The organism is Lachnoclostridium sp., from assembly GCF_031997925.1.
GTDB lineage: Bacteria > Bacillota > Clostridia > Lachnospirales > Lachnospiraceae > Lachnoclostridium.
Genome location: NZ_DAMADT010000037.1, coordinates 1 through 43360 on the forward strand (window position 1 = coordinate 1; position 43360 = coordinate 43360).

General features: G+C 33.4%; 34 protein-coding genes, 3 tRNA genes and 1 pseudogene. 16 read left to right on the forward strand and 22 right to left on the reverse strand.

What is annotated here, in order from left to right:
* Nucleotides 1–263 precede the first annotated feature (263 nt).
* Nucleotides 264–336 (forward strand) — tRNA-Lys (locus RTP52_RS17690).
* 64 nt (nucleotides 337–400) lie between these two features.
* On the opposite strand, the gene RTP52_RS17695 is transcribed toward RTP52_RS17690, so the two are convergent.
* Nucleotides 401–1660, reverse strand: coding sequence for a Y-family DNA polymerase (locus tag RTP52_RS17695; RefSeq protein ID WP_312372734.1), 1260 nt, complete (start codon nucleotides 1658–1660; stop codon nucleotides 401–403).
* A 28-nt stretch (nucleotides 1661–1688) separates the two neighbouring features.
* Nucleotides 1689–1955, reverse strand: a complete 267-nt coding sequence (locus tag RTP52_RS17700; RefSeq protein ID WP_312100207.1) for a hypothetical protein — start codon at nucleotides 1953–1955, stop codon at nucleotides 1689–1691.
* Nucleotides 1956–2589: 634 nt separating this feature from the next.
* Here RTP52_RS17700 and RTP52_RS17705 point away from each other — a divergent pair.
* Both RTP52_RS17705 and adhE read left to right on the forward strand, forming a co-directional pair.
* Nucleotides 2590–3252, forward strand: a complete 663-nt coding sequence (locus tag RTP52_RS17705) for an SOS response-associated peptidase (RefSeq protein ID WP_312103380.1) — start codon at nucleotides 2590–2592, stop codon at nucleotides 3250–3252.
* 211 nt (nucleotides 3253–3463) lie between these two features.
* Nucleotides 3464–6082, forward strand: coding sequence for a bifunctional acetaldehyde-CoA/alcohol dehydrogenase (gene adhE / locus RTP52_RS17710; RefSeq protein ID WP_312103382.1), 2619 nt, complete (start codon nucleotides 3464–3466; stop codon nucleotides 6080–6082).
* A 208-nt stretch (nucleotides 6083–6290) separates the two neighbouring features.
* Here adhE and RTP52_RS17715 read toward each other — a convergent pair whose 3' ends face one another.
* Together RTP52_RS17715 and RTP52_RS17720 are read right to left on the reverse strand one after the other, a co-directional pair.
* Entirely contained in the window at nucleotides 6291–7052 is a 762-nt protein-coding gene (locus RTP52_RS17715) for an ABC transporter ATP-binding protein (protein WP_312103385.1), read from the reverse strand.
* A 362-nt stretch (nucleotides 7053–7414) separates the two neighbouring features.
* Entirely contained in the window at nucleotides 7415–8161 is a 747-nt protein-coding gene (locus RTP52_RS17720; RefSeq protein WP_312372735.1) for an aminoglycoside phosphotransferase family protein, read from the reverse strand.
* Nucleotides 8162–8457: 296 nt separating this feature from the next.
* Between RTP52_RS17720 and RTP52_RS17725 the strand changes: the two genes are divergently transcribed.
* Both RTP52_RS17725 and RTP52_RS17730 read left to right on the forward strand, forming a co-directional pair.
* Nucleotides 8458–9180: an L-ribulose-5-phosphate 4-epimerase gene (locus tag RTP52_RS17725; protein WP_312372737.1), complete on the forward strand. Its 723-nt coding sequence runs from the start codon at nucleotides 8458–8460 to the stop codon at nucleotides 9178–9180.
* Between the two features lie 172 nt (nucleotides 9181–9352).
* Nucleotides 9353–10897 (forward strand): D-alanyl-D-alanine carboxypeptidase family protein, encoded by a 1545-nt coding sequence (locus RTP52_RS17730; protein WP_312372739.1) that lies wholly within the window; start codon nucleotides 9353–9355, stop codon nucleotides 10895–10897.
* Nucleotides 10898–10955: 58 nt separating this feature from the next.
* Here the strand turns inward: RTP52_RS17730 and RTP52_RS17735 are convergent, their stop codons facing one another.
* The 18 genes from RTP52_RS17735 to rpmH form a co-directional block, all read right to left on the reverse strand.
* The gene (locus RTP52_RS17735; protein ID WP_312372740.1) at nucleotides 10956–11651 is read right to left on the reverse strand and encodes a hypothetical protein; all 696 of its coding nucleotides are present in this window, start codon (nucleotides 11649–11651) and stop codon (nucleotides 10956–10958) included.
* A gap of 320 nt (nucleotides 11652–11971) precedes the next feature.
* Nucleotides 11972–12043, reverse strand: a tRNA-Arg gene (locus tag RTP52_RS17740).
* A 30-nt stretch (nucleotides 12044–12073) separates the two neighbouring features.
* Nucleotides 12074–12952, reverse strand: coding sequence for a DUF3881 family protein (locus tag RTP52_RS17745; RefSeq protein WP_312103398.1), 879 nt, complete (start codon nucleotides 12950–12952; stop codon nucleotides 12074–12076).
* 120 nt (nucleotides 12953–13072) lie between these two features.
* On the reverse strand, nucleotides 13073–14155 hold the full coding sequence (locus tag RTP52_RS17750) for an HD-GYP domain-containing protein (protein ID WP_312103401.1): 1083 nt from the start codon (nucleotides 14153–14155) through the stop codon (nucleotides 13073–13075).
* Nucleotides 14156–14296: 141 nt separating this feature from the next.
* Entirely contained in the window at nucleotides 14297–14809 is a 513-nt protein-coding gene (locus RTP52_RS17755; protein WP_312103403.1) for a DUF4446 family protein, read from the reverse strand.
* Between the two features lie 69 nt (nucleotides 14810–14878).
* Nucleotides 14879–15766 carry a ParB/RepB/Spo0J family partition protein gene (locus RTP52_RS17760; RefSeq protein WP_312103406.1) on the reverse strand — a complete coding sequence of 296 codons (888 nt, stop codon included), beginning with the start codon at nucleotides 15764–15766 and terminating at the stop codon, nucleotides 14879–14881.
* A 2-nt stretch (nucleotides 15767–15768) separates the two neighbouring features.
* The gene (locus RTP52_RS17765; protein ID WP_312372741.1) at nucleotides 15769–16623 is read right to left on the reverse strand and encodes a ParA family protein; all 855 of its coding nucleotides are present in this window, start codon (nucleotides 16621–16623) and stop codon (nucleotides 15769–15771) included.
* 1663 nt (nucleotides 16624–18286) lie between these two features.
* The gene (locus RTP52_RS17770) at nucleotides 18287–18928 is read right to left on the reverse strand and encodes a response regulator transcription factor (protein WP_312372742.1); all 642 of its coding nucleotides are present in this window, start codon (nucleotides 18926–18928) and stop codon (nucleotides 18287–18289) included.
* A gap of 2 nt (nucleotides 18929–18930) precedes the next feature.
* Complete coding sequence (locus RTP52_RS17775) at nucleotides 18931–20031, reverse strand: sensor histidine kinase (RefSeq protein ID WP_312372743.1); 1101 nt, start codon at nucleotides 20029–20031, stop codon at nucleotides 18931–18933.
* Between the two features lie 100 nt (nucleotides 20032–20131).
* Complete coding sequence (locus RTP52_RS17780; RefSeq protein WP_312372744.1) at nucleotides 20132–20620, reverse strand: GNAT family N-acetyltransferase; 489 nt, start codon at nucleotides 20618–20620, stop codon at nucleotides 20132–20134.
* An 83-nt stretch (nucleotides 20621–20703) separates the two neighbouring features.
* The gene (rsmG, locus tag RTP52_RS17785) at nucleotides 20704–21432 is read right to left on the reverse strand and encodes a 16S rRNA (guanine(527)-N(7))-methyltransferase RsmG (RefSeq protein ID WP_312372745.1); all 729 of its coding nucleotides are present in this window, start codon (nucleotides 21430–21432) and stop codon (nucleotides 20704–20706) included.
* A gap of 231 nt (nucleotides 21433–21663) precedes the next feature.
* Nucleotides 21664–23547 carry a tRNA uridine-5-carboxymethylaminomethyl(34) synthesis enzyme MnmG gene (mnmG, locus tag RTP52_RS17790; protein ID WP_312103418.1) on the reverse strand — a complete coding sequence of 628 codons (1884 nt, stop codon included), beginning with the start codon at nucleotides 23545–23547 and terminating at the stop codon, nucleotides 21664–21666.
* Nucleotides 23548–23786: 239 nt separating this feature from the next.
* Entirely contained in the window at nucleotides 23787–25163 is a 1377-nt protein-coding gene (gene mnmE, locus RTP52_RS17795) for a tRNA uridine-5-carboxymethylaminomethyl(34) synthesis GTPase MnmE (protein ID WP_312372750.1), read from the reverse strand.
* 367 nt (nucleotides 25164–25530) lie between these two features.
* Nucleotides 25531–26364 (reverse strand): RNA-binding cell elongation regulator Jag/EloR, encoded by an 834-nt coding sequence (gene jag / locus RTP52_RS17800; RefSeq protein ID WP_312105815.1) that lies wholly within the window; start codon nucleotides 26362–26364, stop codon nucleotides 25531–25533.
* Nucleotides 26364–27692 (reverse strand): YidC/Oxa1 family membrane protein insertase, encoded by a 1329-nt coding sequence (locus RTP52_RS17805; protein ID WP_312105813.1) that lies wholly within the window; start codon nucleotides 27690–27692, stop codon nucleotides 26364–26366. Before RTP52_RS17805 ends, jag begins: the two co-directional genes overlap by 1 nt.
* Before the next feature lie 52 nt (nucleotides 27693–27744).
* Entirely contained in the window at nucleotides 27745–27957 is a 213-nt protein-coding gene (gene yidD, locus RTP52_RS17810) for a membrane protein insertion efficiency factor YidD (protein WP_312105812.1), read from the reverse strand.
* A gap of 127 nt (nucleotides 27958–28084) precedes the next feature.
* Nucleotides 28085–28435, reverse strand: coding sequence for a ribonuclease P protein component (gene rnpA / locus RTP52_RS17815; protein ID WP_312105810.1), 351 nt, complete (start codon nucleotides 28433–28435; stop codon nucleotides 28085–28087).
* A 231-nt stretch (nucleotides 28436–28666) separates the two neighbouring features.
* Nucleotides 28667–28801: a 50S ribosomal protein L34 gene (gene rpmH, locus RTP52_RS17820; protein WP_012201940.1), complete on the reverse strand. Its 135-nt coding sequence runs from the start codon at nucleotides 28799–28801 to the stop codon at nucleotides 28667–28669.
* 787 nt (nucleotides 28802–29588) lie between these two features.
* Here rpmH and dnaA point away from each other — a divergent pair.
* The 11 genes and pseudogenes from dnaA (at nucleotide 29589) to RTP52_RS17875 (ending at nucleotide 43032) form a co-directional block, all read left to right on the forward strand.
* Nucleotides 29589–30950, forward strand: coding sequence for a chromosomal replication initiator protein DnaA (gene dnaA, locus RTP52_RS17825; protein ID WP_312105809.1), 1362 nt, complete (start codon nucleotides 29589–29591; stop codon nucleotides 30948–30950).
* A gap of 422 nt (nucleotides 30951–31372) precedes the next feature.
* Complete coding sequence (dnaN, locus tag RTP52_RS17830; protein ID WP_312105817.1) at nucleotides 31373–32485, forward strand: DNA polymerase III subunit beta; 1113 nt, start codon at nucleotides 31373–31375, stop codon at nucleotides 32483–32485.
* A gap of 136 nt (nucleotides 32486–32621) precedes the next feature.
* Nucleotides 32622–32837 (forward strand): RNA-binding S4 domain-containing protein, encoded by a 216-nt coding sequence (locus RTP52_RS17835; protein ID WP_312105808.1) that lies wholly within the window; start codon nucleotides 32622–32624, stop codon nucleotides 32835–32837.
* A gap of 353 nt (nucleotides 32838–33190) precedes the next feature.
* Nucleotides 33191–34273, forward strand: coding sequence for a DNA replication/repair protein RecF (recF, locus tag RTP52_RS17840; protein WP_312105807.1), 1083 nt, complete (start codon nucleotides 33191–33193; stop codon nucleotides 34271–34273).
* Between the two features lie 33 nt (nucleotides 34274–34306).
* The gene (gyrB, locus tag RTP52_RS17845; RefSeq protein ID WP_312372746.1) at nucleotides 34307–36235 is read left to right on the forward strand and encodes a DNA topoisomerase (ATP-hydrolyzing) subunit B; all 1929 of its coding nucleotides are present in this window, start codon (nucleotides 34307–34309) and stop codon (nucleotides 36233–36235) included.
* A 17-nt stretch (nucleotides 36236–36252) separates the two neighbouring features.
* Nucleotides 36253–38928 carry a DNA gyrase subunit A gene (gene gyrA, locus RTP52_RS17850; RefSeq protein ID WP_312372747.1) on the forward strand — a complete coding sequence of 892 codons (2676 nt, stop codon included), beginning with the start codon at nucleotides 36253–36255 and terminating at the stop codon, nucleotides 38926–38928.
* Between the two features lie 390 nt (nucleotides 38929–39318).
* Nucleotides 39319–39543, forward strand: a complete 225-nt coding sequence (locus tag RTP52_RS17855) for a hypothetical protein (RefSeq protein WP_312372748.1) — start codon at nucleotides 39319–39321, stop codon at nucleotides 39541–39543.
* 129 nt (nucleotides 39544–39672) lie between these two features.
* The gene (locus tag RTP52_RS17860) at nucleotides 39673–40110 is read left to right on the forward strand and encodes an RrF2 family transcriptional regulator (RefSeq protein WP_012198043.1); all 438 of its coding nucleotides are present in this window, start codon (nucleotides 39673–39675) and stop codon (nucleotides 40108–40110) included.
* Between the two features lie 993 nt (nucleotides 40111–41103).
* Nucleotides 41104–41295, forward strand: a pseudogene (locus RTP52_RS20585) (PLP-dependent transferase); the annotation flags it as partial.
* 18 nt (nucleotides 41296–41313) lie between these two features.
* A complete protein-coding gene (cysK, locus tag RTP52_RS17870; RefSeq protein ID WP_312372749.1) occupies nucleotides 41314–42243 on the forward strand; it encodes a cysteine synthase A in 930 nt (309 codons plus the stop codon).
* 701 nt (nucleotides 42244–42944) lie between these two features.
* Nucleotides 42945–43032: transfer RNA gene (locus tag RTP52_RS17875), tRNA-Ser, on the forward strand.
* Nucleotides 43033–43360: the final 328 nt, after the last annotated feature.

Sequence of the window (43360 nt, forward strand, 5' to 3'; positions counted from 1 at the left end):
TAGAGCACCTGACTCTTAATCAGGGTGTCCAGGGTTCGAGCCCCTGAAGACGCATTAGAAGTCTTCGTTTGGCAGATAATAGCTGCTGGGTGAGGACTTTTTTAATGCACAAGGATTGTAGCGTGGAACATTCTTTCTATGTCAATATTTTTATCGTTTTATAGTAGATTTGATACTTTTTAAGAAATTTTTAAAAAAATAAAAAAAATACTTGCAATTCTTGTCTACTTCCTATATAATAACTAATTGTTGATACCAAATACGCGTCTTTAGCTCAGTTGGTAGAGCACCTGACTCTTAATCAGGGTGTCCAGGGTTCGAGCCCCTGAAGACGCATCATAAAGTCCTCGTTTGGCGAACGCAAGAGTCGCTGGGTGAGGACTTTTTCTTGTCTAATTTCCTACCGCAGCGGCTTTGTAATCCCAGTTTTCTTTTCTTTTGAAATTCCACCATGCATATGATAAGTACTTGTATTTAAAAAACAAGCTCTCATCACAGAATCGTCTCCGTATCTCTTTCGTATAGAATCTATTGTTTCATCCAATTTACTCAATTTCTCATAGCGGTCCCAATCAAATAGGTTATACTGCATCGTATTCTCCTTGGTGATTCTACTTGTGTGCACACCCATTTGTCTAATTGGCGTCTTCCCATCCCATAGATCCTTAAATAAACGGCAAGCAAAACGATACACTTCCATCGTCGTATTAGAAGCAGAAAAAAGCATCCCTTGATGAGAGACTCTCTGAAAAGTATCCGTTGTAATCGAGACGGACACACACTGCCCTTTCACTCCATCCATTCGAAGTCTCGTACATACTGTTTCGCTTAACGATAGCAAAACGAGATTTGCATGCTCCATCGTAACAATATCGTAAGGTGTAGTTACGGAATTGCCATATCCCTTATTTGCTTCTAAAGGAACAAAAAGAGGAGATTCATCGATTCCATGTGAAAACTGGTGAAGTACTTCCCCATACTTTCCAAAATGAGATTTTAATATTTTTACGTCTGTTTGCGCTAACTCCCCTATCGTCTTAATCCCCAGATTAAAAAGTTTTTTTTCTGTCGCTCTTCCCACAAAAAATAACTCTCCTACCGGTAGTGGCCACATCTTCTTTGGAATCTCCTCTGGAAACATCGTATGCACCAAATTCGGCTTCTTTAGCTCCCCTGCCATCTTTGCTAATAACTTATTTGAAGATACACCAATATTTACTGTAAATTTTAATTCCTCTTCAATCAGATCTTTCAGATTATTTGCAACAATAACAGGTCCTCCATATAACAATTCACTCCCGCTCATATCAACAAAAGCTTCATCAATCGAATATTGCTCTACTTTAGGAGAAAACCTTTGCAAAATCTCCATTAATGACTTTGATGCTTTCACATACCTTTCATAATTTGGTGGAATGATTACTAAATTCGGGCATTTTTGTACTGCTGCTCCAAGAGCCTCACCCGTGTGAATTTTCATTTTTTTAGCAGAAGTAGATTTCGCTAAAACTATTCCATGCCTGTTCTCTTTATCTCCTCCAATTACGGAAGGGATCTCACGCAAATCCACGCTTTCCCCTAAAACGTGAAGTCGATAAGCTGCCTCCCAACTAAGAAACGCAGAGTTAACATCAATATGAAAAAAAATTTTTTCCTGCATTGCTATACTCCTTAAATAACATAACCATTTAGCTTACCATTCGAAACAAAGTCCATCTACCCGAGTCGGTATGATAGTGAAGTTCAGCCAAGCGAATCTCTCCAAACAGCTCTAAACGGCATCCATAAATAAGAATGGTGAGACCAGAGGGTTTTATTTGTTTACGATATGCAATTTCTATAATGTCAGCAGACACTCTCTCATGTGCTTCATTTTCTAATCGTATGCGTAGTGGCTTAACCTCGCCTAAGGTACTGCAAAAGGAAATCATATCAACGGGAATGTTATTTTGCACTTTCCTACACCTCTTTTCAACAACTTAAATGCTACATTCCATAAAAAACTACGGTATAAAGTAAATGACCAAGTAAAAGCATACTTCGCAAACTTTTCCTGGTTATGAATAAACCTCTTTCTATAGTTTATGCAAAAAATATCGAACATATGTACGTTTATTATATCAGAACATATGTTCTATTGTAAAGTGGTATTCTATAACATTTTTTACATTAAGGAAATGTAAATTCGGTTTCAATCTATATGATATCTGCGTTTATTCTCTTTAGGTTATTCGTTAAATAATGGTAGTATTTATATTTTAATTACTATATAATAAAAAACAATAATTCACCAACGATATGATAGGTGAATTAAATTCTCTTGAATTGCATGGAAAAGGATTGGCATGGAAGATATAAACATTAAGCAAGTAAATAAGTCATATTGCGTAAAAATAACGGTATCGGATTGATTCTAAATGAAGAACGAAATTGGTGATAGGTCTATGAAAGCATAGAAAATGCCATTATCTTTTGTCTTCAAATAAGAAAAGCATAAATAGAAAAAACAAAGAATTAAAATACCCTAAGGGTATAGGAAAGATAAAGATTTCGTACAATATTTCATATAAATAGGAAGGAGAAACAACTATGTGTGGACGCTACTATGTGGATGAAGAAAGCAATGAAGAGTTACTTCGTATTATAAGAAATTTAGATCGGCGTCTTCAGGGGGAACGTCTACAGACACCTGACTCAAACAATGAGGGTACACACGTTCCAAGAAAGTTTAAAACTGGTGAAATTTATCCCACCAACACTGCTCCGATTATAGCGAGAAAGGAAGGGAGCATTCTGCCCTCTGCAATGACTTGGGGATATAAAGGTTTTGAGGGAAGTAAAGTAATTATTAATGCACGTAGTGAAAGTGCATCGGAAAAAAGAATGTTTGCGAATGATTTGGAATCTAGACGTATTGTAGTTCCCGCAAGTGGCTTTTATGAATGGGAGCATAGTGGTTCCAAAACCAAATATTATTTTACCTCCAAGCAGGAAAAACCTCTTTATATGGCTGGTCTATCTCACCTCGATGAAGAGGAAGATCGCTTTGTTATTCTCACAACAGCAGCAAATGAATCGATGATAGACATTCATAATCGCATGCCTGTCTTATTAAAAGAAGATGAAATTGAAGGCTGGCTATCCTCCAGAAAAGAAGCAATTTCTATTATGAAACGCACACCAGAACAGTTACAAAAAACCAACGCCTCCCTAAAGGAACCAGAATTTGAGCAACTTAGATTTCCATGGTAACGCTCTCATGAAATTTACCATAAAGCGAGTTTTTTATTCCTTTTCTTTGTTGGTTGTGTACATTGACAAATATTTAACATTGTTATAAAATGTCGTTGAATCAATTAGATTAATTTTTTTAAGTAAGTTTGTTAAATATTTAACAGTACTAAATCTACTTTAGATATTAACTCTGTAATACAAATATATTACATCTTAGGAGGATAAGGATATGACAAAAAAAGTGGAATTACAGACAACTGGATTAGTAGACTCTCTCGAAGCATTAACAGCAAAATTAAGAGAGTTAAAAGAAGCACAAGAGCTCTTTGCTACCTACTCTCAAGAGCAAGTTGATAAAATCTTCTTCGCTGCTGCCATGGCTGCCAATCAGCAACGTATTCCGTTAGCAAAGATGGCCGTAGAAGAAACTGGTATGGGTATTGTAGAAGATAAAGTAATTAAGAATCATTATGCTGCAGAGTATATTTACAATGCATACAAAGATACAAAAACATGTGGAGTGATTGAAGAAGATTCTAGCTTTGGTATCAAAAAAATTGCAGAGCCAATCGGCGTAGTTGCAGCTGTAATCCCAACTACCAATCCTACCTCCACCGCTATCTTTAAAACATTACTTTGTTTAAAGACTCGTAACGCAATCATCATCAGCCCACATCCTCGTGCTAAGAACTGTACCATTGCAGCTGCTAAAGTGGTATTAGATGCTGCAGTTGCAGCAGGTGCTCCTGCAGGAATTATTGGCTGGATTGACGTTCCATCACTTGAATTAACCAATGAGGTTATGAAGAATGCAGATATCATCCTTGCAACTGGTGGACCTGGTATGGTAAAGGCTGCTTATTCTTCTGGTAAACCAGCGCTTGGTGTTGGTGCAGGTAATACCCCTGTTATTATGGATGAAAGCTGTGATGTTCGCCTTGCAGTAAGCTCTATTATTCACTCTAAGACATTTGATAACGGTATGATTTGTGCCTCCGAACAATCTGTAATCATCAGTGATAAGATTTATGAAGCTGCTAAGAAAGAATTCAAGGATCGCGGTTGCCATCTCTGCTCCCCAGAAGAGACTCAGAAACTTCGTGAAACAATCTTAATCAATGGTGCTCTTAATGCTAAGATTGTTGGACAAAGCGCTCATACGATTGCAAAGCTTGCAGGATTTGACGTACCAGAAGCCGCTAAGATTTTAATTGGCGAAGTAGAATCTGTTGAATTAGAAGAGCAATTTGCACATGAGAAACTTTCTCCAGTTCTTGCTATGTACAAGTCAAAATCCTTTGAGGATGCAGTAAGCAAAGCTGCTCGTCTTGTTGCAGATGGTGGTTATGGCCATACTTCTTCTATCTATATTAATGTAGGTACTGGGCAAGAAAAGATTGCAAAGTTCTCTGATGCTATGAAGACTTGCCGTATTCTTGTAAATACACCTTCCTCCCATGGTGGTATTGGTGACCTTTATAACTTTAAATTAGCTCCATCTCTTACTCTTGGCTGTGGCTCCTGGGGCGGTAACTCCGTATCAGAAAACGTAGGAGTAAAGCACTTAATCAACATTAAGACAGTTGCTGAGAGGAGAGAAAACATGCTTTGGTTTAGAGCACCTGAGAAAGTATACTTTAAGAAGGGTTGTTTACCAGTAGCCCTCGCAGAATTAAAAGATGTAATGAATAAAAAGAAAGTATTTATTGTAACCGATGCTTTCCTTTATAAGAATGGCTATACAAAGTGCGTTACGGATCAATTAGATGCTATGGGAATTCAGCATACTACTTTCTATAACGTTGCTCCAGATCCATCTTTAGCAAGTGCTGCAGAAGGTGCAGAAGCAATGAGACTCTTCGAGCCAGATTGCATTATCGCAATCGGTGGTGGTTCTGCAATGGATGCCGCAAAGATTATGTGGGTTATGTATGAACATCCAGAAGTAAACTTCCTTGACCTTGCAATGCGTTTCATGGATATTAGAAAGCGTGTTTACTCCTTCCCTAAGATGGGTGAAAAGGCTTACTTTATCGCAATTCCAACTTCCTCCGGTACTGGTTCTGAAGTTACACCATTTGCTGTTATTACCGATGAAAGAACTGGCGTAAAATATCCACTTGCAGATTACGAATTACTTCCTAAGATGGCTATTATTGATGCTGACATGATGATGAACCAGCCTAAGGGATTAACTTCCGCTTCTGGTATTGATGCCCTTACCCATGCATTAGAGGCATACGCTTCTATCATGGCTACTGACTATACGGATGGTTTAGCATTAAAAGCTATGAAGAATATTTTCGCTTACCTTCCAAGTGCATATGAAAATGGTGCTTCTGATCCGATTGCAAGAGAAAAGATGGCAGATGCTTCTACCTTAGCTGGTATGGCGTTCGCGAATGCATTCTTAGGAGTTTGCCACTCCATGGCTCATAAATTAGGTGCATTCCACCACTTGCCACACGGTGTAGCTAACGCACTCTTAATCAATGAAGTAATGCGCTTTAACTCCGTTAGCATTCCTACAAAAATGGGTACTTTCTCTCAATATCAATACCCACATGCATTAGATCGTTACGTAGAATGTGCGAACTTCTTAGGTATTGCCGGAAAGAACGATAATGAGAAGTTCGAAAACCTTTTGAAAGCAATTGATGAATTAAAAGAAAAAGTCGGTATCAAGAAAACCATCAAAGAATATGGCGTAGACGAGAAATATTTCTTAGATACTTTGGATGCTATGGTTGAACAGGCCTTCGATGATCAGTGTACTGGCGCTAACCCAAGATATCCATTAATGAAGGAAATCAAGGAAATCTATCTCAAAGTTTACTACGGTAAATAAGATAAGAAAGTATGTAGGTTTCCTGTCATAAATTAAACTTACACGCTTCACATTTCTCGCTCCCCCCTCTAAGGGTTCCTATAGAAAAAGAAGGAAGAGACTCCCCATTTCTCTTCCTTCTTTTATATGTAAAAGCGGAGATTGCAATCCGCTTACGCTACCAGCTCTACCTCATTGCCACTACGTGGCATTAAAATATCTTTATTTTTTATACTATACATCCTTTCTCTGTCACATTCATTTTTCTCTCGTAATAGCTGTTTTGTTCTAAATAAAAATCCTCTAGATTCCTATCTTTATCTAATAATTCTTTGATACCAATCGTTCCAAGATTAACTCCTTTCGACAGAATCATTACACGATCACAGAGTTTTTCCATCTCCCAGAGCATAGTACTTGATACTATAATACCTATTCCCTGCTCATGAGAAATAATTTTTAAAAACTCTCTAACTTTTCTAGTAGCAATTGGATTATAATCTTTTGTTGGCTCATCTAGTACAATTAGCTTTGGATTACTAAGAAGTGATATTCCAATTAAAAGTATAAGTTTCATTTCAACAGAATAGTTTCTTACTTTCATGTTTAAATCCAGCTGAGAAGTAATTAATACAACCACTTTTTCTAACTGCTCTTTCCCAACTTTTCTTGCTTTTGCAGATCGATATAAGTTCTCTAACCCTGTTAGATGCTCCGATAAGTGTGGTAAATTCACTAACATACCTATTTCTTTTATAGCATCTTCATAATTATAATCAAGGTCATATCCGCCTATAATTATGGTACCTTCTTCTTTTTTAAGTACTCCAGTAACCATATTAATAATTGTAGTCTTTCCATCCCCCTTTTGCCCTAGGATGCCAAGAATCTCACTGGAATACCCAGTGAGAGAAATACGATTTACCACTTTATGTCCTCTATATTGTTTGGTTAACCCTACAACTTGTAATACGATAGTTTTCTTACTCATTTTACCTCCAAGATACACTTGTTTACATATATAATTGAAAGAAACCGAACCCTTTCACTAAAGTTTTAGTTATCCGTTATTATGTTTAAAGTATCGTCATATGTTGTTTCTTTAACCAAACATTTTACAGTTTTATATAATCAAATAGAGACCATTTCGAAGTCCCTTAATCCAGGATCTTTTCTCAAAATGGTCTCTAATTAATTATTACTCTTTCTCACTGCTTATTCTTTATTCTAATATTCATTACATATTATTCAATACTTATTATTCAATACTTATTACTTATTATTCATTACTCATTACTCATTACTCATTACTCATTATTCATTACTCATTACCTATAAATTATTATTAATTACCTATTCATATTCTACAACATCTAACCACTTCATTAGTAGCTCTTTCTCTTCTGGCTTATTTTTACTTAACTGAGCTGCTGCTACAATTGGTAACCAAGTCTGAACATAACATTTCTCAGTTTTGCTCTTTTTACAAAATACATCTAGATAATAATCTGCAAGTTTTTGATCTTCTAAGGCAAACAACAAATAGGTCCTAGCCGTATCCGCACTTGCATTTCCCTGTGTAGCATGTACCCAGTCAATCACATACATCTTATCACTCGATAGGATAATATTATTAGGATGGAAATCACCGTGGCATACCTTCACATGCTTTGGCATACCATCTAATCTAGTTAACAAATCGTATTTTTTAATATTGTCTAACATCTCAAGGCTATTAATCTGACGAATTAACTTATCTTTTAATTTATTTAACAATGGTGCTCTCTTAGAATGAATCTCAAGTTGAAGGTCAACCATTTGATTTATGTACTCTTCTTTTTTCTCCGGATTTTCTTTCATTAACTGACTTAAGGTCTTTCCCTCAATAAAATTCATAGTAATTGACCATTGTCCATCTTCAATTCCAACTTCACTAATACATGGAATTGCTAGACCCGTTTCCTCTACTCTGGTTGTATTCAATGCCTCATTAAGTACGTCCGTTTTGTTTGTTTCCTTATGGAAAACCTTAATTGCATTATCTCCATTGCGATAAACACTAGCTTTCTGTCCTTTTGAAATTAAGTTTGTAAGCTTCATAATGTTTTCTCCTCTCGTCTAGTCTTTTATAAGTCATACTATACTTCGTATTCTATATAGTTTTGTAACATTTATATAAAATACTCTGAATTTATACAATAATTATAGCATATATTGCTAATTTTGTATAGCTCTATCTCTGGTTTATTTTAGAAAATATCGATGCATTTACTTACTTAACTACAATTTAGGGACATCTTTGCCACATAAGTATCATACTTCCTTTACTTCAATAATTGCATATACTATAATAAAGACAGATACTCATTTTATTATACATAACAGGGAGAATTAAAATGTTAGAAAAGTTAAAAGAAGAAGTTTATCAAGCTAATATGATGTTACCGAAACACGGATTAATTACATTAACATGGGGTAATGTTTCTGCCAGGGATAAAGATACAGGGTATATTGTAATTAAACCATCCGGAGTTGAGTATACTAATATGAGACCAGAGGACATGGTTGTGGTAGACCTAGAAGGACATGTAATGGAAGGTTCCCTAAATCCTTCTTCCGATACCCCAACTCATATAGAATTATATAATGCATATCCTGATCTTGGTGGTATTGTTCATACTCATTCACGATTTGCAACTATATTTGCACAAGCAGGTGCTTCCATACCTGCACTTGGTACTACCCATGCAGACTACTTTTACGGTTCCATACCATGCACTCGTAAAATGACCAAAAATGAAATTAAAGGATCTTATGAGAAAGAAACGGGAAGTGTTATCATTGATACCTTTGAAGAACATAACGTCGATCCATATCAGGTTCCATCCGTTCTCGTTCATAGTCACGGTCCATTCACCTGGGGTAACAGTGCTATGAAAGCTGTGGAAAATGCGATTGTTTTAGAGGAAGTAGCTCAGATGGCTTGGCATACACTTCTACTCTATCAAAGTAATCATATGACTACCACCTGCCCTTCCATGCAACAGGATTTACTGGACAAACACTACCTTCGAAAACATGGTCCAAACTCATATTATGGTCAAAAAGGTTTTGAATAGTTTTTTGTTTCCATGATTTATAGTATTTTAACTTGCGACATGCATAAAAATACTTTATAATACCAATATACGGGCACCCCGTCAAGTCTTCTTGATCGGGGTCTTGTCGTTTATTTACAATCACTTTTCGACCGCTTTTCAAACGCTTTTTCACATAGATTCGGAGGATTTTATGAAGGTTAATTTTAGAAAATACTTCCGTAGGCTCCTTGCAATTACAGTAACTGTATTATTAACGGTTTCTCCTGCCTCAGCCTATGCGGATACCAATACAAATAAAGAAAATGTTCCGTCAACTGTTGATGTGTCTGATTTTGCCTGGCCAACCGGGCCAGAAGTATATGCCGACGCTGCTATTGTCATGGAAGCTAGCACCGGTTTAATTTTATATGAGAAAGATATTTATGATAAACACTATCCTGCTAGTATCACTAAGATTATGACGACCTTACTAGCTATAGAAAATTGTAATTTAAATGAAACTATGACGATGTCACATGCTGCAGAATGGGATGTTGATTTTAATAGTAGCCGAATTGGTCTTGTGGAAGGTGAATCCGTATCCTTAAAAGATGCTTTATACGCTGTTATGTTAGAATCTGCGAATGAAGTATCTTACGGTGTCGGTGAGCATGTTGCAAACGGTTCAATGACTGATTTTACTGCAATGATGAATGCCAGGGCAAAAGAGCTTGGAAGCGTTAATACTAATTTCGTTAATCCTAATGGTCTCCATGATGATAACCACTATACTTGTGCCTATGATATGGCACTAATCAGCCGTGCAGCAATTATGCTACCTGAATTTCGTACCATTACAGGTAGTCGTACTTATACCATGCCAGCTACTAATAAAAATGTAGCACGCCCTTTGGCAAATCATCACCGTTTTATTCGTAAAACTTTAAATTATGATGGTGCTATTGGAGGAAAGACTGGTGGTACAGCAGAAGCTAAAACAACATTGGTTACTTATGCCGAGCGTAATGGATTGACCTTAATTGCGGTTGTTCTACATGTTGATACAGGTTTGCACGCATATGAGGATACTGCAAAAATCCTTGATTTTGCATTTGATAATTATGCTCTATATCGTATTGAAGATACTGAAAATATAAATAATTCTGGTTTTACATCTTTATTTAAAGATTTTCCTGCCTTTGTTAAACCAGAGCAAAGCCCACTACGCTTAAGCTCAAATAGTAACGTGGTTTTACCAGTGACAGCCAATTATAAAGATGCTGATAAAACCATAACTTATACTCCCGTAAAAGAATTCGTTCACGGTAATAATGTTGTGGGACAAATCTCCTATTCCTATGCAGGAAAATATGTTGGAGCAACTGATATTTTATACTATAATAAAGAATATCCTTTAACGAAAGCAGCGTTTGATGCACAATGGCCTGATTACTTGATTCCTCCTGAACTTGTTTTTAAAGACTCTGAAACGAATGTAACCCTTGGTTCAGGATCTTCTGAAGATGTACCAGTAGATTCAAAATCCACTCATGAAAAAGATTCAAAAAAACAAGGCTCTTCCGTATTAAAACCAATACTTCTCGGAGCTACAGCTACCGTTATAGTTCTTTTGATTGGATACTATATACTTTTTATTGAATTGCCTCATAGGAAACGTCGTAGAAGATATCATGAGAATCATAAACGCCGAATGGATTCTATGCGCAGAAATTATCGTGAAGATTATATCGAATAGAAATCTAAACTGTTTTACAAAAGGTCAGCACTTTTCATAGTACTGACCTTTCCATTTCTTACTCTATTCTTTTTTTATCACTCTCTACTATACCTTGTAGTAAGTTATTAATTTGATCCAATTTATTTGTCATGTCTTTTATTTCATTATGATACTCATTATTCAATGTTACAATTTGTTCTTCCAATCCTAATTGATTGTTCTTAAGAAGATTCGGTAATGCTCCCTCCAACATAGAAACAACATTATTAATTTCCTTTAGAGTAGACTGAGTATTTTCATTCGTATTTAATGCTACTTGACGAGCATTCTCTCTACTATATTGAACCAATGCTTTAATTCCATGACGAAGCAATTTTGTATTCTCTTCTTGTTCTTTTTGTATGTTTTTTTCAAAGGATTCGAGGCGAGCTAAAATATCAAGCATAGAAACACTTTGAACTTCTTCCTCACTCTCTTCCCCGGCTGCTTTATATATTGCTCTTTCTAACCTTTCAATTTTTGTATAATTACGTTTCATTTCAAACATAGCTTGTTCAAACTTATCGTCGAAATCACATTGATCAAGTTGATATTTTTGGTAGATATCATGCTCTATCTTATCTACTAGAAAATAAGCAGCAATCAACATTAAAACAGCGGCAAGCGCTACTGCCAGATAATCCTTATGGAATTCAATTAAGATAAATGCTGCAAAAAAAGCGGCTGCAACAAAGAAGATAATATAAATAACCTTTGATTTTTTACTCTTCAATCCGTACCCCTCCTGCGCTGTTTTATCAGCTATGTCTGTATTGTAATTATATCATATTGCTTATCAGAAGTTATCCTTTCAACTTCTGATAAAAGGTGCGAGTTTTGCACCGTCAATCTGATCATCGGAACATTTTTGTTCCGATGATATAGTTATCGGATAATTTCCGCAATTTTATGATATTTGTTTTATTTTTTATCTTATTTGCAATATTTATATCAATAAGATAGAACAGATTAGTTTTACCACTCTAGTCTTCTCAGATTTCTATCTATAGGACAAATTAAAAAAGCTGTAGGTATCTAACCTACAGCCTATTACGTCCCCAACAGGAATCGAACCTGTAACTAATCCTTAGGAGGGATTTATTATATCCGTTTAACTATGGGGACTTGGATGTCACAATATTTATTATATTCAAATTATCCGATAAAGTCAACCATTCCTTGCATCCAAATCGTTCCCCTAAATCTTCTTCCTACTTGTGGCTCTCCAAATAAATCCTCCTTATTAATACATACTTCAAAGGTTAATGCATTGCATTCGAGTTGCATTACATAGAGAATTTCCTTTGTTTCTTCGTTCTTTACTTCTCTCCATTCTATAATAGTTCCTAAGACCGTGTAGTTATCAGACTCAGATCCATATGGAATAAATGAAGTTTCTACGATAGAATAAATATCTTCCTTTTTAACTCTTTTAGAAACCATGGCATACATATCAATATCATCGATTGTTAGGCTATCGATTGCTTCTTGGTTTCCTTTTTTAGCTTCTGCAATCAACTGATTACGATATTTCATATCTGCAGTACTGCTTCTCATCTGATGCTCCGTCTTTTCTACGGGAAGTAATATCTTTCCCTCCGCGGCTAATCCAGACAATGTAATTGATCGAAGTCCGATAGAATCTCTCTTCGATTTTATTGATAAATAGTCAATGACATTCTGCAAATAAAAGATAAGAGATACACCTAGACGATAGTCATCACACATTCCGGTATAAGCATCTGTATCAACTCTTTTACTGATAAAGACCTCTTCCCTTGTACTAACATTTTGACCATGAAAATAAGGATAATAATGTTCAACATGGAATTGGTCATTCTCATCGTACTCACCGCGTACCGTTATCCCTATTCCTTCTGCAAATTCATAAGATAATTCTGCAACAACAGTATTATCCTCAAAACTATATCTATGCTTGTCTGTAGCTTGTTCCACTACTTTATGAATTAAGTCTTCCACTTGTATTCTATTATTTAATTTACTAAATCCTATTGCCCTTAAAAAACTATGCATTAATTCACCCAATAACTTTCTTTTTGCTGTATTTCATTCTATGTGAAAACTCCATTTCTTAGTTATATCATATTAATGTAATCTTAGCAACTAGGGAATATAGTAACTATCATTTTGGCATCACTCCTCAATTGTGTCACGTATATAAGTTGTTAGTTCTTGTGACAAATCTACGATTCTTCCCTTTTTACTTAAATCCAATTCTTTTATACCTAACACTTGTACTACTGGACGGGTTGGCATACGATAGTTTTGACTTATTACTATACCAATTTCTTCCGTATTTAATAGAACGTACGTTCCTATTGGATATACTGCTACAACTTCAACAAATGCATTCACTACTTTAAAATCAAATAGTATTCCTGCTTTACTCATTATATTATCGATAACATGATGGACTTTGTATTTTAGCCTGTGATCACTGTAAACAGCACGATCCAACTCATCGCAGATAGCCACAATTTTCGTTTCTAAACTAATCCTATCACTTGTCAGATGCATTGGATAACCACTTCCATCATCTCGCTCATGATGGCTTAGAACAATTTCCTTCGCTGTATTTGATAGCCACTCCTCATCTTTCACCATGGTGTATCCTGTTAATACGTGCTTTTTAATCTCGGTTAATTGCTTTTCATCACATTCGTCTATATCTATTTTTTCATAATCAAATGGTAAATAGGACATTCCTAAGTCATGAAGCAAAGATCCTATAGCAATTTCTTGTATCTTCTTCTGAGGCAATTTTAGCTTTAAAGCTATTAACACTGCTAGAGTTGATACATTGACGCTATGGGTATAGGTAGAATGATTCTTTTCCCGTATTGTAGAAACGTTGTACATTACATTTGGTTGTTCTAATATTTCTTGAATGATATGATTTGCAACATCCACTACGCCAGTTAATTCATTACTTGCGCAACATGTATAACGTTCGATTGTATTCTTAATCTGTCCAACACATTCTTCTAAAATCTTTTTTTCAACCTGGGCTTCTACTGTACCTTGTACTAGATTATCTATTTTTTGTTCTTTCACTTCCTCAATAAAAATCCAGTCAATATGTAGCTCTTTTAATTTTCGGATATACTCTTTTTTGATCTTTGATCCAACTGGAATGATAACAAGACCGTGGATTGTTGCAATTTCTTTTGCAACGATCTCTCCGCCTACTAATTTATCTACAGATATTCGTTTCAATGAGCTACTCCTCCACTTCATTATTAACATGATATAAGCAAGCTGTCACTTTTTGTAAATTAAACTACCATAATGAAAACTTATTAATAAAAAGTCTTAGAACGAAGACACTTCTTTCATTCGCTCTAAGACTACTTTATCTTACTCAAAATAGTTCTTCTTATTTTTTGCTTCGCTTAATACCTGCTTTTCTTCTTCTGATAAAAGTACAAATGATTCCCCTTTAATAACTTCCTTTACATAGGTATAGCAACCTTCTCTACTACTATGCATTGAGGTAATAATAAACCCATTATTATTATCATCTAATAAGCAAAGGGAAAAACTTAGTTTGCCTCCCATTTCTTTGAAAGCATCATATTTAACAATACTACACTTTTGGTAGGCATTTAATAAGTTCTCTGTTATTCTATGAATACTATCTTTCATAGACTTGGTATCCTCTTTTAATTTGTCAACCTCTTGGAAACGATTTAAAATAGTACTTTCTAGAGTTTTACCATCGCTACCTTCCATAAAAGTATTATATTTTTTCTTTAATTTACTTTGTTTTACTAATATTATTATCTGAATAATGAAAATTAATAATAAAGCAACCGTAACTCCGAGCACTATATAACTACCATCTATACCAAGTCTATCAAATAGTTCCATTCTCCCTCATACCTTTCTCTTCTTCTCAAATTGTTTTATAAATCCTTTTTATCATTTTAAATCTGTTACTTAGACTAATGTATTTATTAAATCTAAAATACGTTCAAAATCTTCTTGAGAATAATATTCGATCTCTATTTTACCCTTATTATTATTTCCCCTACGAATATCAACTTTACTTCCAAAGATAGCCTTCATACGGTCTTCAATTTCTTTATAAATAAAATTATCATCCCGTGTTGCTGCAATTTCCTTTTCTGGCTTGTCCTTAGAAATATGTTTAACTAATTTTTCTGTTTCGCGTACACTTAATTTTTCATCGAATACCTTTGTTGCTAATCGATACTGTATTTCTCCATCTGTTATTGCTAATAATGCTCTCGCATGACCCCCAGATATCATATCATCGATTACCATTTGTTGTACACGTTTATCTAACTTTAATAAACGCATACTATTTGTAACAGAAACTCTACTTTTACCAACTCTCTCAGCAACCTCATCTTGTTTTAACTTAAATTCTGAGATTAATTTTTCATAAGCAAGTGCTTCTTCTATTGCATTTAAATCTTCTCTTTGTATATTTTCTATTAAAGCTATCTCTAAGACTTGTTGCTTTGTGAGTTCCTTGACTATAACTGGGATTTCTTTTAGGCCAGCAATTCTTGATGCTCTCCACCGTCTTTCTCCCGCTATAATCTCATAACGTTCTCCTTTTTTTTGAACAATTAAAGGTTGAATTACTCCATGCAATTTAATAGAATCCGCTAGCTCATGTAAGGCATCCTCATCAAAATGGGAACGCGGTTGTGATTTGTTAGGTTCTATATGATTAATATTGACCAATGTTTCACGTGAAACATTTTCTTGATTTCCCTTAACTTTAGGCTCACTCTTATCAATTTTCTCGACAATTAGTGAATCTAGCCCCTTGCCTAAACCCTTTTTTGGTGCCATAACTACTCTCCTTTTCTACGTCCAAACAAACTTTTTCCCTTCTTTTTCTGAGTATCTTTATTTGTTTGAACAGAAACCTCTTCTTCCACATTTCTATGATCTTGCTTAATTACTTCATCTGCCAAATCACGATATGCATCTGCTCCTGCTGATTTTGGATCATAAATACTAATTGGTAATCCATGACTTGGTGCTTCTGCTAATCTGACATTACGCGGAATTATAGAATTATATATGTTTTGTTCCAAATTACTTCTTACATTTTCTACAACTTGCAAGGAAAGATTCGTTCTAGCATCATACATAGTAAATACAACACCTTCAATTTCTAGTGATGCATTCAGTCTTTTTTTCACAAGATTAATTGTATGTACTAACTGAGATAAACCTTCCAAAGCGTAATATTCACATTGTATTGGTACGAGTACAGAATCAGCTGTAGTCATTGCATTAATTGTTAACGTATTTAGCGAAGGAGGACAGTCTATAATAATGTAGTCAAAGAAATCCTTAATTGGATTAATATGTTTTTTAAGTATATATTCCTTATCATCAATTCCTATCAGCTCTATTTCAGCACCAGCTAAATTAACATCTGATGGAATAACAACAAGATTTGGTACGATACTGTCATGCATGCATTTTTCAACATTAGATTCCCCAATCATAAGCTCATAAACAGTATTTTGCAAAGAAGCCTTATTGATGCCAAGGCCACTTGTAGTATTACCTTGAGGATCAATGTCAATTACAAGCACCTTCATGCCCTTTTCCGCTAAACATGCTGCTAAATTTATTGCAGTAGTTGTTTTCCCAACCCCACCTTTTTGATTTGCAACTGCTATCGTTTTTCCCATATTATCATCCTTCATCTTTCTTATGCTAACTTTTTTAATTATAACACGATATGATATAGATAGCTATAGATATTATGTAACAAAACATAAAAAATCCAAAAAAATTACTTTTTTCTACATTCAATATTGTTTCATAATTAAATTTTAATATTTGCAGAGGCTTTATTTTATTAAGTTTTTTCTTATGATTTTACTTGATCTCATAAATAAATAAAGAATAAATTTTAATTTCTAAGATATAAAGACATATAAATATTGTACTAAGTAGAGTTAATTAATAAAGCAAATTAGGAATTCTTATAGTGTTTCACGTGAAACATTATAAGTCTCTTTAACATATTCTACAATTAATTTAATGATAGATAAATACTGTGAGTACCCATTTGGGGTTATTGCTAGTAAATGTTTATTTACGAGGTCATCTTTTTCTTCTACGCTTAATTTTAAAATTAGTATATTTTATTAGACTGAGCGATACTTCATGTAAGACAATAATGCTATACTCTCCTAAGTTGAATTTTTTTCAACTATCATTATATTTTATAAATTTTTGATCAGCATGTCTGCATATACTTCTCCTAAAGTATTTTGAACTTCAACCTTAAGCTTATTTACTTCAATTTACGGATTAATATTTAAACAGAGATTGTTATATTATTTAAGGCTTTAATAGTATCTTTTGATTTATTTTTTGATTTATATTTTTTTATACCTTTTGGTTTGATTTTTTTGATTTTTTTAATGCTTTATAATTTGGTATTTTTTATTTAGATTCTTTATACTTTCTAATTTGCATTTCTGATTTGGATTTTTATGCTTTCTAATTTAGATTGTTTAATTTAGATTTTTTATAGGAACAATTTCTTCTATCGTTTTATTGAGAAAATGACGGTAACGATTTCATTTTCTTTTTTTAATAATGTAGCTCTATATTACTTAGATATAATTTATTTACTTCATACTATAAATGGATATAATACTTTATCCATTTATAGATTGCATTTGCTACACCATATTCACTACTAATATAGGATCAGTTTGATGCAGACAACTATATATTTTTTTGAATTCAATAACTGATACCATTCTCGAAAATTTGAAACAACTTTCATTAAACTATTTTAAAGTGTTAAACTTTTGTGTTTAGCACCATTAAACTTTTTTTGTCCTTGGCTATATACTAACACCATTAAACTTTTAGTTTCCAAAGTTATATAATAACATCAACCCTATGTTTTAGTTTTGTTATAATGTTTCACGTGAAACATTGTTTATATTCTCTTAATACTATAGATTTTAGATAAATTTTAGGTATTATGGAGAGTATAACTATATGAGTAATTATATTTACAGAGGATATGTTATATAAAATAATCTACAGGAGAACATATTTAATTAATTTCTTGGGATATAAAAATCTTAAATTAATCTGTGCGCATTTTGCATTTTATCGCGAAGAAAATTACACAGTCCACAAGTGAAACATAAACTGAATGATATTAAGAAGTAGATTAACACTTTACGGTACAAAACAATAATTTTACTAAAAACTGGGTATTATTTTTATATATAACTTAACGAAGACAAAAATATTTACTATTAAACTTGTACATAAAAACTAAAAAAAGAGATAGATTAAACTCTATCCCTTATCTTTATATAATTAAAACATATTTACAAAATTGTTTTTAATTGCATAAACAGCAGCTTGTGTACGGTCAGAAACGCTAATCTTTTTGAAAATATTAGAAACATGATTTTTCACTGTCTTCTCACTAATACTTAAGCGATAAGCAATTTCCTTGTTAAATAAACCTTCTGCCAATAATTTTAATACATCAACTTCTCTACGTGTTAAAATCTCTGTATTACACAAGCTTGGACTTTGCATGCGCTCTTTTAATTCAGGAGTTAACGATGGCTCAATATAGGTTTCTCCCTGATAAATTGTATAAATAGCTTTCTTTAATACAGATGACTCCGAGTCTTTTAAAATATACCCATTTACTCCAATATCAACAGCCCGCAATAAATACTCTATCTCATTATGGATTGTTAACATAAGAACCTTTTGTTTACTATTATTTCTTCTTAGCTCTTGTAAAGTTTGTAATCCATTCATTGTTGGCATATTAATATCTAGGAGTAACACATCTGGGTTTGTATCCATTATTTTTTGTATGCACTGTTCACCATCACTTGCTTCTCCAACGACTTGAATATCGCCGTCAAGTTCCAGAAGTTGTTTCAAACCCTCTCTGACCATCTTATGATCATCTGCAATTACTACACGAATTGTGCCCATTATTAATCCCCCTTATCAATACAGCATGGTATACTTACAATGATTTTAGTCCCGTTATTATTATTTGATTCTAAAGAAAATTTTCCAGAAAGCAAATAAACTCTTTCTTTCATATTGGATAATCCAAATCCACATCTTTCACATATAGTCTCTTTGCATTTAGAACTTTCTTCCAAACCAATACCATTGTCTTCAATTGTTAATTGAATTGCTTCTTCTTTAAGTGATAAATCTATTTTGCAAGTAGTAGCTTTTGCATGCTTAGAAATATTACTGCACGCCTCTTGTATAATACGATAAATTGTAATACTAACTACTTGATTTTTTATTACAAAGTTTTCATCAATAGTAACTATAACTTGTATTTTATTATGTCTCTTATAATTATCGACATACCTCTCGATTGCTGCTTTCAATCCCAAATCATTTAATGTCATTGGTCGCAAATCATATATAATTTCCCGCATATCGTGAATAATTAATCGAATGTTTTCAATCATAGTTGCTAACTCAAGCTTTGCACGAATAGCATCTAAATCAAATAGCTTGATGCAAAGTTCAGTCTTATGTACCAGAGAAGTTAAATTCTGCACAGTTGAATCATGCAAATCCATAGCTATTCTCTGACGCTCTAATTCTTGTGTTTCTAGTATCTTAAGACCAAGAGCTTCATGGTTAATTAACTCTTCCGTACAAATTTCTGACTCAAAATTCTTTAAATCTATATTTTGCCTATCTAATAAATTAGTTAGACAACTTAGTATTAATTGATACTTATTTCTTAAGTCATAGTGTTGTTCCAAAAGATTTATTATATTAGGAAGATTGTCCTTAAGTTGATTTAATTCCTTCTTAATATAATCTTCTTCCTTAATCTTTTTTGAATCCTCATAAGGAGAGAATAATAAATGATTTTTATCTAGATTTTCATTCATTTTCTCTAAGGTATGTTCCAACTCTTTTTTCTGCTTTTTAACTATATCGACTTTTTCACTTAGTTTATGAGACTGTTCTTCTAATTTTTTTAACATCTCATAACAAAATTCCATAGCCTCTTTTGTTTGCCCAATCTCGTTGATTATATCCTTATGAGTTTTTTCCATGTGTATAAATCCTCACTATTCTTGTCTTAAACTAACTATAACATATTTTAACATAAAATATATAAAATGTCTATTTTATCGTAAAAGGATATAAATAAGATTATTTTTCTTTTTGACAAGTTCTACATAAATCCTGTTGATCAAGTTTCATACTAATATGTTCTATACCATCTTCCATGTATACTTCACCCATAGTTTTAAAACCAATTGATTCGTAAAATTTAACTACACGAACTTGAGCACTCAACATAACAGTTTTTGCCCCACATTCAAACGCTTTGCTAATTAGTATTTTAACTAACATATCACCATAGTGTTTTCCGCGTTCGTCTTTTCGTACTGCAATTCTTCCTATTTTGAATGTTCCATCTTCTGATAGTAGTAGTCTTCCCGTCGCAACAGCCTTGCTTTGCTCCTCATTCTGTTCATTACCAGTTGAAAAAATAATACAGTGCAATGCAGTTTTGTCTAAATCGTCAAACTCTAATTCTTCTGGTATTCCTTGTTCTTCTACAAATACTTCTTTCCGAATTTTAAAGCATTCGGATAAATCCTCCCCAGGATTTATTAATTTACCTTGAATATACATAACAACCCCTATTCTGGCGCTTTCGCTCCTTTTTATAATGAAAGTAATTATATCCGCAGAATCAATTTATCATTGAATAAATATTACTTCTTTCTTATTAAAGGCATTTTTAAAGGTTTCCCTCCGCCTCTTGGATAAGACTTCGGAGTTTCCTTTACTTTTTTTATACAAATTAAAGTACGTTCCATATCCGTATCCGGTAAGGTGAAGGTCATTTTTTCTTCTAACTTACCACCTAGACATTCTAGAGCATATTCTGCTTCCTCTAACTCCTCATTAACTTTTCCCGATTTATAAGGAATAAAGTAACCTCCCTTTTTCACATATGGTAAACATAATTCTGCCAAAGAAGCTGTTCTTGCAACAGCCCTTGATACAACCAAATCAAACTTCTCTCGAAAATCAATTTTTCTTGCCTGTTCTTCCGCTCTACCGTGCATTGCAGATATATTCTTTAGATCTAACCTATTTATAACCTCATTTAAAAAGTTAATTCTTTTGTTTAAAGAATCCATTAGCAATACATTTAACTCAGGATATGCAATCTTTAATGGTATTCCAGGAAAACCTGCTCCAGTACCCATATCTAGTAAAGTATCTCCTGATTTAATTTGATATGACTTTATAAGTGATAGACTATCAAGAAAATGTTTTTGTATTACTTCTTCATACTCTGTTATTGCTGTTAAATTCATAAAAGAATTCCATTCAATTAGCAAATCATAATAAGTCTCAAATTGCTCTAACTGATGTTTATTTAAATCCATTCCAAGGCTACGAAGCCCTTGAATAAAAGCCGAATTGTCTCTCATTTAAACCTCCACGATTTCTCATGTAACCGTTTATACCATAATGTATAAATATAAAAAACCTCTTTTCCTAATAATAAGAAGAAGAGAGCCAACCAACTACTTAATCTAAAAAGACATTCTAGTGAGTTGACTCCTTTTATTATATTATAGGGTCTCCAATTTTTCCAATTAATAAAAATTTAAAATTATAAAATAGAAAGAAAAGTTTCTATTTTTCCAATTAAATATTTTTTACTTTTTTCTTCTTATTTGCTCCAAGTAGACTAGTAAGACAGATATATCCGCCGGTGATACACCAGAAATACGTGATGCTTGTCCTACAGAACTTGGTTTAATTTGATTTAACTTTTGTTTTGCTTCGATTCTTAAAGAAGGTACATCAGAATAATCCAAGTCTTCCGGAATCTTTTTACCTTCTAATTTTTTGAATTGTTCCACTTGATGTTCCTGTCTTTTAATATAACCATCATACTTAAAGTTAATTTCAACTTGAGTAATCACTTCTTCTGGTAATGGCTCTCTATTTTTATCAAGAGGGGCTAACACGGCATAGGTTAATTCTGGTCTTCTAACAAGTTCTGCTAATGTAGTACCTGTTTTTAATGTTGTTGTTCCAAGACCTTCAAGGATTTCTTGAACTTCTTTTGATGCACCAATTAAACTATTTTCTAATCGCATCATCTCTTCTCTTATCATTCTTTCTTTCTTGTTTAGATGTTCATAACGCTCTTCACTAATTAATCCTATTTCATGCCCAATCCTGGTAAGTCTTTGGTCTGCATTATCTTGTCGAAGAATCAAACGATATTCCGCTCTTGATGTCATCATACGATATGGTTCGTGTGTTTCTTTTGTAACCAAATCATCTATTAAAACACCGATATACGCCTGAGAACGATCTAACACAATTGGCTCTTTTCCTGATAACTTTCTAGCTGCATTAATACCTGCCATTAATCCTTGTGCTGCAGCTTCCTCATAGCCAGAACTACCATTAAATTGACCACCGCTAAATAAACCACTGATTGACATAAATTCCAAACTTGATTTTAATTGCATTGGATTAATACAATCATATTCAATAGCATAGGCATTCCTAACAATTTTTGCATTTTCTAATCCAGAAACAGATCGATACATATTAAACTGTACATCTTCTGGTAAACTACTTGACATACCTGAGATATACATTTCATTGGTATAATTGCCTTCAGGCTCTATAAATACTTGATGACGTTCTTTATCTGGAAATTTAACAACCTTATCTTCGATAGAAGGACAGTATCTAGGACCTGTACCTTTTATGTTACCAGAATATAATGGAGAGCGGTGAATGTTATCACGAATAATATCATGTGTATTTTCATTGGTATAGGTTAACCAACAAGAAACTTGTTCTTTATCGATATCTTCTGGAGTATTGGTAAAGGAAAATGGTACAACTTTTTCATCACCAAACTGTTCCTCCATCTTACTAAAATCTATGCTTCTTTTATCTATTCTTGCAGGAGTACCCGTTTTAAAACGATACATTTCAATTCCAAGCTTCTTTAAGCTTTCTGTTAAATGATTCGCTGATGGTAATCCATTTGGACCGGAATAATGGCTGGTTTCGCCATAGATACATCTGGAATTAAGATAAACTCCAGTACATAAGATAACTGCCTTACATGGATATACTCCACCAGAATAAACTTTAACTCCTGTTACCTGATTATTTTCTGTAAGAATATCAATTACCTCATCTTGACGCAGCGTTAGGTTATCCGTATTTTCTACCACCTTACGCATCTCCCTGCAATAATCCATCTTATCAGCCTGCGCTCTTAATGAGTGTACAGCAGGGCCTTTCGATTGATTTAGCATCTTAGATTGTATATAAGTTTTATCGATATTCTTTCCCATTTCTCCGCCTAAGGCATCTATTTCACGTACAAGATGTCCTTTGGATGTTCCACCAATGTTTGGATTACAAGGCATTAATGCTATATTATCCATACTTACGGTAAACATTATTGTATTAAAACCTAGACGTGCACATGCCAATGCGGCTTCACAACCAGCATGACCTGCTCCCACCACCACAACGTCATAAGCTTCATATTGATTAGTCATACTTACCTCCATTCTAGTGTACATTATCTTAAGTTTGTGTGATAGAGTCAAAACGGATATTCGCAATCCGCTTACGCTACTTGCTCATAACCTCATTGCCACTACGTGGCATTTTAGCAGGAGCTTGAACTCCTGCTGAAACAGGCAAGTCCTTACCCCCGCTTACAGAAGCGGGGGGACTTCCCTGAGAGGTTAAAATCACAAAACTACATTTGATAAATACTGTGTATAACTTAAAACTATTTACCCATACAAAATTCTTTAAATATGGTATTGACCAAATCCTCATCCACAGACTCACCGATGATTGTTCCCAATATTTCATATGCATTCATCAGATCTATAGAGAAGAAATCCTCTGGCATCTCGTTATCTATACTAACAATTACTTGCTCTAAACTAATCTTTGCTTCTACAAGTGCATTCTTATGTCTCATATTTGTGATATAAATTTCGTCATTAAAAGAAATGTTACCTTCAAAAAACATCTCTGTAATTGTCTGTTCTAATTCTTTAATTCCTGTTTGATGAATTGCAGAAATTTTTAAGATAGGCTTATTCGTAAGAATACTTATCTTTTCTTCCTCAATTACAGGGTCTAAATCTGATTTATTTAAAAGTACGATTGCTTTTCTATCTTTAATAAATTTTAGTATTTCTTCATCATCTTGGTTTAATGGTGTGGATGCATCAATAACATAGATAATTAAGTCTGCTTCCTTTGCGCTCTTTAAACTTTTTTCAACACCTAATTTTTCAACCAAATCTGAGGTTTCTCTTATACCTGCAGTATCAATAAGGTTTAAACATAAACCATTTAGAAATACTGACTCTTCAATCGTATCCCTTGTTGTCCCTGCGATATCTGTTACAATAGCTCTCTCTTCTCCAACCATTAAGTTCAATAAAGAAGATTTACCAGCGTTTGGTCTACCTAATATGACTGTACGAATTCCTTCCTTAATCATACGACCATTTTCTGACGTATTAATAAGCTCAGAAAGTTCTTTGATGCTTCTACTTACATTTTCTCTTAATTTCTCAGAGAACCCTTCTAAACTAATATGCTCTGGATCATCGAGTGCAGCCTCAATATAAGCTGTATCTAAAATTACACTTTGCCTTACTTCTTTTACTTTATGAAGTACATTACCCTTTAATTGCTTCATAGAGTTTTTTAAGGCTAATTCATTATTCGCATGAATTATATCAATTACTGCTTCCGCCTGAGATAAGTCTATTCTGCCATTTAAAAATGCACGCTTCGTAAACTCTCCAGGCTCTGCAATTCTTGCACCTGCTTTTAATACTGTTTCTAATACCTTTTTTGTTACGGTAATTCCACCATGGCAATCGATTTCTATACTATCTTCCATGGTATAACTTCTTGGAGCACGCATGATTATCACCATAACTTCATCAATGATTTCCTCTTCATCAACGATATAACCATAGTGTACCGTATGAGAATCCATCTCAGATAATCGTTTTGCCTTTGATTTAGTTTGAAATATCTTATCAATCACAGCAAAGGCCTGATCTCCACTTATTCTAACTATACTAATTCCCGCATTACTCAGTCCTGTTGCTATGGCGGCAATGGTATCTGTTTTCATGTCTCCCATATCCTCCGTATTAATTCTAATTCTGTTCAAAAGTTGAATTTTCACATCTGATAAAATCTATCTTTTACAACATCTATCTATATATTAGAAATCGTATCATTACTCGCAATAAGAACTTTTTCAAACGCATTTCTAATAATCAAACATTGACTAGGTTCCAAATTTAGGAAAGGCTGTTACACAGGAAGTACCACCAAGATACTTACCTATGTCACAGCCTGACAATTTAACCTCCTCAGAAAAATCCTTCGCTTTTTTAAAGCGGTGGTAAGGACTTGCCTGAAATGCCACGTAGTGGAATGAGGTAGAGCTGGTAGCGTAAGCGGATTGCGAATATCCGCTTTGACTACTCTGCTTATTATTCCTTATTAGCGTCTGGCACCTTTGCAGCTGCTTTTGCTTCTAAGTATGCAGCATAGTCCTTCTTATAATCAGTACTGTAATCTTTTGTATTTCCGCCGTACTTCTTATGGAATTCCTTCTTGCTGTCCTTATTAAAACCTTTCTTGTTGAAATCTTTATTTCCAAATCGATTACTATTGTTATTGTTATTATGAAGAGTTACTCCCTTCTTTAAGCTAATAACAACTTTTCTGAAAGGCTCTTCTCCTTCACTATGAGTTTCAACATATTTATCATTTTGTAAAGCGGAATGAATAATACGTCTCTCATAAGGATTCATTGGTTCTAATGATACAGGTTTGTGAGTCCTTTTTACTTTGGATGCAATATTTTTTGCTAAGTTCTCCAATGTATCTTTTCTTCTCTCACGATAATTTTCTGTATCTAGTTTTACCTTAAGATAACCTTCGTTATTCTTATTAATAACAAGGCTTGTTAGATATTGAAGAGAGTCTAGGGTTTGTCCCCTCTTACCAATTAGTACACCCATATCATCTCCGACAATATTGATGTCTACATTTTCTCCTTCTTTATCAAATAAAACCTCTGCTGTTGCATCAATTCCCATAGCTTTAAAAACCTTATCAAGAAAGTTCTTTGCTACTCCATCAATACTAAATTTTAATCTAGCACGTATTTTTGCAGGCTTTGAAAACATTCCAAGTAAACCTTTTGATTCTTTCTCGATAACCTCATATTCCATCTTTTCACTCGTAGTTTGAAAACTTAATAAGGCCTCTGTTAAAGCTTCATCTACTGTTTTACCCGTAAACTCTTTCCAGTCCTCCATTATTTTTTATCCCCCTTATCACTATCACGCTTTAGGATGTTAGCATTTGCTGCGATACTACCTGCAGCATAGGATACATTACTTTTTTTATAATTTGATGCTTCTTTTTCTTTATTGCTTGTCTTTGTTTCAGAAGTAGTCTTACTAGATACATCAATAGCCTTCGTTGTTTTCTTTGCAACATTTGCCATTGTATTACCTTTAACAACACCATACTTCTCTTTTCTCTTATTGGATTTTGCTACACTTTTAGCAATCATATCATCAATATCTGTCTTATCAAGATATTTGTTAATAAAAATCTGCTGTACAATCTGAACAACACTACTTGCAATCCAGTAGATACCAACACCGATTGGTAAGAAGGTACAGAAAATACCGGATACGACAGGCATAACAGTGTTCATAGTTTTTAAACTTTGTGCACCTGGGGTATCATCAGATGTGCTTTGTGGAGTTGCTGCCATCATAAGCTTACTTTGTGCAAACTGTGATCCTGCTGCTGCTAGAGGTATTAAAATACCAGGGAATGTAAATCCTGGAGCATCAAGAATGTTTAGATTATTACCAATAAATCTATTGATATGAATAATCTGTTCAACAGCTTCCTTTACATTTATACCACTTACGAAATTTTGTAATGCAGTTAAGTTATCACTGGTTAAGAACTGAAGATAATTTGCATTCCATGTATCCTTTAATATAAATACTTCCCAGTTTGCAGTCTTAAACTGTGCAAAAATATCGATTAGTTTATTTGTTGCAACATCCATATGACCTAAGGTTAATGCTTCTGAAAATGCAGTCGTATTAACCGCTATAGCATTATCTTTTAAGAACTGTGCTAACGCTTCTGGGAATCCCTGAATATTTATAACTCCCTGAGCTATCACATCATATAAACTCTTAACGTCATTTACATAGGCAGGAACTGCATAGATTACACGATATAATGCAAACATAATCGGTAAAGAAATTAATAATGGTAAGCATCCAGACAATGGAGATGAACCATATTTTGCATAAATTTCTTGCATTTCTGCTTGCTGCTTTTGCATCGATGCTTGATCTTTTTTACCTTTATACTTTGCCTGAACCTTCTGAATTTCTGGATTCATTTTGGCTGATAAACGGCTTCCTTTTTGTTGCTTAATTGTTAATGGAAGCATAAGCATCTTAATTACAAAGGTAAAGATAACAATACATAGTGCAATGTTTGGTATTCCAAAGATGCTAAGAAATTCGTAAATTCCATTTAAAATAATACCCATCACCCAAGCAAATGGTCCTAAAATACCAGTTACCTGAGTTAATACTGTTATGTCCACTAATTTTCCTCCTTAAAAATAAGGTAAACTTAAAAACTCAAAAAAGGCCATCCTAAGGAACAGGATCAAATCCCCCTTTATGAAACGGATGACACTTAAGAATTCTTCTCACAGAAAGATAACTTCCTTTGATAGCACCATATCGTTGCAATGCCTCTAGTGCATACTCCGAACAGGTTGGAGTAAAACGACAGGTTGGAACTCTCTTCATTGGTGAGATATATTTTCGATATAATTTAACTATTTCTATTAGAATTCGTTTCATCACATTCATCTTTTCTCTCTGCAGATAGCATAGTTACCTGCTTTAACAGGAAAGGCCAGTTTTTTTGACTTACTTGTCAATAATAAAAGGAGCAATCGTTTACTCCATTCATTTCATGCTTTAAAACTCAATTTCTATCTGGTTCACTGCTCTTCACTATTTTATGCAGCTTTACCAAGTGCATTAATGCACTGCTAATTTCTGAATAGTTTTTTCCCTTGGATCCTGCTCTTGCTACAATTACAATATCTAAACCACTATTAGATATTGAATCATTTAATCGATAACTTTCTCTAATTAATCTGCTTATCCGGTGTCTTACTACGCTATTACCAACTTTTTTACTAACCGATATTCCTAAACGATTAACCGACAACTCATTTTTACAAACATACATTACTAAATACTTATTAGCAAAAGACTTACCGTTTTTATATACATAACCGAATTGTTGACTATTTTTTAATGATTCTGACAATATTCAAAATCTCCTTATTGACAAGGCCCTACTGGCTTGTCTACTGTCATTTTGTTCTACTTACTTCTAAATAGTCGTGTATACAAGACGAGCCAGTTTTCCTCACACTTTGAAAAGTTTCATTCTATTTCAAATTATGCTAGGTTAACTGCCTCTCTTGTCCCTTGGATAGCATATCATAGCTACTCCTTATCCTCACGTATTAGAAGAAAAGGTCACATGAACTGCGACCTATGCTGATAATTTATGTCTTCCTTTTGCTCTTCTAGCGGCTAATACTTTTCTACCGTTAGATGTGCTCATTCTTGATCTAAATCCATGAACCTTAGCTCTGGAACGCTTTTTTGGCTGAAATGTCATTTTCATTCGAAAACACCTCCTTTAAACTACCTTTTCTTTATGGTAAGCCTATTTACTCTATTTTAAATAGCATTACCATTATAGTAGGAAAGACATGCTACGTCAAGTAAATCTTTTGTTTTACCATGATTTTATCCGTTTTACCATCTATTATACTTTCTTTCTTTTTTCTTATTTTGTCGCATTTAAGAAATAACTGACTATTACTCTTTCGCACACTTAATGTTTTAGTCATTTCTCATTTTTCTTTTTCAGTGTTTTAGTTTCTTCCTATATATATGTTGTTTTTTTGACTTTGAATTTCCACGATATTTTGAATTATTTTAAATTCTATATGTTGTTATTAAAAATTTTAACCTTCCTTTATGTTACTATATGTTGATAAAAAAATCCGAGTTATCCACAAATTGTGGATGGATTGTGGATAACAGTGTTTATTTGTGTTAATATTTTATCTTATTGGTTTTATTCTCCTTGATAACACTAGCTATTTCTCTGTGGGTAACCCGTATAATGTTATTAACCATGTGTGTATTATCTATAATTTGCTGTGAATAAGTTATGGAAAACTAACAAAGTTGTGTTCATAAAAAAATATTAACATTGAAATGTTTATAGTTTTGTTATATATTATATGTGTATGGACTTTTGTGGACAAACTATACTAGATTAGAAAATGTTATCAGCAGCAAGTTAGCCTTATATCTTAGGTTTACTATTGCTGCGTCTTTTGTCGTAAGAGTAACCTCTTACGGTAATTATAATATATACAGAGAAGGGCACGGGTTTTACTATGAAAAGCTTGATTCAAGAAAAATGGAATGAAATTTTGGAGTTTTTAAAAATTGAATACAATGTTACAGAGGTTTCCTATAAAACTTGGCTTCTTCCTCTTAAAGTATATGATGTTAAGGATAATGTAATTAAGCTTTCTGTAGATGATACAAAAATCGGTGCTAACAGCTTAGATTTTATTAAGAATAAATACAGTCAGTTTTTAAAAACTGCTATTGCGGAAGTGATTAATAAAGATTTCGAAATTGAATTTGTACTTCTTAGCCAGACGAAAGTGGACGAAAAAGTACAACCTCCTGCCGCGAATAAAGTAAAAAATGAAAGCTTATCTTACTTAAATCCACGTTACACGTTTGACACATTTGTTGTTGGTGCGAATAACAATTTGGCTCATGCTGCATCTTTGGCTGTTGCAGAATCGCCGGCAGAAATTTATAATCCACTATTTATTTATGGTGGAGTAGGTCTTGGAAAAACCCACTTAATGCATTCCATTGCTCATTATATCTTAGAACAAAATCCGAATTCCAAAGTACTCTATGTAACGAGTGAAAAATTTACGAATGAGCTAATTGAATCCATTCGTAATGCTGATACTACTCCAACGGAATTTCGAGAAAAATATAGAAATATTGATGTTTTATTAATCGATGATATTCAATTTATTATTGGTAAAGAACGAACTCAAGAGGAGTTTTTCCATACATTTAATACCTTACACGAATCAAAAAAACAGATAATTATATCTTCCGATAAACCACCAAAGGATATTTTAACATTGGAGGAACGTTTAAGATCCCGCTTCGAATGGGGCCTTACGGTAGATATTCAGTCTCCAGATTACGAAACCAGAATGGCAATTCTTAAGAAAAAAGAAGAACTTGATTGCCTAACAATAGATGATGAAGTTATGAAATACATTGCTTCTAATATTAAATCAAATATCCGTGAACTTGAGGGAGCATTAACTAAAATTGTAGCTCTTTCCAGGTTAAAAAAGAAAGAAGTTGACGTAATCTTAGCAGAAGAAGCTCTCAAAGATTTAATCTCACCTGATAATAAAAAGACGGTAACACTTGATCTTATCATTGAGGTTGTTTCGGAGCATTTTACTACAACAACTTCTGAAATTTATTCAGATAATCGCAGTAGAAATATTGCTTATCCTAGACAAATTGCGATGTACCTTTGTCGTAAGTTGACTTCTCTTTCTCTAACAGACATTGGTAAGATGATGGGAAATCGAGATCACTCTACCGTGTTACATGGATGTAATAAAGTAGAAAAAGATATTAAGAAGGATCCTTCCATGCAGAATACGATTGATGTATTAATTAAAAAAATCAATCCTACTCCATAATATCTTTCTTATATAAAGTGAGGAGATTTTCTGACTCACTTTATGTTTCGTTGATATCAAGTTAGGTGTTCATTACTTTCTTGTTTTCACTAGGTCTCATGAGGATAGACCTTTAGTTTTTATACCCTTTTTTCTGAATTGTTTATAAACTTAAGAAACTTTTAAAATGTTATCCACATTCACTCGTTTAAATACTGTTATTTTAGTGTTTAAACGCTATTGATAACTTGATAATCGTTCTTAGCATGTTAATATAATTTTAAAATTGGTTCAAAACTATTCACATGGTTATTCTTTCTTGTAAGACTTTCGTAGTAAGGGCTTGAGGCACTTATACACTTCCTAACACCCCCTACTACGATTACTAATAGATCTATTAATTATTTATATATAAAAAATCGCTGAAGGGAGTTATGCACAAAATGAAAATCGCTTGCCAAAAGAATGAATTGTTAAACAGTGTCAATATTGCTTTGAAAGCAGTTTCTTCAAAATCGACAATGCCTATTTTAGAATGTATCGTTATTGAAGTTCAAAATGATACGATTAAATTAATTTCGAATGATATGGAACTTGGTATCGAAACTATTGTAAAGGGTTCTGTAATTTCGAGTGGATCTGTAGCAATTAATGCAAAAGTTTTTTCTGAAATTATAAGAAAGCTACCGGATAATGAGGTAACTGTTGAAACAGATGAGAAGTTTATGGCGACTATTACCTGCGAAAAAGCAAAATTTACAATAGCAGGTAAATCTGCAGAAGAATTTCCTATGTTACCGACGATCGAAAAGCAGGAAGCAATTGAATTATCACAGTTTACACTAAAAGAAGTTATTCGCCAGACTGTTTTTTCTATTTCGGATAACGAAAGTAATAAAATTATGACAGGTGAACTTTTTGAAATAAATGGCAATGAACTTAGAGTGGTTTCACTAGATGGTCATCGTATTTCGATACGTAAAGTGGAACTTAAAAACTCCTATGATCCGAAAAAAATCATTGTTCCAGGAAAAACACTACAAGAAGTAAGTAAAATTTTATCAGGAGAAATCTCTGATGAAGTACTCATTTACTATACCGATCGCCATGTTTTATTTGTATTTGATGATACTTTAGTACTTTCAAGATTAATTGAAGGGGAGTATTACAAAATTGATCAAATGCTTTCCGGAGACTATGAAACAAAGGTTAAAATTAATAAAAAAGAATTTTTAAGCTGTATTGATAGAGCTACTTTGTTAATTAAAGAAACTGAGAAAAAGCCAATTATTGTTGGTATTGAAGATAAAAAATTAGAATTAAAAATCAATACATCCATTGGAACCATGGACGAAGATATTGATATTGAAAAAGAGGGAAAAGATATTTTAATTGGCTTTAATCCTAAGTTTTTAATCGATGCACTTCGTGTAATTGATGATGAAGAGGTAGATATTTATCTCATTAATCCCAAGGCACCATGTTTTATAAAAGATAAAGAGGAATCTTATATTTACTTGATCCTTCCAGTAAGTTTTAATGCAGCACAATACTAGATATATTTAAAATTATTGTTAACAAAATATTAGATTACAAAGTATTTATTAACGAAAAATCATGAAAAATCTAGAACTTTCCTCTGTATTTCATGATGATATTTTAGCGTGATACAGCGCGCAGATTGGTTGATATATGGAAAAAATAGTATTAAGAGAAGAATTTATTAAATTAGGCCAGGCTTTAAAAGCTGCCGGACTCGTTGATTCAGGAGTCGAAGCGAAAGATGTTATTACCGAAGGACTTGTAAAAGTGAATGGTGTTGTAGAATATCAAAGAGGAAAAAAACTTCATGGTGGTGACTCTATTGAGTTTAACAATGAAATCATTCAAATCGTCGATCATGTATAAATCATCTAACTAAATTCATCTTCACGTTTTGTGAAGTCTCTAATATCGCCCCTATGTGTATTTATGTATTTTTATGCATAGGGGTGAATATTGAATTTCCAATTATAATTTATAAAAAGTTTAGAATTTAATAATATTGTCGATGCTTTAAAAAAATTATGCTTTTTACTGGAATTCTACTTGCATTATAGTGTATAATGAGAGATAGGGATTTTTGTCTGATAGAAATTAATTAAAAAATAAGGCAAAATGAAAGTGCTGGTTAATTTAAAATCTTCGCCAAAATTTTGCTCGATTTTTTAGAGGTTTTATGATCGGGATTAGTATAAAATGATTAGATAGTTGGTGCAGGGATGATTGTAAAGTCTCTTGAATTGAGTAATTTTAGAAATTATGAGAACTTATCTATGGAGTTTTCTCCATCGACTAATATTTTGTATGGAGACAATGCTCAGGGAAAGACAAACATACTCGAAGCAGTGTTTCTTTGTGCTACCACAAAGTCACACAAAGGAAGTAAGGATAGAGAAATTATTAAACTACAGTCGGAAGAAGCACATATTCGCATGCGAATAAATCGGGACGATGTGGATCATCGGCTTGACATGCATCTTAAAAAAAATAAACCCAAAGGCGTGGCTATTAATGGGATTCCGATTAAACGATCCTCAGAATTATTCGGTATCATTAATGTTGTATTTTTTTCTCCGGAGGATTTATCCATAATTAAAAATGGACCTAGCGAACGTAGACGATTTATTGACATGGAACTTTGTCAATTAAGTAAGCTATATCTACACAATCTGATAAATTACAACAAAGTTTTAAATCAGAGAAACAATTTATTAAAGCAAATAGGTTTTAATAAAAGTTTATTGGATACGCTTTATGTGTGGGATCAGCAGCTAATTCGTTTTGGTTCTGCATTGATTAAAGAGAGAGATTCCTTTATGAAAAGCATGAATGAACTTATTATTACACTACATAAAAAACTTAGCGATGGAAAAGAAGAATTAGAAATCGTTTATGAACCAAATGTAGCGGAAGATGAGTTTGAAAATAAACTGAAAAAGAGTATGGAACGTGATATAGCCTTAAAGGTAACAAACGTTGGACCTCATCGAGATGACCTTAGTTTTCTAATCAATGGTCAGGATGTAAGAAAGTATGGATCACAAGGGCAACAAAGAACTGCTGCATTATCTTTAAAGCTTGCGGAAATAGAATTAGTAAAACAGGTAACAAAAGATAAACCAATTTTACTGTTAGATGATGTATTATCTGAGTTAGATAGAAAAAGGCAAAATCAGCTATTAGACAGTATTGTTGGAATTCAAACTATTGTAACCTGTACCGGTCTTGAAGAATTTGTGAATAACAGAATAGAGACGGATCGAATTTATAAGGTTATTCAAGGAACTGTTGAACAGGGATAAAACATTTAATGCATAAATTGCAGGAGGCTAGATATGAGTAAGGATTACGGAGCTGACCAAATACAAATTTTAGAGGGATTAGAAGCGGTGAGAAAGCGACCAGGTATGTACATTGGAAGTACTTCTAGTAGGGGTCTCCATCACCTGGTTTATGAAATCGTGGATAATGCTGTCGATGAGGCTTTGGCTGGATATTGTAATACCATCGACGTATCTATTAATCCAGACAATTCTATTACTGTTATTGACAATGGTAGAGGTATACCGGTTGAAATAAACAAGAAAAAAGGAATTTCTACGGTTGAGGTTGTATTTACCATTCTACATGCTGGTGGAAAGTTTGGCGGTGGAGGATATAAAGTATCTGGTGGATTACATGGTGTAGGTGCATCTGTAGTTAATGCGCTTTCCGAGTGGTTAGAGGTAACCGTAGAAGTTGATGGAAAGATGTACAAGCAACGTTATGAACGTGGAAAGGTGATAGAACCGTTACGTGTTGTTGGTGAATCTGATCGCACAGGAACAACGGTTTCATTTTTGCCAGATAGAGATATTTTTGAGGAAACCGTTTATGAGTATGATATTTTAATACAACGGTTACGTGAGATGGCATTCTTAACAAAAGGCCTTAAAATTATTTTAAGAGACTTAAGAACTTCTGAGGAAGAAGAAAATGCTGAGCCAAATGTGAAAGAATTTCACTATGAAGGCGGTATTAAGGAGTATGTTCAGTACCTAAATAAACATAAAACAAATCTATATCCTGAGATAATTTACTGTGAAGGGTCAAGAGATAGTGTTTATGTTGAAGTTGCTATGCAGCACAATGACTCTTACTCAGAAAGTTGTTATAGCTTTGTAAATAATATCACCACACCAGAAGGTGGTACTCATTATACTGGATTTAAAAATGCTTTAACAAAAACCTTTAATGACTTCGCAAGACAAATGAAGTTCTTAAAGGATAACGAGGCTAATTTATCAGGTGAAGATATTAGAGAAGGTCTCACTGCAATTATTAGTATCAAACTTCCAGATCCACAGTTTGAAGGACAAACGAAACAAAAGCTTGGAAATAGTGAAGCAAGAGCAGCTGTTGACAGTGTTGTGAGTGAGCAATTAACGTATTTTCTTGAGCAAAACCCTACGGTTGCTAAGATAATCTTAGAAAAGGCAGTTCTAGCACAAAGAGCTAGAGATGCTGCTCGTAAAGCAAGAGATTTAACTCGTAGAAAAACTGCGTTAGAGGGAATGAGTTTACCTGGAAAGTTAGCAGACTGTTCGGATAAAGATCCAAAGAACTGCGAAATTTATATTGTTGAGGGTGATTCCGCGGGTGGTTCAGCAAAGACAGCTAGATCTCGTGCTACGCAGGCTATCCTTCCGCTTCGAGGAAAAATATTAAATGTTGAGAAATCAAGACTTGATAAAATCTTGGTAAACAACGAAATTAAGGCTATGATTACTGCTTTTGGAACGGGTATTTCTGATGATTTCGATATCTCAAAACTCCGTTATCATAAGATTATTATTATGACTGATGCCGATGTTGATGGTGCCCATATCAGTACTCTATTATTAACATTCCTCTATCGTTTTATGCCTGAATTAATTCGTGATGGATATGTTTATCTTGCCCAACCACCGCTTTATAAAGTCGAGAAAAGCAAGCAGGTTTGGTATGCTTATTCAGACGAAGACTTAAACAACATTTTATTGCAGATTGGAAGAGATCAAAACAATAAGATTCAACGTTATAAAGGTTTAGGTGAAATGGATGCAGAGCAGCTTTGGGAAACAACTATGGATCCTGAGAGAAGAGTTTTACTTCGCGTAAAAATGGATGAAGAGAATTCTTCAGAAATTGACTTAACGTTCACTACCTTGATGGGAGATAACGTAGAACCTAGACGTGAATTTATTGAAGCAAATGCAAAATATGTTAAGAACTTAGATATCTAAGCTACGGAGGAATTAGAATGGACGAGAATATCTTTGATAAGGTGCATGATGTCGACCTTAAAAAGACAATGGAAACCTCCTATATCGAGTATGCCATGTCGGTTATTGCAGCCAGAGCCCTTCCGGATGTAAGAGATGGATTAAAACCGGTACAGAGAAGAATTTTATACGCTATGATAGAGTTAAATAACGGTCCTGACAAGCCACACCGTAAGTGTGCGCGTATTGTCGGTGATACGATGGGTAAATATCACCCTCATGGTGATAGCTCTATCTACGGCGCTTTAGTAAATTTAGCACAGGAATGGTCAACCAGATATCCATTAGTGGATGGTCACGGTAACTTCGGTTCCGTGGATGGTGACGGTGCTGCTGCCATGCGTTACACCGAAGCAAGATTAAGTAAAATATCCATGGAAATGCTGTCTGATATTAATAAAGACACCGTTGATTTTGCTCCAAACTTCGATGAAACAGAAAAAGAACCATTGGTTCTTCCATCAAGATATCCAAATCTTTTGGTAAATGGTACTTCTGGTATTGCGGTAGGTATGGCAACCAATATTCCTCCTCACAACATGAGAGAGATCATAGGTGCAGTAGTTCGCATTATTGATAATAAAATTGATGAAAAGGAAACTACGATTGAAGAATTATTAGAAATCGTTAAAGGACCAGATTTTCCTACTGGTGCTATGATACTTGGTACAAGAGGAATTGAAGAAGCATATCGTACTGGACGAGGTAAGGTTCGTGTACGTGCGGTAACAAATATTGAGCCAATGGCAAACGGTAAAAACCGTATTATTGTTACGGAATTACCATATATGGTAAATAAAGCTCGTTTGATTGAAAAAATCGCAGAGTTGGTACGTGATAAAAAGATTGATGGAATTACGGAACTTCGTGATGAATCTGACAGAGAAGGTATGAGAATTTGTATCGAACTCCGTCGTGATGTTAACGCAAATGTGATATTAAATCAGTTATATAAACATACGCAGTTACAAGATACTTTCGGTGTAATCATGCTTGCATTAGTTAATAATCAGCCTAGAGTATTATCTCTTCTTGAAATGTTAAGTTATTATTTAAAGCATCAGGAAGAAGTTGTAACAAGAAGAATCACTTATGATTTAAATAAGGCAAAAGAAAGAGCACACATTTTAGAGGGCTTATTAAAAGCACTGGATTATATTGATGAAGTTATTAATATTATTCGTGCCTCAAAAAATGGTGCAATGGCGAAAGAAAAATTAATCGAGAGATTTGAGTTTGATGATATCCAAGCACAGGCAATCATCGACATGAGACTTCGTGCGTTAACAGGTTTGGAACGCGAGAAGCTTCAGGATGAATTTGCTGAGCTTCAAAGAAGAATTGCTGAATTTGAAGCCATCTTAGCAGATGAGAAATTATTGCTTGGTGTTATCAAAGGAGAAATCCAGGTTATTAATGATAAATACGGAGATGAAAGAAGAACATCCATTGGATTTGATGAGTTTGATATCTCCATGGAGGACTTAATTCCAGATGAAAATACAGTAATAGCGATGACCCGCTTAGGTTATATCAAGAGAATGACCATTGATAACTTTAAGAGCCAGCATCGTGGTGGTAAAGGAATTAAGGGTATGCAGACCATTGACGAAGACTTTATTGAAGACTTATTCATGACGACTACCCACCACTATATTATGTTCTTTACCAACAAAGGTAGAGTATATCGGTTAAAGGCATATGAAATTCCAGAATCATCTAGAACTGCTAGAGGAACAGCTATAGTGAATCTTTTACAGTTATTGCCGGAAGAAAGAATTACTGCAATTATTGCTTTAAAAGAATACAAAGACAATCGTTATCTATTTATGGCTACGAAAGATGGTATTGTGAAAAAGACCAAGATTAAAGAATATCAAAATATTCGAAAGACCGGTCTTCAAGCAATTAATCTAAGAGAAGATGACGAATTAATTGAAGTAAAGACAACCAACAGTCAAAAAGATATTGTACTTGTAACGAAGAATGGTATGTGTATCCGTTTCCATGAGAAAGATGTTCGTAATACTGGTAGAGCATCTATGGGTGTTATCGGTATGAACTTAACTGATGGAGATGAAGTGGTTGCAATGCAGATTCATACTCAAGGTAAGTATTTACTTACGGTTTCAGAATATGGTCTTGGTAAGTTAACTGACCTTGATGAATTTACTCCACAAAGACGTGGTGGTAAGGGTGTGAAATGTTACAAGATTACAGAAAAGACTGGAAATGTAGTAGGAGCGAAAGCTGTCAACGAAGAACATGAGGTAATGATTATAACCAATGAAGGTATCATTATCCGTCTTGCTATCAATGGTATTAGCATCCTTGGTAGAATAACCTCTGGTGTTAAGTTAATTAATATTGAGGCAGGTAAGGATATTAGAGTTGCAAGCTTAGCAAAAGTTAGAGAAAGTAGTACAGAAGAAGAGGTGCTTAAAAAATTGGAGGAAGAACTAAAAGAAGAAAATGTAGTTATACCTCCAGAAGATGATCAAGAAGAGGATGAGTATTCTGAAGAGGATGATTCCTACCAAGAAGATGATACCTTAGAGGAAGAAGAGGAAGATCTTATGGATGATACGAAAGATCTTGAGGAATTAGTATCACGTGCTCTTAAGGATAAAGAAGAACAAGAAGATCAAGAATAACAAGAATAACAAGATAAAGAAGATAAAGAAGATCAGACGAATTAGTAAGATCAAATAAAAAGATCAAAAGATTAAAGATCAAAAGATTAAAGATCAAAAGATTAAAGATTAAAGATTAAAAGATCGAAAGATCAAAGATGAGTAAATACTGGTATTCGGATAAAACATAAAGTAATATGATTTAACCGATGTTTTAAAAATTCGTAGTCCTTTGGTAATCCATATGGACTACGAATTTTCTAACATTATTTAAAATAAAAGTTGATACTTTTTAAAAAGAAACTCATGACAAGGAGAAGTCGTGTAGCGTATTTTTTATTATTCATGAGAAGATGAATTGGCATATCAACTCTTTTTGTATCAATCTGTATATATAAATGAGCCATTGTTATGTCAATGATACGAGAGTATCGGAATCGACGTTTTATGAGAATAGTACATACGGATGCTATAACTAAAGCAATAAAAGAAATGTGTATTGAAGCAAATTTGCCAAAAAATGTTCGAGGCATTACAACAAAACATGAATTACCATTTGATTTAACCTATGAGGATTTAGGAACGGAAGCCATTCTTGAATTGTGGGTAGAAAATTTACCTGCAATTGTATATTGATTGAATGGAAACAATTTTTATGAATTAAAAATGAATTCGATAAATTCATAGTGAAATAATAGGATTTATATTGACTTTGTATTGATTTTATGATAATTATTAATCGTAGGAAAGAAAGGCGGAGAAGATATGAAGATTTCAACAAAAGGACGATATGCACTTCGTCTGATGTTAGATTTAGCTATTAATAATACTGGTGAATTTATTACAATTAAGAGTATTGCCGGGAGACAGGAAATTTCTGATAAGTACTTAGAACAGATTATAACCCTATTAAGCAGAGCTGGATATGTAAAAAGCTCAAGAGGAGCCCAAGGGGGGTATCGGTTAACAAAAGAACCAAAAGAGTATACGGTTGGTATGATACTAAAATTAATTGAAGGAAGTCTTGCACCAGTATCATGTGTAGAAGAGGAAGATAACGATTGTAATCGATATGGTTCCTGCGCAACTTTATTTGTTTATCAGAAGATAAATGAGGCAGTTAATAATGTAGTTGATAATATTACATTAGAGGACTTAGTGGAACGTCACCGAGAACTTGGTGAAAATAACTATGTAATATAAAGTGAATTAAAATAACCTTCAAAGGAGTATGCCTTATAGAAAAGATAAGGTATACTCCTTTTGGAAGATTTTAATATATCAATAGTTTTTTGAAAGATATGTAATCCTATAAAGCTTAATTAGTATATTGTTTTGTACTACATAATAATTAGTATATAGTACAGTACTACATATAAAATTAATTAGTGTATTGTTTTGTACTAATAAAATTAGTTAGTATATAGTTAGGTACATACATAAAAATTTAATTAATATATAGTTTGGTACATACAAAATTAGGTAGCATATTGTTTTGTACTACATATAAAATTAATTAATAGTTTGGCACTACGTAAAAATTAACTAGTATATTGTTTGGACATACATTATTACAAAAAAAATCGTTCCATTAAATTTAGATGAAGTTCTTAAAAAATATACTCTAATATTATGAATTCATGTTGACAAATTTTGAGAGTGAGAATATAATAACATTAATTCATACTAATTCTATATGAATACAATATATATAGAAAAGAAAAATTTATTATTTAAGAAGAGACATATAAAGTATATAAGAATACAGGGGTAGCTAAATAATAAAGAGAGAAAGGGAGATTGTATGATTGAGCAAAAAGAAATTTTAAGTTTGAGACACTACAGTTACATGTTGGTCAAGAGAAAGCAGATATAGCAAGTGCGGTTTCGATATATCAAACAACATCTTATATATTTCATAATGCAGATCATGCAGCTTGTTGCTTCGAATGACATTTAGGGTGGATCTTATAATCTATTGGCGCATACACTTAAAGAGTATGGAATTGTAACCACCTTTATAGATGCCTCAGACGTAGATAATATTAAATATGCAATAATACCAAAGTGTATTTATCAAAAGCCTTGGTAATCCTAATTCTAATGTCTTAGACATAGAAGCGATTGCTAAGATTGCTCATGAAAATAAAAGACCTCTTCTGGTTCAGTTTTCACAATAGAAATTAAAGTTGGAGAGAAAGATTCTCTTTACTTGCAAATGTTGCAGATGTAAAATCATTAGTAATACATCCGGCGTCAACAACACATTCACAAATGAACGAAGAAGAATTAAAAAATTCTGGAATAAAACCAAATACGGTTCGTTTATTGATTGGAACAGAACACATAGACGATATTTTATATGACCTGGAAAAAGCATTACAATAATATTTTGGAGGGATAGTTATGAAAATAGCGAAAAATTTAACTGATTTAATTGGAAATACACCATTATTAGAATTAAGTAGTTTTGTAAAGAAACAAGATTTAAACGCAAACATTATAGGTAAACTAGAATATTTTAATCCTGCTGGTAGCGTCAAAGATCGTATTGCAAAAGCAATGATTGAAGATGCAGAGGAAAAGGGCCTTATCAAAGAAGGCGCTGTTATTATTGAACCAACAAGCGGTAATACTGGTATTGGTTTAGCATCCGTTGCGAACGCAAGGGGGTATCGTATTATTTTAACAATGCCTGAGACGATGAGTATTGAAAGACGTAACTTATTAAAGGCATATGGAGCTGAACTTGTTCTTACAGATGGAAGCCTTGGTATGAAGGGAGCTATTGCAAAAGCAGAGGAACTTGCAAAAGATATTCCAAATTCCTTTATTCCGGGTCAGTTTATTAATCCTGCAAATCCAGAGGTTCATAGAAAAACAACAGGACCAGAGATTTGGAAAGATACTGAAGGAAACGTTGATATTTTTGTAGCTGGTATTGGTACTGGTGGAACAATTACTGGAACAGGAGAGTACCTAAAATCTCAAAATCCAAATATTAAAATTGTAGCTGTTGAACCAGCAAGTTCTCCTGTTTTATCGAAAGGGGTAGCAGGACCTCATAAAATTCAAGGAATTGGTGCAGGATTTATTCCAGATACATTAAACACCAAAGTGTACGATGAAATTATTACAGTAGAAAATGAAGATGCCTTCTCTACAGGACGTGAAATTGCTAAAACAGAGGGTCTTTTAGTTGGTATATCATCAGGGGCAGCAGTATATGCAGCAGTTCAATTAGCAAAGCGTCCAGAAAATGCAGGTAAAAATATCGTAGTTATATTACCTGATACCGGAGAGAGATATTTATCTACTCCATTATTCTCTGAATAATAATATAAGTGAAATAATGCGACCGAAATACCATTGGATTTAGAAAGATAGTCGGCAGTTAACTTTAAGTATTTCAGCTCTATCTCTAGATATGGGACTTTTATAGTTATAGAAATGTTATTCATAAATAATGGTATCATTATTTGTATATAATTTTAAAGGATACAATACTAACTCTGTGATAGATGTGTTGCATTTGTTACAGAGTTATTTTTTTCAAAGTTATTTGTTATAGCGTTATATGTGTTTAACGTATTGATATGTGATTCGTGGTTTCATAATTAAGTTAAGTTGTTTGACATTGGAAGTATACAACAATATAAAAAAACAATATCGATTGAAACGGTATAGTTATCAATTTATGTTTTCTATATCAAGTAACGATTTCTATATCAGCTAACGATTCTATATAACTTATGATTTTAAATTATCAACTTAGATATTGAGTGTGATAAACCGTTATTTAGGTAACATTGTATTAAAGTGTATAAATATAGTAAAACAAGAAACACTATCATAAGTATTGGTAATATATCCTAGAGAAGAATAGCCAATTTTATGAAGGTTTCGTAAATAGTCGGAAATGTAATTACTTTTTCGAAAAATATCAAAAAGTAGTTGACAAAGTCTTTATGCTTTGCTATACTAAATCTTGCGCTGACAAGTTGCGCATAACTGAATAAGATTTCAAATTCAGATGAGGAGAAATACTCAAGAGGCTGAAGAGGCGCCCCTGCTAAGGGTGTAGGTCGTTTACGCGGCGCGAGGGTTCAAATCCCTCTTTCTCCGTTCATAAAACATTCTGATAATTAAAGAAAGTTTTATGCAATATCAAAGTGAAATGGTATATAAAATTAAATTGTTTATATTAAATAAAAAAATTAAATAATTTAAAAAATATACTTGACACATGATAAAACGTATGATAAAATGTATAAGCTGTCTGTTGAAAGACAACAACTTAATAAAAAAATAAAAAAGTGCTTGACAAATAGAAAACAGTGTGTTAAAATAAACGAGCTAGTTTTTACGGACAAGCAAATGACAATAAGTCATTGAACATTGATAACTGAACAGTGAAACAACCTTGAAATTCGTTGAGAATAAAGTCCAAGCA

What these genes read in the sequence shown, in the direction of transcription:
- RTP52_RS17695 (WP_312372734.1), bottom strand. Translation starts at nt 1,660, where the DNA reads ATGCAGGAAAAAATTTTTTTTCATATTGATGTTAACTCTGCGTTTCTT.
- RTP52_RS17705 (WP_312103380.1), top strand. Translation starts at nt 2,590, where the DNA reads ATGTGTGGACGCTACTATGTGGATGAAGAAAGCAATGAAGAGTTACTT.
- adhE (WP_312103382.1), top strand. Translation starts at nt 3,464, where the DNA reads ATGACAAAAAAAGTGGAATTACAGACAACTGGATTAGTAGACTCTCTC.
- RTP52_RS17715 (WP_312103385.1), bottom strand. Translation starts at nt 7,052, where the DNA reads ATGAGTAAGAAAACTATCGTATTACAAGTTGTAGGGTTAACCAAACAA.
- RTP52_RS17720 (WP_312372735.1), bottom strand. Translation starts at nt 8,161, where the DNA reads ATGAAGCTTACAAACTTAATTTCAAAAGGACAGAAAGCTAGTGTTTAT.
- RTP52_RS17725 (WP_312372737.1), top strand. Translation starts at nt 8,458, where the DNA reads ATGTTAGAAAAGTTAAAAGAAGAAGTTTATCAAGCTAATATGATGTTA.
- RTP52_RS17730 (WP_312372739.1), top strand. Translation starts at nt 9,353, where the DNA reads ATGAAGGTTAATTTTAGAAAATACTTCCGTAGGCTCCTTGCAATTACA.
- RTP52_RS17745 (WP_312103398.1), bottom strand. Translation starts at nt 12,952, where the DNA reads ATGCATAGTTTTTTAAGGGCAATAGGATTTAGTAAATTAAATAATAGA.
- RTP52_RS17755 (WP_312103403.1), bottom strand. Translation starts at nt 14,809, where the DNA reads ATGGAACTATTTGATAGACTTGGTATAGATGGTAGTTATATAGTGCTC.
- RTP52_RS17760 (WP_312103406.1), bottom strand. Translation starts at nt 15,766, where the DNA reads ATGGCACCAAAAAAGGGTTTAGGCAAGGGGCTAGATTCACTAATTGTC.
- RTP52_RS17765 (WP_312372741.1), bottom strand. Translation starts at nt 16,623, where the DNA reads ATGGGAAAAACGATAGCAGTTGCAAATCAAAAAGGTGGGGTTGGGAAA.
- RTP52_RS17770 (WP_312372742.1), bottom strand. Translation starts at nt 18,928, where the DNA reads ATGGGCACAATTCGTGTAGTAATTGCAGATGATCATAAGATGGTCAGA.
- RTP52_RS17775 (WP_312372743.1), bottom strand. Translation starts at nt 20,031, where the DNA reads ATGGAAAAAACTCATAAGGATATAATCAACGAGATTGGGCAAACAAAA.
- RTP52_RS17780 (WP_312372744.1), bottom strand. Translation starts at nt 20,620, where the DNA reads ATGTATATTCAAGGTAAATTAATAAATCCTGGGGAGGATTTATCCGAA.
- rsmG (WP_312372745.1), bottom strand. Translation starts at nt 21,432, where the DNA reads ATGAGAGACAATTCGGCTTTTATTCAAGGGCTTCGTAGCCTTGGAATG.
- mnmG (WP_312103418.1), bottom strand. Translation starts at nt 23,547, where the DNA reads ATGACTAATCAATATGAAGCTTATGACGTTGTGGTGGTGGGAGCAGGT.
- mnmE (WP_312372750.1), bottom strand. Translation starts at nt 25,163, where the DNA reads ATGAAAACAGATACCATTGCCGCCATAGCAACAGGACTGAGTAATGCG.
- jag (WP_312105815.1), bottom strand. Translation starts at nt 26,364, where the DNA reads ATGGAGGACTGGAAAGAGTTTACGGGTAAAACAGTAGATGAAGCTTTA.
- yidD (WP_312105812.1), bottom strand. Translation starts at nt 27,957, where the DNA reads ATGAAACGAATTCTAATAGAAATAGTTAAATTATATCGAAAATATATC.
- rpmH (WP_012201940.1), bottom strand. Translation starts at nt 28,801, where the DNA reads ATGAAAATGACATTTCAGCCAAAAAAGCGTTCCAGAGCTAAGGTTCAT.
- dnaA (WP_312105809.1), top strand. Translation starts at nt 29,589, where the DNA reads ATGAAAAGCTTGATTCAAGAAAAATGGAATGAAATTTTGGAGTTTTTA.
- dnaN (WP_312105817.1), top strand. Translation starts at nt 31,373, where the DNA reads ATGAAAATCGCTTGCCAAAAGAATGAATTGTTAAACAGTGTCAATATT.
- RTP52_RS17835 (WP_312105808.1), top strand. Translation starts at nt 32,622, where the DNA reads ATGGAAAAAATAGTATTAAGAGAAGAATTTATTAAATTAGGCCAGGCT.
- recF (WP_312105807.1), top strand. Translation starts at nt 33,191, where the DNA reads ATGATTGTAAAGTCTCTTGAATTGAGTAATTTTAGAAATTATGAGAAC.
- gyrB (WP_312372746.1), top strand. Translation starts at nt 34,307, where the DNA reads ATGAGTAAGGATTACGGAGCTGACCAAATACAAATTTTAGAGGGATTA.
- gyrA (WP_312372747.1), top strand. Translation starts at nt 36,253, where the DNA reads ATGGACGAGAATATCTTTGATAAGGTGCATGATGTCGACCTTAAAAAG.
- RTP52_RS17855 (WP_312372748.1), top strand. Translation starts at nt 39,319, where the DNA reads ATGTCAATGATACGAGAGTATCGGAATCGACGTTTTATGAGAATAGTA.
- RTP52_RS17860 (WP_012198043.1), top strand. Translation starts at nt 39,673, where the DNA reads ATGAAGATTTCAACAAAAGGACGATATGCACTTCGTCTGATGTTAGAT.
- cysK (WP_312372749.1), top strand. Translation starts at nt 41,314, where the DNA reads ATGAAAATAGCGAAAAATTTAACTGATTTAATTGGAAATACACCATTA.